Here is a 57671-nt window from a genome sequence, read left to right on the forward strand (position 1 = left end):
GGTCGCACCGATAAGGCCGACGGTCGACGTCGTAAGCGCCAGGATGATGGAGGACTTGGCCTCCGGTAAGAGGAAATGGCGGATGGTTTGCCACGTCGTCGCCCCCATGGACTCGGCGGCCTCGGAGATGCCCTCGTCGACGTCGAGGAGTGACGTCTCGATAAGACGCGCGATAAACGGCGCGATGTAGAGCGTCAACGGCACGAGTGCTGCCGTCGTGCCGATGGAGGTGCCGACGAGAGCCTTGGTGAGCGGCAAGATGGCGACCATCAAGATGATGAACGGCACGGAGCGAATGATGTTCACGACAACGTTCGTCACGCCGTAGATGTACTTGTTCGCGCGCAGTCCACCGGGACGGTAGAGCACGAGCAATAGCGCGAGGGGGATGCCGAGGAGGGCACCCAGTGCGATGGAGATGCCCACCATGTAGGCGGTCTCACCAGCGGCATTGATGTACTGCTGGATACTGACACGCGTGTCAAAGGCTTCCATCCAACCCGATTGTGAATTACCCACGAGTGGCTCCCTTCACGAGTGTTGCGTCGAGGTGCTCGGCACCGGCGAGGGCACCGAGGGCGCGCTGTGCGTCCGCTTCCGAATCCAGCTCCAGAACCATCGCACCGACCGAGGTGCGGCGCAGCTTGGCGTCAGTGGCGGCTGCAAGCTGGGCTTTGAGGCCCTGCGCGTTGAGATCTTGGAGCAGCGTGCGCGCCGCGCCGTGGCTATAGACCACGCGGATGGCGTGTGGGCCCAAGTCCTCCGGCGGTTCCTGCGGAATGACCGTGTTGACGAAACGTCGCGTGAGCAGCTGCTGCGGCTGCGCGAAGATCTCCTCCACGGGGCCAATTTCTAGGAGCTTGCCGTCTTCAAGCACTGCGACAGAATCCGCGATGCGCGATATGACGTCCATCTGGTGAGTGATGATGACGATGGTGAGGTTGAGCGACTCGTTGATACTCACCAGCAGATCGAGGATCTGCGAGGTGGTGAGCGGATCTAGGGCGCTGGTCGGCTCATCGCAGAGCAACACCTTGGGGTTGGTCACGAGCGAACGAGCGATGCCCACGCGTTGACGCTGGCCACCGGAGAGCTGCGAGGGCTTGTGATCGGCACGGTCGGCGAGGCCCACGAGCTCAAGGACTTCGGTGACGCGTTGCGTGATCTGCGCCTTGGGCACCTTGGACAAGATGAGCGGCATGGCAACGTTTTCTGCCACCGTCTTGGAGCCCACCAGGTTGAAATGCTGGAAGACCATGGACACCTCGCGGCGCAGTCCGCGGAGGCCCTTGAGCGACATCGCGCTCATGTCATTGCCCAGGGTTTCCACCACGCCGGTAGTGGGTTTCTCCAAGCCGTTGATCATGCGCAGAAGAGTCGACTTGCCGGCACCCGAGGTACCGACGACGCCGAAGATCTGCCCCTCGGGAACATCGAACGTGATGTTCTCAAGCGCCGTGACGGGCGCGCCATTCTTATCCGCGAAGGACTTGCCCAGCCCGCGGAAAGATACTGCAGAAGACGTTGTCATAAAAGAAATTGCCCAGTCTTACTTGATGGAGTCCGGAACAAACCAGTAGCCGTTCTCATTCTCCTTGTCGAGGAAGGAGTGGAACTCGTCCGACTTGTACGCCTCGGCCACGGCCTTGGCCCACTCGGAGCCCTTCTTGTCCTCAGTGGTCACGGCTTGGAGGATCAACTCGGGACGCAGGGTCTCCTGGAAGAGCTGCAGGTTCGTGTCCACGCCGGAGGAATACGAGATGGAACCCGGGATAACGCCCCAATCCAGATCATCGAGGGAGCGCGGGATAGTGGCGGAGTCCATCGGCTTAATCTGCAGGTTGTGCGGGTTTTCTGCCACATCATTGGTGGTAAGCGTGGACTTGTTCGCATCCTCTTTAAGCTTGAGCCAGCCAGCCTGCTCGAGCATGAGGAAGGCACGCGACTGGTTGGACGCATCCTGCGGAACGCCCACGGTCTGGCCATCGGCCACCTCGTCGAGGCTCTTGTGCGTGGACGAGTACAGGCCCGCCGGAACCGTGGGGATATCCGTGAGATTGACCAGGTTCGAGTTGGTCTCCTTGTTGAAGTTTTCCATGTAAGAGATGTGCTGGTCCACGTTGAGGTCGGCAGAGCCTTCGGACACGGCGACATCAGCCTGCTGCAGGTCGGTGAACTCCACGTACTCGAGCTTGTAGCCCTCGCCCTCGAGAACCGGGCCGACGCCTTCCTTGAACAGCTCGGAGTATGGTCCAGGAGACGTGGCGACCTTCACCGTCTGATCATCGCCCTCGGAGCTGCTGGAGCAAGCAACCATCGAGAAACTGGTTGTAGCAACAAGCGCAGTAGCAAGAACGCGACGGCGGGTGCGAGAGGTGAACATGAGAGGAACTCCTTAAAATTAGACTGCCTATATCATTACCCTTAGACCAAGCAGTCTGCAAATATTTTACTTTTAGGTATACAGAAGCATGCACAGGCCGCAGAGCTGCAACGGAAACAGTCGTTCGAATGCCCACGCCCCCGTGTCGCGCCTCGCAATAATATGAAAGGGCACAGTGCGCGCGACGGCCTTGCCAGCCACGCTTCCCGCACACTCCCCTATTCCCTACCTTCAAGGAGGCCCCTATGATTGGCGCAATTATTGGAGACATCGCAGGCAGCGACTACGAGTTCAACCCCGTGAGCACGTATGACTTCGAGCTCTTCCCGTCGGGTTCCAGCTTTACGGACGACTCCATCCTCACGGTTGCCGTGGGTGCAGCATTGCTCGAGGCAGGCACCGAGGAGGCGGCGCTCGCTGAGGCGCTTATCGATGCCTTCCATCGTTACGGCGCGAAGTACCCCACGCCGAAGGGCGCCTATGGCGGTCGCTTCAGCGAGTGGCTGCGCTCCGGCAACCGCGAGCCGTATAACTCGTGGGGCAACGGGGCCGCCATGCGCGTCTCCGCCGTCATCGATTATGCGCGGAGCCTCGAGGAAGCCGAGGACCTCGCACGCATCACCGCGGCCGTCACCCACAACCACGAGGAAGGCATCAAGGGCGCGCAAGCCACCGCGGCGGCCGGCTACCTTGCCCGCGCTGGCTCGCCAGCGGCAGAAATTCGCGAGTACATCTCGCGAGCCTACGGTTACGACCTCACCCGGACGTGCGCCGGTCTGCGCGCGGCCGGGTATGGCTTCGAAGATTCCTGCCAGAAGACCGTCCCTGAGTCCCTTATCGCTTTCCTCGAGGCGGACGACTTCGAGTCCGCCATTCGCAACACGATTTACCTGCGCGGCGACGCAGACACCATGGGCGCTATCACCGGCGCGGTCGCGGAGCAGTTCTTCGAGGTGCCACAGCGCTTCGTCGACCACGCACGCGAGACGGTGCCGGAGGAGTTCCTCGAGGTCATCGACGCCATCGAGGCGCGCCGCTAACTGTCCATCGGATTCCCCAGAAAAGACGTCACTAGGCCACTCCCACCGTGCCTCGAAACACTGTAGGGCCTCGTGGGTTAACTGGTGGAACGAATCACGGCTCCACCAGAGCTTGGACTACCGCACCCCGGCTGAAGTCGAAACCGAATTGTGGGAACACCACCCCGGTCAAGAAATAATGGAAATCAAGGCACAAGCCGAGGAACAAAACCCAGGACACTTCACTAACTCGTACACCACACTAAAGGACACAACCGGGTTTATTACGTCTTCGGCGAAATAAACTCACGGTTTGTATCACCTGGTCTGCGTCAACCCCGAGAATCAGACACATTTTTCGGAGGGGTCTTAGGCCAGCTACGTGGGCTGCTAAAGCAGCGAAAGCATTACCACCAGCCAAGAACCTTGAACCACAGACCTCCGACGACGAACCAAATGACGAGGGAAGGAATCGAGCACAAGAAGCTATATCCCCACCACTGACCAGTCGAGTTATAACCGGAGCCGAACAACGCAGGGCCGGGGCCACCCGAGTACTGAGTCAGGCCCATGTTGAGCAAGGCCGTGTAGGCCAATGCCATGGCCGCCAAGGTGGGAGGAGCACCCAAGGCAATCGCGGTGGCGAGGAAGGCCGAGTACATCGCGGCGATATGCGCGGTGGCAGAGGCAAAGAGATAACGGGTATAGAAGAACACCAGAATCAGGATGAACAGTCCGAGCTGCCAAGACAGGCCGCCGATGGAGCCAGCGATGGAGCTTGCGATCCAATCGACCACACCATAAGTGTTCAGAGCTCCAGCCATCATGACCAGCACGGCGAACCAGAAGATGGTATTCCACGCGCCCTTTTCCTTGATGATGTCATCCCAGGTCATGATGGAGGCCAGCATGAGGATAACCAGGCCAATGAAAGCGGAGACGGTGGCGTTGATGCCGAAGACCATATCCCCTACGACCCACAGGAAGAGCAGTAGCACGAAGTCCGCGGCCAAGATGGCCTCAGCCCGCGAAATGTGGCCCATTTCCTTGAGTTCTTTCTTGGCAAACTGGGCGATCTCAGGAGAATCCTTGATCTCTGGCGGATAGACCTTGTAGAGGAAGAAAGGAATGGCGATGAGCGCCACGATGCCGGGGACGACAGCCCCCACAAACCACGAGGTCCAAGTGATGTGCACGTCATAGTCAGCGGCCATCGACTGCATGATCGGGTTGCCGGCCATGGCGGTCAAGAACATCGCACAGACAATGGCATCGATTTGTGAGATGGCGATGGCTAAGAACGCACCAGCTTTGCGGGCAGTAGGCCCAGCCTCAGATCCATAGGCTGAGGCCACCGACTGCATGATCGGGTACATGATGCCGCCGCCACGCGCGGAGGCGGAGGGGACGCCGGGGCCGATAACGACGTCGGCAAGCGCGAATCCATAGGCCACACCGATCATCTTCTTGCCGAATACGGAAATGAAGAAGAGCGCGATGCGCCGGCCTAGCCCAGTTTTGATGACGGCGCGGGAGAGGAACATCGCGATGCCGATGAGCCAGATGGTGGAGTTGGCGAATCCGGAAAGCATTCCGACATCGCCCTGCTCTGCTTTGATGGGCGTCAGTCCCAGCAAACCGGAAAGTGTCAGCGCTACCAAACACACCGCACCCATGGGCATAACCTTGGCGATGATCGCCACAATAGTGGCTACGAAGAGTGCCAACATGTACCAGGCGCGGGGCTCCAGGTCGCCGGGAATCGGAATGAGCGCGATGACTCCTCCGACCACGAGGGGGATGAGGAGCTTCTTCCAATTGAAATACAGCTTCGCTGTTGTTTCGGGCACTTGTGTGGCTTTTGGTGCCTTAGTGGGGGCGGTCATGAGAGTGTCCATTTCCTCGGAGTTTTCTGCACGGCTTCTACGGTACTCCGCAGGTCATTGCTAAGAAACCGTACGGAAATCCGATTAGTCTTCACAGTCCCCCACCGCACAAGTTTTGTTGCATTTTCCCACATAAACGGGCATCCTGCGGCCCTTCTATGTAGTTGCCCACAGCTTCCGGAGGTGCATCAACGCCCTCGCATATGGGACGCGAGGGCGTTGAAGCTTGCCTTTTAGAACACAGTCAAAAGTGGTGCCGCACTAAAGGCGGAAGAAAGCCTTAAGGGCTGGGAATGCCTTCAGAAGCTGCGGGAGTATCGCACCGAATGCGCCGACCAAGCCCACACCTGCCAACGCGGCGACGAGGGCTCCCACGATACCACCGGCAGAAAAGTCAGTGGAAGAAGAACCGTGAGACGACCCTGTCTGATCGGACTCGCAATCTCCGTGGCGCACCTGAGCGGAGCGCAGGGATACACCGTCAGTCGCGGCATCATCCGCCCAGAGGTAACTCGTCACTGGCACAGTACCGCCGGCTTCGCACTCGAGCTGGCTGGTATGGCTGGCAAAACCCTCATTTGCGAAGTTGCCCATGTTCTCCGGCCGCTCGTAGATCTTTCCATCGGACGCGCTCAGCCGCTCTCCATCCCAGTTCAATACCTGGGAAGCTCCCCCGCATACCTCATCACAGAGGACGCTGAGCTGCTTGGAATCAGCGTTGTAATCCAGCGCCATTACGCCCTCGAAGGGCGAGGTATAACGGTCTAAGAGCTTCGGTTGATCCTCGCTGAGATCGACGACGAGGATGTCACCGGTCTCCTCGACACCGGCGGCGAAGACGTTGTCCTCCAGCTGCGCGAGAGCCTCAAGGCCGCCATTGGGCTGAATTTCTCCGGTGAACTGCGATAGGTCCCACTCCTGCTGCGCGTTCTGCGTGCCCTCTTTGTCAGTGGGGTTAGCAAATCGAAGAATCGAGGGCCGGGAGGCCTTCTTATTTTCGTTGTTACGCTCGGTGGCCAGGTAGATGTCGCCATTGCGCGCGGCGACTATGCCTTCCGCGTCCGGTGCGCCGCCGCCTTCTGGATAGCCCGTAGCCCACTGTCCCGCCAGCGTGTAGGGGTCCGTAGCCGCGTCATGGTTGAGCCGGTAGATATGGCCCTTATCATTGTTGGCAATCCACGCGTTGCCCTGCGCATCAAAATCGACGCCGGACATATCCTCACCCGCAAAATCCCCACCCAAGTCCACCGACTTGATATCCACATCGTGGAAGGGAAGCTGCGCATTGGGCACTGGGCCCGGCTCCTCATCGCCCGCACCCGCAGTATTGCGCGCTCCTGGCGTCGAAGCCCCAGTCTCCGCAAACTGGCCAACCATGTCCGGAATGCGCCCATAGGTGTACTCGGCGTGCTTGCCCAGTTCTTTCCACGAATAGGAATCAACTACGGTGCCAGTAGCATCACTAAGTGTCACCGAGTCATCCTTGCCAAGGCCGAAGTGATCGACCCCACCATAGGTGTTGCTCGTCGAGGCATGATCCACCGCGTCCGTGTAGATGACGTAGTAGCCGCCGGATTCGATCTCAGTGCCCTTCGGTAGGACAATGGGATTCTTGCCCTTATCATCCACCAGGCTCCAACCGGAGATGTCCACCGCATTATTGGTGTCCTTGTTGGCTAACTCAACGAAATCACCGATGGGGTCGCCATTGGACTCGACTTCGTTGACCACGACTGGGGAGCCCTCAACCTCTGTGGCCCCTACCGCCACAACGCTGCTGCACAACACTGCCGACGCCACCACTGGTACTGCGAGGAGCCTGAACTTCTTCACTATTGACCGCTTTCCAGGAAGATTAACTTTTCACGAACCTCAACAAAGTATCGGAGGTCCATGATCAGGAAATGTTCCCTAGGAAAACACTGGGTGAATCAACTCTCACTGTCTGTCACAGCGAAGGGATGACTTCCGCCGCAGCGCCGCTGACGTGCAGCGCTTGACCGTCACGCAGCAGCAACAGCGGATAATTGTCCCCGTAAGTCTCAACGATGCGCGCAATCAACTCGGCCGGATACGGTGGAAGCTTTCCGTCTGCATGGGGAATGATCGCTTTATCGATGAGGCCAAGCCCGTCATCGCTGCTTAGCCCGGGCGCAACGTCACGGCTGTCCATCAACTCGGCCGGAGTTACCGACTGCCCCGTAATGATCGAACCTGCGCTACATCCTATGTAAGGCAATCCCGCCCGCACACGCTCTGCAAGAACATCCCCCGTGCCGTTGGAACGCAAAGCCTCAAGCAACAGAAAGGTCTCCCCTCCTGCTACATACACGGCATCGAGGCTGCCAAGCACCTCGGCGAAGGAAGCGGCAGTTGCCTTCCGAGCAGAAATCTCCACGATCTCGAAGCCCAATTCTGCTACACCGGCGCGCTCCGCAGCCGCGAAAGGAATCCCCTCCGCTGCATCGGTGATGTATCCGAGGCGCAGTGGCCGGGCGAGCCCACCCACGCACTGCTCCAAGAAGGCTGGGACCGCGCCCACGTTAAGGGACAACAAGAGCATATTCATGCCTGAACGCTATCATTACCGGACTCACCTACCAGCAGCGCGGGCCAATACTGTGCCCGAATACGAGAAAATCCTCTCCCCACCCGAAGGTGACGAGAGGATAATCGGAAGTTGGTAGCGGGGGCAGGATTCGAACCTACGACCTCTGGGTTATGAGCCCAGCGAGCTACCGAGCTGCTCCACCCCGCGACGCATGAAACAAAGAGTTTCACTATCGACTGGAAGGCTTGCGCCCTCCGTGGCGACTCCTATAACTATACATACCGTCTCCGACTAGACAAAATCGCCAGGGCATCCCGTATAAAAGGGAGCCCTGGCGATGGTGTCACGCGGGGTAGCGCTTACTTGTTGAGGCTCTGGTACTCCTTGACCGCCTTGTCGAGGTTGTCGAGGGCCTTGCCGTACTCCTCGTGGGAGCCGTCGCGGGCATCCTCGATGCCCTTGAGCGCGTCGTTGATGGCGTTGATGGCCTCACCCTCGTTGGAGCTCGCCGGCGCGGACGCCGGAGCCGAAGGGGTGGTTGCCTTGTCGGCATCGTCGGAGGTGGGGGCATCGGAAGGCGAAGCATCGGTGGAGCCGGTATCACCGTCGATCTCTTCAATGTCCTGAGCGGCCTTCGGGTCGATGCCCACCTGGCTGAGCGCCTCAGAGATGGTGGGCGCGTAACCAATGGAGCCCTTGTAGGACACAAGCACGCGCAGGAGCTTGGGGAACGCGGATTCCTGGTTCTTACGCTTGGAGTAGATGGGCTCCAAGTAGAGCAGCTCGCCGTCGCCGACTGGGAGGGCCAGGAGGTTGCCGTTCTGCAGCTGGTTCGTGGACTCCCACAGCGAGCGGTCGCGGGCGACCTGGTCCGAGGACATCATGGCGTCCTGGGCCTGCTTGGGGCCGAGCGTCTGCGTGTCCGTGGGCAGGACGCGGACGGTGATCTTGCCGTAGTTTTCTGGATCCGAGGACGCGGTCATGTGGGCGGAGAGGAACTCACGCTTGAGACCACGGAAGGTCGTGATGAGCTGGAAGCTCGGCTTCTTCGTCTCCGGATCAGCGGCCATGACGTAGTACGGCGGCTGAGACAGAGCGTTGGTGCCCTCGGCGGCATTGGGATCCTGCGGGACGGACCAGAACGCGTCGTTGTTGAAGAAGACGCCCGGGTCAGAGACGTGGTAGCGCGCCAGCAGGTTTCGCTGGACCTTGAACATGTCCTCCGGGTAGCGGAAGTGGGCGCGCAGCTCCTCAGAGATCTCCTCGCTGGGCTTCACCACGCCCGGGAAGACGCCCTCCCAGGCCTTGAGGACAGGGTCTTCGGTGTCGAACTCGTAGAGGGAGACCGAGCCGTCATACGCGTCGACGGTGGCCTTCACGGAGTTGCGAATGTAGCCCACCCGGTCGTTGATGAGGCGCTGCGTCGTGCCGTCGGGGCTGAGCGCGTCCTGCGTCTCATCCGCGAGCGAGGTGCGCTGGGAGTACGGCAAGTTGGACAGCGTGGTGTAGCCGTCGACGATCCACTTGATACGGCCGTCGATGACGGCCGGGTAGGTCTTCGAGTCGGTGGTAAGCCACGGGGCGACTTCCTCGACGCGCTGACGCGGGTCGCGCTCGTAGAGGATCTTAGACTCCGCACCGACGCGATCGGAGAGCAGGAAATTCATCTCGCCGTACTTAAGGGCGTACGCCGTGCGGTCGATAATATTGCCGATGCCGACGCCGCCGGAGCCCTCGTAGGTGTAGGTGGACTGGTCCGTGTCGTATTCGACGGACTCGTTACCGGTCTTGCCCACGATGGCGTAATCGCGGCCGTCGCGCGCCGAGGCGATGACGGGGCCGAAGTAGATGCGCGGCTCCTCGACGTTAATACCCAGGGAGGACTCGGCGTCCTTGGTCTCGCCCTCACCCTCGGCCTCCTTGCCGGCCTTGGTCTGGAGGTCAGAGACGGTGAAGACCGGGTAGCCACCACGGGTGGAGCCGGCGTCGCGGGCGACCTCGTCTACCTTGTTGGCCTCGGCCGCGATGAAGCCGTTGCCGTGGGTGTAGACGGTGTGGCGGTTGATCCAGTTGAGCTGGTTTTCACTCAGCGCGTTGGGGTCGAGCTCGCGGGCGGCGACCACGAAGTCACGCATCTCGCCGTCGATCTCGTAGCGGTCCATCTCGAGCGTGTCCGGGAAGCCGTAGAAGTTGCGCAGCTGCTGCATCTGGGTAAAGGTCTCACCCAGGATGTCCGGGTCGAGCAGGCGCAGGTTATTGATCGTCGCCTCGTCCGAAGCCACGGCCTCGTCCGACGCGTCTTTCGCGCCCCAGTTGTTCTCGTAGGTCACGTTGTCATCGCCAATGCCGTAGGCATACTTCGTGGACTCGATATTGCGCGTAATCGATTCCGCTTCCTTCGCCTGACGGTTCGGGTCGACGGAGAAGCGCTGCATGAGCACCGGCCACACGTTGCCGATGACGACGGAGGAGACGAGCATAAGCACGACGGCTAGGCCCGGAATGCGCAGGTCCTTGATCACGATGGCCATGAAGAACGCGATGGCCACGAAGACGCCGATGACCATGAGGATGATCTTCGCCGGCAGGTACGCATTGATATCGGTGTAGGAGGCACCAGTGAAGATGGAGTTGTCCCTGTACAGCAGCTCGTAGCGCTCAAACCAGTAGCCAGCGACCTCGAGGAGCATCCAGATGCCGCCGGTAATCGCCAGCTGCTTGCGCGCCGCCGGTGAGACGGAGCCGCGCACGCCCGCCGGGCGGGAGCCAATGCGGATGCCGCCCAGCACGTAGTGGCCCACGAGCGCGATGAGGAACGCGAGCATGGTGAGCAGCGAGAGCGTGGAGATCACAAACTGGTAGACCGGCAGCTGGAAGGCGTAGAAGCCCAGATCCATGTGGAACTGCGGATCGTCCACGCCGAAGGACTGGCGGTTGATAAACAGCATGACCGCACGCCAGTTGGACTGGGCCAGGAAACCGGCGACGATGCCGATGAGGAGAGGCAGCACGCGCAGGAACGCGCCCATGGACTTCTCAATGGACTGGCGGTAGGCGTAGACCGGCGAGTTGAGATCACCCAGGTCCAGGTCATCCGGACGTCCGCGCCACACGAACCACGCCGCGGCCCACGTGATGAGTCCCGCGATGATCGCGGTGACGAAGAAGATCGCGAGGCGTGCGAGCACCGTCGTGGTGAAGACGCCGCGATAATCAATCGCACCGAACCACTTCCAGTCCGTGTAGAAGCCCACGAGCAGCGGGCCTACAAAGAAGAGGAGACCAAGAATGGTGACGGTCCAGGCCAACAGCCGGGATGGCCGTCGCATGGGGGCATTGGGTCGTGTGAGTCCGGTGGACAACGCCAACTCCAATCAGTTATCGAAGAGATGAGCAAACGGTATAGTCTTCCAGCTTAAGGAAGTAACACAGCATTAACGAATGAGGTCATCAATGAGTTCCCTCTCCCCCAATCAGCAGGCGCTCAATAAGGCCATGCGCGAGGCCGTCGAATTCGTCCACGCGGAGGGCTGGGACGCCGCCCCTACCCTCTTCGCCCTCGTGCCCTCCGAGCTGCTCGTCGACGCGCTCGACTCCCTCGATGACTCGCCGCTGACCCTCGTCGTGCAAAACGATCTGCCGGACAACATCGAGGCCGGCTCGGAGCAGCTCGCGGATTACGTCTCGCGCCTGGCCTGGCCCGCCGAGGTCGCCGGCGTCATCCTGGCCCAGGAGATTAAGTTCCGCGACACCGCGTCAAACGACGCGTCGGCTAGTGTCGCGTCGGCGCCAGCCGACGCCCCACGCCCGGCGCGCCTCTTCTCCGGCGTCTTGCGCGAGGAAGGCATTGAACAGACCCTGCTGCAGCTGCGTCCCACCGAGGAAGAGCTCGAGGCCGCAGGCCCCTTCGCCCAGGACGAAATCCAGCTGCGCGGCGGCCCGCAGGTCGCACCCGGCGTCATCGCGGCGCTGCGCTACGGATTGGAGCAGGATCCCGAGGAGCTCTACTAGGCCCTGTTACGAAAGTCGTTTCAGCCAGCGGTCAATGTTCGCGACCTGGACGACTGCCTGGAATCGGACGGCGAGCTTGTCGTAGCGGGTGGCCACCCCGCGATTGTGCTTGAGCGCGTTGAAGCAGCGTTCTACGACGTTGCGGGCCTTGTAGGCCTCTGCGTCGAAGGCCGGTGGCCGGCCACCGGCAGACCCTTTGGCCTGACGGTTCGCGACCTGGTCCTTTTTGACCGGGATTGTGGTCGTGATGCCCCGGCACCGCAGGTAGGACCGGTTTGCCTGTGAGGAGTAGGCCTTGTCCGCCAGCACCCGATCCGGCAGACTGCGGGGTCGACCGGGCCCGGGGCGGGCCACTCGGATTCGTTCCAGGACTTCGATCAGCTGCGGACTATCGCCGGACTGCCCGGCGGTAAGCGTGAACGACACCGTCTGTAGATGCTGGTCACAGGCCAGGTAGATCTTGGTGGAGAACCCGCCCCGGGACCGGCCGAGGGCATGGTTGTCCGGTTCACCGTCGAGGCGCTCGGAGGAATCTCGACGGGCCCCGGCGGCGTGGATGTGCGCCCGGCTTGTGGTCGAGTCGACGGAGATGTCCCATCCGAGTTTCCCCTGGCCATCGGCCCGGGTCTGGAGGGCGGCTTCGATCTGTGACCAGGTGCCTGATAGTTGCCAGTCACGAAACAGGGCATAGATTCGCCACCAGGGCCCGTAGCAGTCAGGCACATCCCGCCAAGGGATGCCAGACCGGATGCGGTGTCGGATGCCGTTGATCAGATCCCGCAGGCCGTAGCGTCGAGGCCGACCATACCGGGAAGAGGCTGGTAGCAGCGTTTCCAGGAAGTCCCATTGGGTGTCGGTGAGGTCGTGACGGTTGGCAGCGTTTAGGGTGGGGATAAGGCCTCCGGTGTCTAGCAGTGATTGTTCGCACCTTCCTCGCTACACCGGAGGCCGCCCTATTTTGGCTCTTGTGACGTATCCGTGGGTGGTTCCGGGCGTCTGAAGGAGCTGCACGCCGCCCCCCCGTTAGGTTCTGGGCCTGAGAAGATTCACCCCCGTCAGTGACGTCGCCTGACGAGACTGCTCCGATGTTGAACGGGAGTCAACGAGTGGCCGCGGAACTTATCGTCCCCGACGTTGTTGCAGGTGGGGGTTAGGCATGACCTCGGCATTTGCCGCTGGCCTGTCCGCCAGAGTATTCTGTGACTGATTGATCAGACAATGATTGGAGTGGTGTGGCGAGGCGAGCGGATCAGGAGCGGATCGCGCAGAAGCGGGAGCAGATCGCAGCCCAGGCGGGCCGACTGTTCGCAGCACAGGGCTATGAGCGCACGAGCGTGGCGGAGATCGCAACAGCCGTAGGCATCAGTCCGGCCAGCGTCTTCTACTACTTCAACGACAAGGCGGCACTGTTCCGGGCGGTCTTCGAGCGCGACCTGCCCGCCGCGGAGGCCTTGATAGCCCGGCATGCCGACGCTAAGGAACCGGTATCGGCGATTCTCGATGTTCTTGGCGAGCTGGCGAAGGATGCCATCGATCCCGGCGCTTCTGGGATGCTCGTCGAGCTGCTGCGCCGTGCCGAGCATGACCCCGACTTGATTGCGGTAGTCGGGCGCACCTCAGAGGTGGTGCGCGACGGCCTGGCAGTGCTGATCGTGCGAGGAATCGACGACGGTGACATCGATCCCGCCCTGGATCCGATCCAGACGGCGACATGGTTGCAGGCCATCGTGGATGCCACCTATCTCAACGCCCGCCCTGGCTACTCGCCGCTGCCCGAACTGCGGCGCACCGCCATGGGTTATCTGACGACGTTTCCGTCGCAAGGAGTGGACCACCGTGACTGAGAATCATGTCGCCATCGCGATTCCGACCAGATGGATCGTGGGTGTTCGCATCGCAGGGGCGGTGCTGGGATTCGGGGCAGCGTTCGTCATCGGCCCGATCGTGAACTGGCTGCTCGGCCTGGCCGGCGATGCTCCCGGCCCGCTGCGCCTGGCCGCCGGACTGCCCCTGATGTGGGCAATTCCTGCGCTGACCATCGCCGGACTGGGGCTCGGCTTCTGGATCACGCGAGAGTGGCAGAAGGAGAACGGCATCATTACCGTCTCGCCCGACGGCGTGACCGTGCAGCGAGGCGGGGCCGGCAGCCATGTCGCCCGTGATCGGATCGACGAGGTCTTCAGCGATGGCCGAGACCTGATCCTGGTCGACGAGCACACGAACGAGCTGCTGCGTGCCAAGGCCGACAAGATGCTCCTCCCCCGGCTGCGTCAGGCATTCGTAGGATTCGGCTACCACTGGCAAGGGACCGCCGACCCTCACGAACACGCCTTCGAGACGTGGGTCGACGGCAACGGCCAGCTGAGCGACCGAGTACAGGACCTGTTGCGTGCCAGACAGCGTGCTCTTGCCGACAAGCGATTCGGAGCGGCCGAGGACGCCCGCGACGACCTTCGCGACCTCGGCATCGTCGTGCGCGACCGCAACGACGCCCAGCAGTACCGGGTCGTGCCCGACCAAAGGTGATGTTCACGAGAATGCCACCAGCTTGGTCGCTGACGCAGCCGCCCTCCTGAACCTCGAATCTTACGGCCGCACCCGCAGTCACGGACCTGCCAGCGAGGGCGGCGAACGGCCCTACTGGTACCGGGAGCCGATCCAAGAACTGTAGGCAGGAGAATGGCATGCAGAATGTCACTCTATGGCGTTGCCTGCTCGGACTCGAACGCAGTGTGGTCGAGGACGTCGAGTTCGACGAGGACGAGCAGGCGTTGATCGCCGAAGTGCGGCCTCACAAGGGCGCAAGGCGACGGTGCGGGCGCTGCCGGAGGCCGACGCACCACGTGTGCAGTGCCCCGACCATGGGGTGGTGGTCGCGCACGTGCCCTGGGCGCGGCACGGTGCGGGGCACACCCACGCGTTCGATGAGCAGGTGGCGTGGCTGGCGACCAAGTGCTCGAAGTCCGCGGCGTGTGAACTGATGCGGATCGCCTGGCGCACCGTGGGCTCGATCATCACCCGCGTGTGGGCCGATGTCGAGGACGTCCATGACCGGTTCGCAAACCTCTCGCGGATCGGGATCGATGAGATCTCGTACAAGAAGGGCCATCGCTACTTGACCGTGGTGGTCGACCACGACACTGGCCGGTTGGTGTGGGCCGCGCCCGGGCGGGACAAGGCCACCCTGCGCAGGTTCTTCGACGCCCTTGAAGAGTCCGGGCAGGTAGCAGGTGAGGACCGGTGCGGGGCCATCACTCACGTCTCGGCCGATGGAGCGGACTGGATCAGCGATGTGGTCGCCGAGCGGTGCGGCAACGCCGTGCGGTGTGCCGATCCCTTCCACATCGTCAAGTGGGCTACCGAGGCCCTCGATGAGGTCCGCCGCGATGCGTGGAACACCGCACGGGGCGCGGTCGGACGGCGTAAGGCCAGTCGCTCGCGGGGCACGGCGAAGCTGCTCAAAAACTCTCGGTACGCGCTATGGAAGAACCCCTCGAACCTCACCGAAAAGCAGCAGGCGAAGCTGGACTGGATCGTCAAGACCGACCAGGGGCTGCACCGCGCGTACCTACTCAAGGAGGGTCTGCGGCTGATCTTCCAGCTACCCTACGAGGAAGCCGTCGCGGCCCTGAGCCGGTGGATCGGTTGGGCCCGCCGCTGCCGGATCCCGGCGTTCGTGACACTGCAGCGCAGGATCGTGCGGCACCGCGACTCGATCCTCGCCGCGATCGAACATGGCCTGTCCAACGGACGCATCGAATCGGTCAACACCAAGGTCCGACTGATCACCCGGATGGCCTTTGGCTTCGCCACCCCCGACGCCCTGATCGCCCTCGCGATGCTCAACCTTGGCGGCCATCGACCTGAACTTCCCGGCCGGTCATGACCCACGGATCAGTCAGGAGAGCCCCTATTTTCCACCCGACATCCCGACTCCCACCACTTTCGTAACAGGACCTAGCCCCGTCCTCTAGACTGATAGAAGACTTCACTTACAGGACAACTCGTCTCAGGAGGCTCTCGTGCGCCACGTTTCCGCCGCCCACCCGCTCGCCCGTCTCGCCGCGGTCGCGCTCGCCCCTGCCCTCCTCGTTGGCTGCGGCTCCGGTGACACCGCCGATACCCCGCCGGGGACCCCCGCCCCCGCTGCTCCGGCGTCCCCCACTGTGACCTCCACTTCGGCGTCGAGCACCTCCTCGCCCGCGGAGACGACCTCCGCGTCGACGTCCTCGTCGACGTCGTCGGCATCTGAGTCCTCGGAGCCGTCTTCTTCTAGCGCCACCACGTCGTCCTCGGCGTCGCGCTCCTCGCGCGCGGACTCCGTCGAGGACGTCGCGAAAATCTTTGGCACGCTGGCCCCCCGCTCGCTCTTCGACGAGCTAGAAGAATGCGACAGCGCGGGACTTACGGATTCCTACAACTGCTCGGGCCCTGAGGTCGGCCAGTTCCAGTTCTCGAAGTCCGAGACCAAGGCCGCGCAGACGACGCAGCTGCTCGAGGAGCTCAAGTCCTCGCGCCTGCTCTACAACGATGACGTGCGCCTTGTGGGCTGGACGATGTTCGGCTCCACCGCCATCATCACGGTCGTCGACAATGACGAAGGCCTCGTCATGCAGCAGATGACGAGCACCGACGAACAGGATCCCAAGGACAAGATCCGCGAGCTCGGCCTCCTCGACGGCGTCGACGCCGAGGAAGAATAACCGACCGCGCCATTAAAGTCGGCGGGTTAGGGCTGGCAGGTCTTCACCTCGCCGCCGTGGGCGAAGGCGTCCATAGCTGCGACGGCATCCGCGATGGTGTCCACTGACGCGATGACCATGTCGCCGGTATCGCGGCTCATGGCTTCCGCACAATTGCTGCTGGGGGCAAGGAAGAGTTCTGCGCCCGCGTCGCGCGCCGCGCGCACCTTGTGCACGATGCCGCCGATGGGGCCCACCGTGCCATCCTCGGCGATGGTGCCGGTGCCTGCCACAAAGTGATCGCCGGTGAGGTCGCCGGGCGAAAGCTTGTCGATGACGGCGAGCGAGAACATCATGCCGGCCGAAGGACCGCCAATGTCTTGCAGGTTGTAGGTGACCTCGACGTCGGTGACCGGCTGGGAGGACATGAGGATGCCAAGCAGGGCCTGCTTCTTGTCATTCGGGTTCTCGCCGAGCGTCACGGTCGCAGTCTGCTCCTTGGCGTCCTTGGCGGCGTCGGCCTTGTCATCCGGCTGCGCGGACTCATCCGCCGCGCGCTTGAAGCCGAGTTTTACCTCGTCGCCCGGCGCCTTGGCCTGGATGAGCTTCTGCGCTTCCTCCGGCTTGGAGACGGCCTGCCCGTCGACGGAGGTGAGGATATCGCCGGCCTCGAGGGCTCCTGCGGCCGCGGCGTCATCCATAACCTTGGCGACGACAATTTCCACGGGTTTGCCCAGGTAGTCCATCGCGGCGACGGTCGCGGCAGACTCGGACTGGGTGAACTGGGCCTCGTTGGCCTCAGTGACTTCTTCCTGCGTCATATCCTGCGGGATGATCTGCTCGACGGGGACGATGGTGTCATCCGTCGAGGCCCAGCGCGCGATGACCTGCGCGAGCGACATGTTGGTGCGCACCGAGACCGTCGTCATATTGAGCTGGCCCTTGGGCTGCTCGACCTCGGTCTTGCCTTCCGTCGACTCGACGTCGACGACCTGGACGCCCTCAACCTCGCCGAGCGTATCCACGGTGGGACCGGGGCCCTCGGCGGCATAAGGCACGGTGAGCGAGATATCCGTGCCGGGAACGTGGTCGAGGCTCACGGCCGCAGCGAGCACGAGAACAGGGATGGCTCCCCAGGTCACGGTCCGCAGGCGGCGCTTCGATGCTGAATTCACGAATGAACAGCCTACCCGTGATCGCTCAAAGCGTTGTATTTCGAGCTTGCATGCGGCCCATCTGCCGCGCCTGGGCCGGTACATTGGGAAGGCATGAGCAATGGATTCGGTTTTTCCTTCCCCAACAACAATGGCGACGACGACGATGACAACAACCGCCGCGGCGACAACCCGTTTGGTGCGTTTGGATTCGGCGGCCCTGGCGCCGGTGGCTTGGGCGACATGCTCAACCAGTTCGGCCAGATGCTCTCCGGCATGGGCTCGTCCATGAATAACCCGGAGAATTCCGGCCCCGTGAACTTCGAGATGGCGCAGCGCATCGCGCGCCAGCAGCTCGGCACCACGGCCAAGCCCTCGGACGCGGATGTCCGCGCCGTCGAGGAGGCCGTGCGCTTGGCGGAGCTCTGGCTTGACGATGCCACCGCGCTGCCCACCGCAGGAGGGCGCGTCGCCGCATGGAGCTCGGAGGACTGGCTCGAGAACACCATGCCCATCTGGCAGCGTCTCGTGACGCCGGTTGCGGAGCATATGAATGAGGCACAGCTCGAATCCATGCCGGAGGAAGCCCGCGAGATGATGGGCCCGATGGCGAATATGATGCGCCAGATGTCCGGCATGAACACCGGCATGCAGCTGGGTGGCTCGCTGGCCGAGCTCGCCAAGTCCGCCATCACGGGCGCAGACTTCGGCCTGCCGGTCTCCCCGGCTGGTGTGACGGCGCTACTGCCGAAGAATATCGAGGCCATCTCGCGCGATCTCACGGTCCCGGCGCAGGAAATCCTCGTCTACATCGCGGCCCGCGAGGCCGCCCGCCAGCGCTTGTTCACCCACGTGCCGTGGCTTGTCGAGCGTGTCGTCTCCGCCGTGGAGGAATACGCCGTGGGCCTGGTCATCGACACCTCGCACATCGAGGAAGCCACGCGTGAGCTCAACCTCGAGTCCGGCGACCCGCAGGCCATCCAGGACGCGATGGCCAAGCTGCAGGGAATGGACCTCACGCCACGCATCACCTCGCGCAACGCGTCCGCCACCACGCGCCTGGAAACCCTCCTCGCGCTCGTCGAGGGCTGGGTCGACGTCGTCGTCACCGAGGCGCTCACGGAGCGCATTCCGTCCGTGGCGACCATGAATTCCGCGTGGGCGCGCCGCATCGCCTCCGGCGGCTCGGCCGAGCACGCGCTGAGCAAGGTCGTGGGCATCGAGATCGGTGCCCCGCAGATTGCCAAGGCCGCCGAGCTGTGGCGCCGCTCCACCATCGCGGTGGGCTCCACCAAGCGCGATACGGCCTGGGACCACCCGGACTTCCTGCCGACTGCAGAAAACATCGAGAACCCGGCCGAGTTCATCGATACGCTGCTCGATGACGCCCCGGCAGATGACTTCGAGGCCGAGTTCGCGAAGCTCGAGGAGATGCTCCGCGGTGAGGGCGGCGCCGAAGACACGGACGGGAACAACGACGACGCCGAGAAGAAGGACAAGGATCCCGAGGACGACGAGTAGTCGTACCTCTCCCCTGCCTCGGGCCGGGTGGCTGAGCTAGCGCTCGCCGCCCGGCCCGAAGCGTTGGTAGGCCTCGAGAAAGCCTTTCGCACGCTCGGCACGCGGCGCGCGGTCCGCCCACTCCCAGAACTCGCGGCTGTGGTTGGGCACAAAGGTATGTGTGAGTTCGTGGACGAGCACCGCATCCAGCACATAATCGGGCACGTGCTGAAGCCTGTCGCTCACACGAATCGCGCCCGTGGACGTTGTGCAGCTCGCCCAGCGCGTGGTCATATTCCCCACCCATCGGATAGACGTCCACCGCGCGTGGCCCTCGAGGATTTCGGCGTTGAGAAGTGCGGCGCGGTCGCTCAGGGCGGCATCGGAAAGCGGGGCGGCCTTGCGCTTCTTCATGGCGCGCGCCAGCATGTCCTCCACGGCGCGCTCCTCCTCGGCCTTGGACAGGCGCGCGGGGATGCGGACCTCCAACACGCTGTCTTTAAACCGCGCCTCGATGGTGCGGCGGCGCCGGGCGGAGCGAATGACTTTGACCGGCGGACGTGCGCTTTCTTCCATAGCGGGCAGTCTACCTCCGGCTCAGCTAGACTCGCAGTCGCACTGTTTAAACGCTAGGGGGAAGTGTCATGGGGGATCTGTATCGCCGCACGCCCGGGGTCCGCATCATTGTGCGCGATCCCGGCGCCATCCAGTTCGGTTTCGACGCGACGCGCGCGGGGCTTATCGAAGTTGCCGATGCCGCCGCCGTAGCCCGCGCGCTGCGCCAGCTCGATGGTTCGGTCTCGCGCGAGCGCTTCGTTTATCAGCTGCGCGCGGCAGGCGTGGGCGACGGCGCCCCAAGCCTCGTGGACGAGCTCGTGTCCTTTGGTCTGTGGCAGCCGCTGCGTCCACCAGACGCCATCTACGTGCTGGGCATGTCTCCGCTTGCTCTACAGGTCTGCGATGCGCTGCGCGCGGATGGCTTTCGCGTGCGTCGGCCACGTTTGGGCGAGCTCACCGCCCACTACGTGCAGCGCATCGACCCGGACGTGCCCGTCCTGTGCATCGACGAGGACCGCCACATGGCCATGCTCGCGCGGATTATCCGCTCGATGCCCAGCACGTGGCTGCCGGTCACGACCTTCGATACCCGCGTGTTGCTGGGCCCCTTCCACACGCACGGCAAGGGGCCTTGCCCGCTGTGCTTTAGCTTGCACCGCACGGACGCGGACCCGCACTGGGTCACGGTGACGGACCAGCGGCATCCCACGGACTCGCTCGACTCCCTCGTGGCGCTGGCCGGTGTCGCGCACATCGTGGCCGCCGCGCGCCACCTCGTGGGAAGGCCAGGCCTGCCCGGCGCGACGCCGGTGCGCTGGATGCCCGGCGAGGTACGCGAGATTGACGTCTTTGGCCGCACGCACCAGCAGTTCCTTGAGCCGCATGCGCGCTGCCCGGCGTGCTTCCAGGCGGAGGCCTAAAACGCACGAAACCCCGGCCTGCTGGCCGGGGCGGTGCGCGATGTATTAGGAACGGACGTAAGCCTCGTCCTCTGCATCCTGTGCGGACTCTGGGTCGAGGATGCCTGCAACGCCGTCTTCGGCAGCGTCCCAGGTGTCCTTGTCCCAGATGCCGGCGCGCTTGGCCACGATGGTGGCGGCAAGCGACTGGCCGGTGACGTTGACCGCGGTGCGGCCCATGTCGATGATGGGCTCAATGGCGAGCAGCAGGCCGACGCCGGCGAGCGGCAGGCCCAGGGTGGACAGCGTCAGGGTGAGCATGACGGTCGCGCCCGTCGTGCCAGCCGTAGCAGCCGAGCCGATGACGGAGACGAAGATGATGAGCAGGTACTGCGTGAGCGTTAGGTCAATGCCGTAGAACTGTGCCACGAAGATGGAGGCGATGGCCGGGTAGACGGAGGCGCAGCCGTCCATCTTGGTCGTGGCACCCAGCGGGATGGCGAAGGAAGCGTACTCGCTGGGCACGCCCATGGCGCGCTCGGTAACGCGCTCCGTCACGGGCATAACACCCATGGAGGAACGGGTCACGAAGCCCAGCGAGAAGACCGGCCACACGCGCTTGTAGAAACCAGAAACGGACAGGCCGTTGAGTTTGAGCACCGCCGGGTAGACGACTCCGAGGACGAGTGCCAGGCCGATGTACATGGCGAGCACGAACTTGCCCAGGGAGCCGAGGGCGTCCCAGCCGTAGGTCGCGACGGCCTTACCGATAAGAGCCGCGGTGCCAATCGGCGCCAGGCGGATGATCCACCACAGGATGACCTGGATGACCTTGAGGAAAGACTCGGTAAAGCGCAGGAACGGGTCCGCGGCCTTGCCAGCCTTCACGGCAGCGATGCCGATGGCCAAGGAGATAACGAGCAGCTGCAGGGCGCCGAAGCTCAGGGAGACCTCACCATCGCTGAAGGAAGCACCCAGGCCGATGAAGTTGCTAGGCAGCATGGACTGCAGGAATGCGGTCCACGAGCCGACGTGCGACGGGTCGGCGGCGGTGGCGGCATCGACGGACGTGCCCACGCCCGGCTTGAGCACAAGCGCGACGAGGATGCCGGCGATAACGGAGAAGAACGCCGTGATGGCGAACCACACGAGCGTGGACATGGCGAGCGAGGCCGCGTTGGTGACCTTGCGCAGGTTTGCCACGGAGGTAACGACCGCGGCGAAGATGAGCGGCGGGACCATGACCTTGAGCAGCTGGACGTACGCCGAGCCGATGCCCGTGAGCGTCGTCGTCAGCCAGCTGGCGTCGTCCTCGGCGCGGCCGGCGTCCATGCCGGACGCGATGAAGCCCACAATCAGGCCGATGATAAGGCCCGCGATGACCTGCGCGCCGAAGCCGGTGGCCCAGCCCGGCAGTCCGCGCTTGGCCTCCTGGGACTGCGCGTTCGCAGTGGTGGTGTTACTCATGGGGAGTTCCTTTAGACAGCTTTGTAGATTATTGAACCGCCTCGGCTATAAAATTTAGACCGATCGGTTTGTTTACGTTCGGTACAACAGCCTAACCCCTCGTGCGCATTCCACCAATGCAGAGCGTTGTTCGTCACAGTCGCTCGCACGGCGGCTTTCCCCAAAAATCCCTCCAGCACATATAAGCCCCGCGCCGCCCCGGCGAAAGCACCTCTATATGTGCTGGACGTAGATCCGGCGGCGCCGTAGAGCCCCACCAAGAAATCCCTCCAGCACATATAAGCCCCGCGCCACCCCGGCGAAAGCGCCTCTCTATGTGCTGGACGTAGATCTCATACTCCGCTAGCCGGTCGGACCGATACGAGCGCCCCAAGGGTCATCGTACTGACGGGTGAAATAGTGGTGCCATCGCGTCACCATGCGGTGAAGTCTGCCGGCTAGATTGGGAGACTTCGCCGTGGCGATTTGTTCTACGACATCGCCAAGATGGTGCGCGACGCACGTGCCTGTGTAGCGCAACGTGGTCCAACCACGAAGGACAGCATCATTGTTCTTCCAATGGTCGCGCACGACGGCGTCGGGCTTGGAGTGAAACTCGAAGCCGTTAATTTCGACCGCTACCTGCATGTCGGGGAGAACGATATCCCATAGATAATCACCGATAAAGAAATTGGTGTCCACTCGCATTCCCCGAGCCTTCAGTGCACGCGCGACCTTAACTTCAGCCCCAGAGTCCGTGAACAAGGCAGCCTGCGTGAGCAACCCGTGGGTATGGCGCGGAAGTCGCTCGAAGCCACTGCGGTGGCGTTCGAGCAGGCGCCGGCCGCGCGCGTGGGCATAGTGGTGCTCCAGCGCTGCGAGTGCGAGGTCTCGAGGAGTATCAGTGTCAAAAGCCAGCAGCGGATGATGCACGCGTAGATCACTCACGATCACATGGGTGCGCTGTGAGCGTCGTTTGACTGTGTAGAAAGCAGACGGACCCAATTTCTGCCCGTATGCAACGGCCAAAGGGAATTCGAGCTCCTGTCCGAGATAGAGATACGCTGCGCTCGTCCCAGTAGCGACAAGGCCCGGATGGCGGCGCTGCAGCTCGTGCAAGAGTTCTCCAGGCGTCGGCGTACCCCACACGTGAAAACCACGCGTGATGGCGGTGATTGTGCCTGCAGCAAGGTGTGTGCGCAGCTGATGGCGCGTGAGACCAGAAACGATCTTCATATCTCCCCCGAGTTGTGCATTGAGCGTTGTGCCGCTCATCCTAACCCGGAAAGCGCGCCACCGCGCGCTAACGGAAGTTCGACAGGATCTGCAGCACCTCGGCGCCGTAATTATCCAGCTTCGTCGCGCCCACACCGGACACGCTGAGCAGCCCCGGGAAATCAGAGGGCATGGCCTCGGCGATATTCATAAGCGTCGCGTCGCTGAAGATGATGTACGGCGGAACCTTGTCCTGGCGGGCACGGTCTGAACGCCACGCACGCAACGAAGAGAAGACGTCCTCACTCATTCCACCGTCGCAGTGCTCGTGGCGGCCCAAGGCCTTCTCGTGCGGGGTGTCCAAGGCAAGGCGGCATACGCGGCAGCGCTTGGCGCGGGAAGTCCGACGGCTGCCGCGGGACTCGTCCAGCTCCGGCACGATGCCGTCGAGGAAGCGCGTGCGCTTGCGCGTGGGCGCGGAATCCGGGTTCTTCGCCAGGGACCAGGAACACTGCAAGTGAATGCGGGCACGGGTCACGCCAACGTAGAAGAGGCGGCGCTCTTCCTCCACTTGCTCGTCGCCCGCGCGGATGGCGTGGCGGATGGGCATGGAGCCTTCCTGCAGACCGACGAGGAACACGGCGTCCCACTCCAAGCCCTTGGCGGCGTGGATGGAAGACAGCGTAACCCCCTCGACCGTGGGCGGCTGCTTATTGGCCTGGCGCTGCTGCAGCTCCACGCATACGCCCGGCAAGTCGATGCCCGGGGCGTCGTGGACGATCTGTTCCACAAGTCCCACGAGCGCGCGCAGGGACTGCCAGCGCTCACGTGCCTGGGCGCCGTCCGGTTCCTCAGCGGATAGGCCCAGCGGAGCAAAGGCCGCGCGCGCGATCGCCACGGGGTCATTGGGCAGGTCCGTGCGGCGGGTAGCGCGGATGAGCTCGCCCACGGCCTCGCGGACCTCGGAGCGCTCGAAGAAGCCCTCGCCACCGCGAACCTGGTAGACCACGCCCGCATCCGCAAGCGCTTCTTCAAAGGCGACGGACTGTGCATTGGTGCGGTAGAGAATCGCGATTTCCGAGGCCTTCACCCCCTCGTTGAGCAGGGTAAGAATCTGGCCGGTAACCTCACGGGCCTCGGCCGGCTCAGACTCGTAGGCGTGGTACTGCGGCTCCGGACCCGCCGGACGCATACCGGTGAGTTGGAGACGCGTGCCTGCAATGCGGCCATGTGCCTTACCGATGACCTCATTCGCGAGGTCGGTGATCTGCGGCGTCGAGCGGTAGTCGCGCTGGAGCTTGACCACCGTGGCGTTGTCATACGTGCGCGAGAAGTCGAGCAGGAAGCCCGGAGTCGCGCCGGTGAACGAGTAAATCGTCTGGTTGGCGTCACCGACCACAGTGAGGTCGTCGCGCTCCCCCAGCCAAGCATTCAACACGCGCTGTTGGAGCGGCGTGACGTCCTGATACTCGTCCACGACGAAGGTGCGGTACTGCTCGCGGAACTGCTCGGCAACACCCTGCGAGTTCTCAATTGCGCCCGCGGTATGGATGAGCACGTCCGAGAAATCCAGGAGCATGCCTTCCGGCTGTGTCTTCATCTCCTCGTAGCGGCGATAGGCCTGCGCGACCTTCGCCGGGTCCGAGGGAGTTTTGCGCTGGTACTTCGCGGCGGCAGCCGGGTACGCGTCGGCCGAGACGAGGAAGGACTTCGCCCAGTCAATCTCGCCAATGATGTCGCGGATCATTTCCGTGGACGGCTCCAGCCCCGCCGAGCGCACGGCACGCGCGACCATCGGGAACTTGTTACTCAACAGCTTCCACGGCAGGTCGCCCACGATCTGCGGCCAGAAGTACTTGAGCTGGCGCATGGCCGCCGCGTGGAAGGTACGCGCCTGCACGCCGCCCACCCCCAGCTGGCGCAGACGGTCGCGCATCTCGCCCGCCGCGCGATTGGTAAAGGTCACAGCGAGCACGCGCTGAGGGCTCACCATGCCTTCGTCGCAAAGGTGCGCGATGCGATAGGTAATCGTGCGGGTCTTACCAGTGCCCGCGCCGGCCAGGATGCACACCGGCCCGCGCGGCGCGAGGGCCGCTTTCAGCTGGTCCTCGTCGAGGACAGACAAATCAAGCGCCACTGTTGTACCACTCCATAATCATTCTGTGTGCGATCGAACCGGGCGCCGCAAGCGGGACGCGCGGCAGCTCTGCGCGGGTCACCCAGCGGATCTCCGCGAGTTCCCCGTCGGTCTCAGCGACGGGCTCAAGGTCATTCGTCTGGCCCCAGAAGCCGAGCATGATGCTTCCCGATGCCGCCCACGGCTGCGAGCCCCAATACCGGACGTCGTGCACGCGCCGCCCCGTTTCTTCGAGCACCTCGCGCGTAAAGGCCTCCTCGAGGGTCTCCCCCACATCGACGTAGCCGGCAGGCAGAGAGTAAAAGCCGCTGCGTTGCGCGTTGCGACCGAGGAGCAAATACTCGCGGTGGGTGACGATGCCGATGACGGCGGGATCGAGACGCGGGAAGACCTCAAGGCCCGCGGGCGTGCGGCCCACGATATTGCCGGAGGTATAGGTAAGCTCCTCGCCCGTGGACGGGTGGAAGTTATTGAGCTTGCGGTTGCGCCACAGCGCTACGCCGCGAGTGACGACGCGGTCATGGGCGAAGTCCACCGGACGCAGCGTTTCATAACCGGGGTAGGCCTCGAGGAATTCCCCGGTGACCTCGACGACGTGGTAGCCGGGCACAATCTTCACGGCCGGGCCGACGGCGGCTGCGCCACCACCAGGCAGGGCCGGCAGCTCGGGTAGCCAGACGGCTTCACCGTCCGGTTGGGCGACCACGAGGCCGCGCGCGGTGACGAGCAGAAACATGCCTTCCCCCTGGCTAGTCATGGGTTTTAATCATCATCCTCGTCGTCTTCGTCATCGTCCGTGAGCGGATCGTTGACGCTCGGCAGGTCATGCTTAATGTAGAGCAAGCGGTCGCCGGGCTTGAGCGCGGCGGCATCGGTAGTGTCGACGCGGTGGACTTCGCTATTACGCAGGACGGCGAGCACGATATCGGCGAGGTGGCGCGGGTTGGAGCCCACCTCGAAGTCGCGGACGGGACGCTCGGCAACGGAGAAGCCCTCGTTCGGGGAGAGCAGGTCCTCCATCATCTCCACCACGTTCGGCGTGACGGTGGCCAGGCCAAGGAGGCGGCCAGCGGTCTCCGCAGAGGTCACCACGTTGTTCGCACCCGACTGCAGCAGCAGGTGGCGGTTCTCCGACTCACGGACAGACGCCACGACATTGGCGCGCGGCGCAAGCTCGCGCACGGAGAGCGTGCACAGCACCGCGGTATCGTCCGTGGACGGTGTCACGACGATGGAGCCCGCGTGCTCGACGCCGGCGATCTTCAGCACATCTTGCTTGGTACCCGAGCCGTAGATGGTGACCAGGCCGTGGTGCTCCGCGTTGGCGAGTGCCGCACGGTTATTGTCGATGACCACGATTTGGTTGGATGGCACGCCGTCCGCCAGCAGCGCGGCGACCGCGCCGGCGCCCTTGGTGCCATAGCCGATGACGACGGTGTGGTTCTTCAAGTTTTTCCTCCAGCGCTGGATTTCAACGGTCTTGCGGGTCTTTTCCGTCAGTACCGACAACGCGGTACCGACCAATAAAACAAGGAAGATAAGGCGGGCAGGGGTGATGATAATGAGGTTAACCAGGCGCGCTCCGGCTGAGACCGGGACGATATCGCCGTAACCCACTGTGGTGAGCGAGACGGACGAGTAATACGCCGCGTCGAGCACGGACAGGTTTTCAGAGTAGCCGTCGCGATCGAAGTAGACCACCAGCGTGACAAAGATGAGCAGTAATAACGCCCACCACAAACGTCGCGCCAGCAACTTCCACGGGCTGTCTGTATTCGCGTGCGGAACGGTGATGACGTCGAGCAGGCCATGATCCGGAAGGTAGTTGAGCTCAACCTGCGCCTTGATGCGTCGCGAGAGACGCCGACCCATGCGCCGGGTTCTACCGTTAGCCACGCCGAGACACCTTCCTTGCACGAAGAGAGAAAACCTATAAGAGACAGTAAACCAGCTACCCTACCCTAGTCGCGCCGCAACGATTCACCAACCTTCTCACTCCCTATTGACGACGGCTTATTACGCGCGACGGCCACGCTGCGGACGGCGAACCTCAAGCAGCGCGGCGAGCTCCGCCCCCTGCGGCAGGTCCTCCGGCTGGAACGTGTCGTTGTCCGCGACGTAGTGGAACGCCGCGGCGACGGGCTTGCCATCGCGAGCGAGGCGACGCCATGCCTCGGCGTAGACCGCGAGCTGGATCTCCGCGTCGTGCAGGTCCCGGCCGGTGGGACGCCGGCCTGTCTTCCAGTCCACGATGAGCCAGCTGCCGTCCGGCTGCGCAAAGACGGCGTCCATGCGCCCGCGCACCACGGCGTGGCCCACGGTGATTTCAAAGGCCTGCTCCACGTAGCTCGGCGTCCGGTCCGCCCACGCGGACTCGAGGAACGCGTCCTTGAGCTCCTCTAGTGTTTCCTCCGGCACCGGCTCGCCGATGCCCGGCAGCTCCTCGTCGCCGATGAGCTCACCGCCGCCAAAGCGGTCCTCGAGCCACGCGTGGAACGCCGTGCCGCGCTTGGCATACGCATTCGGCTTAAACGGCACGGGGCGACGCTGGCGGCGCGCGAACATCAGCGGGTCCTTCGACATCGCCACGAGGTCCGAGGCCGTCAGCTCCGTGGGAACCTCAACCTCCACGACGGGTGCCTGCAGCGCGGCATATTCCTCGATGAGCGCAGAAGCCTCCGACTCCCATTGCTCATAGACCTCACCGGCACGCGCCGGCGGAAGCTCCCCGCCCGCAGCGGCGTCCATGGCGGCGGCAACGCGCTCAGCGCCAGCGAGAACCTCCGCCCGCGGGGCGAGCGCGGGGAAACGTCCTTCAGCCACGCTGTCGTCGACGGCAGGCTCGATCGGATCCACCGGCACCTCCCAGTGCACGACGAGATCCGGGTGCGCTGCGTGGAGTCTCTCAAGGTACTCGTACGGGCCTTTCTTCGCCTTGCCCCTCGCGCGGTTGGTACCGGAACCGGTGATGGTGAGCGTCTCCTCCGTGCGCGTCATCGCAACGTAGAACAAACGCGCGGCCTCCTCGGCCTGGCCCTGGCGGTCGGCCTCAATGAAGGCCTTGCATGCCTTTTCAAATTCGCCGCGGTGCGTCGCATCCCCGGCGTCGATGACATCATCATCACCCGGGACCTTCTCCATGACGGTAAGGAACGTCGAGGCCTGCGCCTTATACGTCGTCGAATCCGCATGGAGAACGCACACGTGCTGGAACTCGAGGCCCTTCGCCTTGTGCGCGGTCATGATCTGCACTCGGTCGTGGCGCACGGGGACCTCACCAGGCTTCAAGCCCTTTTCGTGCTCGCGCGCAAGCGCCAGGTAGTCGAGCAGGCCGGTCAGGCTCGCGCCCGTGTAGCCAGCGACGACGTCTGCGAAGCTGTCCAGGTGCGTCGTACCGCCTGCCTTGCCGCGCGCAAGGACCTCAGTACGGATAGTGAAGAGCGCCTCAATGTCGGCAAAGATATCGCCCAAGGTCTTGCCCAGCGAGTACGTGCGCAGGTGACGCAGCTTCGCGGCGAGCTCCTCAATGCGAGCCAGGCCCGCCGGGGTGTAGCGCTCGCGCTCGGCGAGGTCGGCCACCGCGTCGCCCAGGCCCGGCACTTGGTCGGGGCCCTCCTCGATGAGTTCAGCAAGCTCCGCGCGCAGGTGCTCCACGGGGTCCGAATCCGCGGACCAGCGCACGCGCTCGGACTGCAGGCCCGCGAGATTACGCGCGCGGCCTTCGAGCGCCAATAGATCCTCCAACCCCAGCCCCACGAGAGGGCCGGCGAGGATGCGCAGCGCCGCCGCCGTATCCTGCGGGCGCACGAGCATGGTTGCCAGCGCCACGAGGTCCTGAATCTCCGGCTCCCAGAGAAGTCCGCCCAAGCCCACAATCTCGTTGGGCACGCCGCGCGCGTCGAGCGCCTGCGCGACGGCGGCCGAATGCGCGTTGGCACGCACGAGCACGGCCGCGCGGAACTCGCCGCCGTCGGCTTCCTTGTACTTCGCGCACAGGTGGTCCGCGACGAATGCGATCTCTTCTTCCTCCGTCGCGAAGTAGCCCAGCTGAATCTCGCCGGGCTCGGCGCCCGGACGCGCGGAAAGCGGATCCACCGGGCGTGGGCCGGAGCCGAAGACGCCGGTCGCCACGTCATTGGCCAGATCAAGCACCCGCGAGGGATTGCGCCACGACGTGGTGAGCTGGTCCTTGGGCGCGGGCGAGCCATCCGCCTGCGGGAAGTCCTCCACGAAGGCGGCGAGGTTCTCGCTCGTGGCACCACGCCAGCCGTAGATGGCCTGCATGGGGTCGCCCACTGCCGTCACCGACAGGCCCTCGTGATAGCCGCCGCCGTAGAGGCCACGCAGCAACACGCGCTGGGCATGCGAGGTGTCCTGGTACTCGTCGAGGAGGACCACGCGGTAGCGGGCACGCTGCTGCGCGCCCACCGCGGGGTGCTCCGTGGCGAGCTTGGCTGCGGCAGCCATCTGCTCGCTAAAGGTGGTCACGCGCAGCTCGGCCTGACGCTCCTTGAGCTGGCGCAGCAGCGGCAGGTATTGCACGCGCAGACGCTGCTTGTGAAGATACTTCTCCAGGTTCTGGCTGTACTCATTCTTCGAGCGCGGGGACTTATCCAGGCTCGCGAGTTCCAGGCGGAAGGCGCGCTCGTGTTCCTCGATGTCTGCAGGGTTAGACAGCGCCGAGTCCATGGAGTTGGACAGCGCGAGCAGCGTCGCGACCACCGTGGAGACCGTCTCATGCGCGATGAGTTCCCCATCCCAGTTGGTGACCACCTCGTGGGCAATCGCGTAGTGCTCCGCATCCGTGATGATCCGCGCGGTGGGCTCGACCGGCACGAGCAGGCCGTACTCGCGCACAAGGTCGCCCGCGTACGAGTCGTACGTGGAGACATTCACGGCCACATTCTCCACGGCCTCATAGGCCGGGCTGCCCGGCACGAGGAGCCCTGAACCGCGCAGCGTGAGCAGCTGGCGGCGGATGCGCTGCTCGAGCTGCTGCGCCGCCTTGCGCGTAAACGTGAGGCCCAGAACCTGTTCGGGGCGCACCAGGCCGTTGGCCACGAGGTAGATAACGCGCGAGGCCATCGTTTCCGTCTTGCCCGCACCCGCGCCGGCGACGACGAGCTTGGGGCCGAGCGGCCCCTCGATAACCTTGGCCTGCTCCGCGGTGGGCGGGAACTTCTTGCCCAGGCCACGCGCAAGTTCGATGGGATCAAACTGGATCTCGGGTTTAGTCGACATCGGTGACCATCCTTCCTTCCGGGCGCACCGGGCATAAGGTGCGCACCTGGCAGGTATCGCACTTGGGGTTTATCCGCGCGGTAACCTGCGGCCCGCGCATTTCCTGGACGAGGCCCGGCAAGTAGTCCGCGAAGGCCTGCAGCTCCTCTGGCGCCCATGCGGCTTGCTCCCGCACGGTGACGTCCTTGGCCTCGCTCGCCGGGTAGAAGAGCACGCCGCCGCCACGCTCGAGTCCCTTGCCGTCAGCCACGCGGACCTCGCCGTTGCGTTCTGTGAGCGTGCCGTGGGCCAGGGCCAGCTGATACGTCGCCAGCTGCGCGTGGCCCTGGGCTTCGGGGCCCGTCACGGCCTGCTTGCCGGTTTTGAGATCCGCCACGTAATACGCCGGGTTGTCCGCGTGATCGCGTTCCAACCGGTCGATATAGCCGTGAATGGTCACCCCTTCGGCGACGGTGACGTGGACGGGCACCTCGACGCCCACGAGTTCGAAGGCGCCACGCGTCTGCGCCACCCAGGTGCGGGTGCGTTCGAGGAGCCGGTCGAACTGGGCGAGCTCAAAGTCACGTTTCCACGCGGGCACGTCGAGGATTTCCGCGAACGCACCGCGCGTAAGCTGAGCGGCCTCCTCTGCGTTGACGCCACGGCCGAGGGCCTCGAGGAAGGCGTGTGCCATGGAACCACGCAGCAGCGCCATGGGCGTGCCTTCCTCCTCGCCGACATTGCCCAGCACCGCGTTGAGTGGGCACGCCAGCAGGGATTCCACGCGCGAGGGCGAGACGGTGGGCGGAATGCGCAGCTCGCCTTCCGATGCCACCGCGCGGGCGCCCCACCACTGCGCCGGGTCAGCACCTGGCACGCCAGCGTGGGCTAAGCGCGCGAGCTGGCGGGTGGCCTGCTCGCGCTGGGTCTCTTCGGTCTCGGGGTCACAGACGATCCGGCGCAGGTGCGAGACAAAGGACGGCACGGACAGCACGGAGGTGACGAGCGGATTGAGCTCGCCCGGTTCCTCGCCCGCGCCACCTTTGAGGACGAGGCGCGGCAGATCCACGCCGACCGCCATTCCAGCGTCCGGCGCGTCTGGCACGTTGAGCCCCAGTTCGCGCGCCACGGCCGTGCGGCGCAGGCGCTCGTTGGCCTCCCGACGCGCAAGGCGACCGGGCAGGTCGAGTCCCTGACCGGCGAACTCCTCAATAAAGCGGGAGGGCTCGAAGACCTCGTCACCCTCGGGAGCGTCGATGGCGGCGATGAGCAGGCGCGCGCGGTGTCGCGACGTCGCGACGTGGAAGAGGCGACGCTCCTCCTGCAAGCGCGCGGCGAGGTGGCTCACCGGGACGTCCGGCTCAATGCCCTCGTCGAGGTAGTCGATGAGGTCTTCCTGACCAAAGAGGGAGCCGGTCTCCCCCAGCGAGGGCCACGTTCCTTCCTGGGCGCCGACTACCACGACGGTATCCCACTCGCGCCCCACTGCGCCGTGGGCGGAGATGACCTCCACGGCCTGTGGCTTGGCGGAACGGCGGTCGCGCACGCCGGTGGGCAGCTCTTGTTCCTCGATGCTGATGAGGAAGGACTCGAGTGGCGCGTGCGGGTAGCGCTCCGCGTAGTCGCCTGCCGCGTCGAAGAGCGCCATCATGGCATCCAGGTCGCGGTCCGCCTGGGAACCCGTCGCACCACCGCGCAGCGCTGCGGCCTGGAGGCGGTCCGAGAGACCTGTCGCGGACCATACGGCCCACAGCACGTCCTCGATGCTGCCGTCCAGTGCCGCGCGTCCGGCGTCGAGCACGCCGCGCACGCGCTCGAGGATGGCCTGCTCGCGGCCGGTGAGCAGCCCACCGAAGTCCGGCAGCTCGCCGTCCAAGACCGCGCGGAGCGAATCAATACCGCGGACCGTGGGGCGCCAGCGGCGCAGGCCACGAATGAGGCGGCGCAGCGTCACGGGATCCGCGCCCCCCACAGGACCGGTGATAAGCTCCTCGAGGCCCACGTTGTCGAGCGGATCCGTGAGCGCCCGGACGGCCTGCAGGACCGCGGAGACGAGGCGCTGCTCCGAGAGCACGACGTCCGTGGGGCTGATGTGAACGGGCACGCCCGCGGCAAGCAGCGTGCGGCGTACCTGGCCGATCTCTCCGCCGCCACGCACGATGACGGCGATATCCCCCCACGCCACGCCGTCTTCAAGGTGGCGGCGGCGCACGGCGTCCGCGACGACGTCGCGCTGCGTCGCCCGCGAGTCCGCGATCGCGATGCACGCGGACGCGGGACGCCGGCGCGGTACATCGAGGACGAGCTCATGGACAGTGGGAAGCGCCGTGGCAAAGTCATCGAGGAATTCCTCATTCGCGCCACGGAAGGCAAAGACCGCCTGGTCCGGGTCGCCGCCCACGACGGCGAGCTCGGCCGAGCGCGCGAGCTCCGTGACCATGGCGCCGGAGAGCGGATCGAGCAGCTGCGCGTCGTCAACGATGACGGTGTGCCAGCGGTGCTCCGCCGTGAGTTGCGGCTGCTCCGCGACGATCGCGACAAGCTCCGCGGCGGAAAGCGACTTGCGGCCTGAGAGCGCCATGACCTCTTCATATTCGCGCATAAACCGGCCAGCGGCCGCCCACATGGGGCGCCGCCACTGCGTGCCTAGTTCTTCCAGGCGCGCCGGCGAGAGCCCACGCTCGTGCGCGCGGAGCATGAAGTCACGCAGCTGGCGGGCAAACCCCACCATGCCGAGCGCCGGGCGCACGCTCTCCGGCCAGTCCACGCCCCCCGCGTCGACGTGGCCAGCGAGCAGCTCGCGGATGACGGCGTCCTGCTCCGCACCGGTGATAAGCCGCAGCTCATCGTCCATGCCGCCGCGCAGCAGTGCGAAGGCGAGCGAGTGGACGGAGCGGACCATGGTCGACGCCGCCGCATAATCCTCGAGCCGGCGCGCGATCTCGCGGCGCAGCAGCGCGCCCGATTCCTTGGAGGGTGCGACGACGAGGATGCCCGACGGATCCGCACCGGCCTCGATGCGCGCGATGACGGTATCGATGAGCAGGCTCGACACCCCCGTGCCCGCGGCTCCCGTCACACGCCACGCGCCGCGCTCCGGCAGGTCAAAGCCCCATTCGCGGTCCGCCGTGGATCCCACGGCAGCGGGGATGAGCCGCACCTCCGGCGAGGGCGGCAGCAGCACGCCAGTGCGCACCGCGCCGGTTGGGTCATACGCGTTCATACGGGTCCCACCTTTCCCGCCCTGCGGACACTCCGCGTGGCGGCTGACAATCTGAACTTAAGCCAGTGTGCCACTCACCCGCGACACGAGAAGATCCTCCACCTCTGAGATCTTCGCACGCGTGTTCGCGCTCGCGGCGGGGTGCAGGTTATTCACGTGCCGACGGTAGGCCGCCGCACGCAGGAGGAGATGGTCGAAGCCCGCGATATACGCGAAGCGATCGCAAATGCCCGGATCCACCGCGTCGTTGATGAGCCCGTCCACGCACACGAGCGCCGTCGTATAGCCCCGCGGGCGCGGCGCCGCGGTGGGCACGATGTCGACGATGGTGGGCGGATTGGCGCCAGCGAAGATGGTCGTGGCGAGCAGGTCGGCGTGGCCGACACCGAGCACGGGGGCATCGGCAAGCTCGGCCTCGGTGGCGGAGTAGGCCTCACCGGTCTCCTCCCACGCGGCGAGCTCGGCGCGCGCGAAAACATCGTCGCGCTGGGCCGGCAGAATGAGCCCGCTGAACTGCACCATCGCCGTGGAGAGAGCCTCCTCGACGCGCAGTCCCAGCTGCGCGGTCTCGTCCACGCGGCGCGCGAGCTGGCCCTCGACGAATTTCGTGGCCTTCCAGCCACCCACCGTGTGGCGGCCATTCGTGGCGAGCACAGGCCGGGCCACGCGGGCGCCAGCCACGGCAAGACGCTCACGGACCTTCGCGGACCAGCTGGCATAGGGCCCGGCCTGTGAGTAGACAACATCGCCGTAGCGCCAGCCGTTATCCCAGGCATAGCCCATGTGCTCTGGGCGCGCGGCGTCCTTCACAGGCGCGCGGAAAGCATAGAGAACGAGGTCATCGGGCTGAGCCATGCGGGAATCCTTAGAAGTTGAGACTGAAGTTTTACGCGGGGGCGTGGACGTCGAGGTTGGACGGATTGGGGTACGGCCACGGGTTGGGATGGCAGGTATCCGGGTTGTCCGGGTAGACCTCACCCGGTTCCTTAGCGAAGAGATCCGAGTTCTTCAGGCTGATGGTCTGCTGCATCATGATCGGCGCGAGTGCCCCATCCGCACCGCAGGGCTGGTGGGCGGCGTATCCGATGGCGTGGCCGAACTCATGGTTGATGAGGTACTGGCGGTAATTGCCCAGGTCGCCCTCGTAAGGCAGGGCACCGCGGACCCAGCGGGCCTCGTTGATAATGACGGTCGACGGCCCCGTGATCGTCGTGTGGCACGAGGTCTCGGTCTCCAGCTGCGCGCCGCACAGCTCCGCGGTCGTGGTGAGCGAGGTGAGACGGATGATCGTGTCCGGATTATCATCCGCGGCGACGTGGATGAACTTGAACGCCTTGTCATTCGACCACGAGCGCGGGTCAGACAGGGTGGCGTCGACCATCGCAGCAAACGCGTCATCCCCGCCGTAAGGCGCAGAGTCGATACCGTCTTCGACCTCGATGGCGTAGCGCACCGTGCGCTCCGTGCCCTCGCCGAATTCCAAGCCCGGCGTTCCTACCTGGTGGTAGGTCTTCTTCCCTGTTTCCGTAAACGCGCCGCCGGCAGGCAGCTCGTCCTTGGCCTGCTGGACCGCCGCGGCGTGCGCGGGGTCTGGGCCCTCGGCCTGGCTTTCCGATGCCCCCTCAGTCGCCGGCGCGTAGGTCCCCTCGGCGATGGACGCCGTGGGTTCCGCGTCGGGACGGAACACGTCCACGAGGACCCAGACAGTAATAATGGCCATCACGGGGATGGCCACTACGCGCCACCAGCCGTAGTCCTGGGCGAAGCGCACGATGGGATGGGTACCGCGCGCCTCACGTGCCTGCGGCCGGTGTGTGTTCGTCATAAACACATACTTTAGACGGGCTTATGCGCCCGCAAAACCGACGGTGGTCGGCTTCGTCACGCCGATCTCCGCGTAGACGACGCGATCGGTGCGGATGATGTACTTGCGGCCCTTGTCGTCCGCGAGCTCCAGCACGGAGTTATCCGCGAGCGCACCGTTAATCTGCTGGCTCAGCTCTTCCTGCGTACCCTCGGAGCGAATCACGAGCTCGCGTGCGGTGTCAGCGAATCCAATGCGGATATCCATACCAATTCTCCTTATATGTTCATCATGAGGTTTGATGGCCCCACTATAGCCCCACCCGCTACTATCGAGGTGTGTCTGAAAAGCAGCCTCAAGCCTCCACCACTCCCACGTTCGCGGAGCTCGGTGTCGCCGCAGAGATCGTCGATGCCCTGGCCAGCCGCGGAATCACGCACACGTTTGCCATCCAGGAGCTCACGTTGCCGATCGCGCTCAGCGGACACGATCTCATCGGTCAAGCCCGCACCGGCATGGGCAAGACGTTGGGTTTCGGCGTCCCACTCCTCGACCGCGTCTTCGACGACGCGGACATCGAGGAACTTGACGGCACTCCGCGGGCGCTCGTCGTCGTGCCCACGCGCGAGCTCGCCGTCCAGGTGGGCGAGGACCTCACGCAGGCCGCTCGGCACCTGCCTATCACCGTCGCCACCATCTACGGCGGCCGCCCGTACGAGGCGCAGAAGGAACTGCTCAAATCCGGAGTCGACGTCGTCGTGGGCACCCCGGGCCGCCTGCTCGACCTGCACTCTCAGAAGGCGCTACACCTCGACCACGTGGCCATCTTGGTGCTCGACGAGGCAGATGAGATGCTCGATCTCGGCTTCCTGCCGGATATCGAAAAGCTGCTCGAGGCGCTCCACGGCAATCCGCACCAGACCATGCTCTTCTCCGCGACCATGCCCGGGCCCATTGTGACGCTTGCGCGCACGTTCCTCACTAAGCCGGTGCACATCCGCGCCGAGGGGGCCGAGGAATCCTTCACGCACGAGCAGATTAAAAAGGTCACCTTCCAGGCCCACAAGATGGACAAAGGTGCCGTCCTCGCCAAGGCCCTCCAGGCCGAGAGCCGCGGCAAAACCATCATCTTCACCCGCACCAAGCGCACCGCCGCGGAGGTCTCCCACGATCTCGCCCAGCGCGGCTTTACCGTCGGCGCCGTCCACGGCGACCTCGACCAGAAGGCCCGCGAGCGCTCCCTCCAGGCCTTCCGCGACGGCGAGGTCGACATCCTCGTCGCCACGGACGTCGCCGCCCGCGGCATCGACATCGACGACGTCACACACGTCTTCAACTACCAGGTCCCGGATGACCCGATGACCTTTATCCACCGCATCGGCCGCACCGGCCGCGCGGGTCACTCCGGCACGGCCGTGACCCTCGTGGGCTACGACGAGCTACCCAAGTGGCAGATCATCAACGACGAATTCGAGCTGGGCCTGCCTACCCCGCCGCAGTGGTTTAGCACCTCCCCCGAGCTCGCCGAGGCCCTCGCTATCCCCGAGGACGTTTCTGAGACCGTCGGCCCTGCCACTAAGGTTATCGGGGCACCACGTAGCCGCTCTCAGCGTGACGGCGGCCGCGGTTCCGCCCGCGACTGCGCTCGCCGTTCCGGCTCACGCACGCGCACCCGCACCACCCGTTCTCGAAGCTCGAGGAGCCGCCGCCGATGAGCCGCACCCCCATCCTGTCCGCCAGCCGCAAGGACTGGATCGCCACCGGCGTCATCACGGCTGTGTGCGCTTTCGCGGTGGGCGGCGCGTATGTCACGTCCGATATTCGCAGCGCCGCGCTCACCACGGAAAACACCCCTGGCGACACGGAGGTCCAGGTCCTCGCCGAGGCCCCCAATAAGCTCGCGGAAGCCTACACGCTCGATAACGCCGGTGTCCCCGGCGAGCACAAGCCGCTCGTCGCCGCAGGACTCGTCATCACCAACGACGCGCGCACGGTCCATGCCACCAATCAGGATGGCTCTGAGGCATGGTCCTACTCGCGCAAGAACGACGACATCTGCTCGCTCGGCACCGCCTGGGGCAAGGTCGTCGTCACCTACCGCACCGGTGTGGGCTGCGGCGATGTTGTATCCATCGATGCCGCTACCGGCCAGTACGCCAACACACGCAGCGCCATCAACTCCGAAGACGTCGTCTCCGTGACGTCCAATGACCGCATCGGCACCGTGTCCACCGATCGCATTGACCTCTGGCGCTCGGATCTTGTGCGCACCGTCGAATACGGCGACGTGGAGGCACCCCAAGAGCCCGACATGCAGCCCAATGCGGACTGCACGATCAGCTCCGCGCTCACCCGCACCGAAAACGTGGCACTCACCGAGTCCTGCCCCAACGAGTCAGGCACCTGGATGCGCCTCATGAAGGGCACCCCGGAAGACTCCCGCAAGCCGGAGGTCACCACCAACGTGCAGCTACCCGAGGACGGCGCGCGTCTCGTCGCCATCGGCCAGGAAGCCGCCACCGCCTACGTGCCTGGCCCCACGCCCGCTCTGCGCTCCTTCGATAAGACCGGCACGGAAACCGCCACCCGCACCGTAGCCGAATCCCCCGACGTCACCGAGGGCACCACCCCATTCGCGCCTGCCACCGCGGACCTGCCACACCACATGTCCTGGTTCGACGGCACGCGCCTGTATCTGTTTACTCCAACGGAGCTCAAGGTCGACCGCGTCTTCGAGGACGCCATCGGCACGCCCGTCGCCGTGGGCGAACGCATGCTCATGCCCACCGACAAGGGCATCGCCGTCGTCGATTGGGCCACCGGCGAGACTGAACGCACCATCCCCGTCGACCGCGGCAGCTACTCCGGCCCCGTCTACCTCGCCATGGCCGGCACCACCATCGTCGAGTCCCGCGGCGCGCAGACCGTCGTCCTCGCTGCCTCTTAACTGTCCTACACACAGAAAATTCCCCACCAGGTTCAGGGTCCTGGTGAGGAATTTGTGATCCTGCTCAGCGCGTAGCTCTCAGTAGAAACCTCGGGGCGCTCTAGTAATGCGAGGCGCGCTTTAGTAGTGCGAAGCCGCCCACTGCGTCGAGGCCGGCACGAGCATGAGCAGCCACAGCGCCACCGCGGCCGAAAGAAGCACGAGCACGCCCAGCGCAATCGCACCGCCGCTCATCATCTGGAATGAGCTCGCCGCGAGGATGAATTGCACGAGCACAATCGCGCCGCGCCCCCAGCGCTTCCCCTTGATCATGGCCACGGCGCCGAAGATAACGAAGCCGAAGACGATGAACAAGAATATCGCCGTTCCGGTGCCGACCCAGCCGCTGGCCGCGGCATCGGAGACCATCGACTCATTCTTCGCACCCGTGACGTCACGGATGATGAGCACAATGCCAAAAATGATCACGGCGATGGCCTGCACCACGGCGATGCCGGCGCCGATGAGCACAGGTTGCGGCGCACGTTCTTTTTCCGGCGCGGCAGGGCTTGGGACGGGACGCTTCTTCTCATTCACGCGGACTATCTTAGCCACCGCAACGGCGTACGCCGCCCACCGACCGACAGTCCTTGCCTCACACCGGTCGCACGCCTGCGCACCTGCGCCCGCACGCACCGACACACGCCCACGCATGTATGAACACGTCTCCACTTTCCTCGTTTCGTGTACGCGTCCACGAGTTTGCCCAGCTGGGACGAATGTAATTCATACGCAAGCCACCGTTTACCTATCCCAAACGCACATCACATCCTCAACCTAGGACGCAACGGGGGCAACGGTTAAATGACAGATTTGACCTCAGCGCACTCATCCCACTCACCCCACCGCAACAAAAACTCGAGGTCACACGACTTTAGGTCAGCCTAACTTGGCTCAAATATGTTTTTGCCAACAAATATACAGGGGATAATTCCAGTGACGTTTACCACAATTCACCCCCTAACCCTAGCCAAGCTTGAGTTTTCGTGCGATTATCTTCAAGTACCGCAAAACAGGGAACGGTTAACCGCCCCTTAACTGCAGATTAACCTCCGCGAGGAAGTTAGTCTTCACCGCGAATGTTGCCATGGCGGCGTCGACGCGGCCTGAGCCTCGGATTTCTCCGCGGCTTGCAGGCCCCACTGCTCGCAGACCGGCCATTCGCACCTTATCCACTACAACCCGAGGTTCGTTGGCGCGTCCGCGTCTCGCACCTTCAACACACCGCTGTCAAAATTTGTTAGGAGATTTCAATCATGGATTGGCGCCACGAAGCTGTTTGCCGCGACGAAGACCCCGAGCTGTTCTTCCCGGTCGGTAACTCCGGCCCTGCCCTTACCCAAATCGCAAAGGCCAAGCTGGTCTGCAACCGTTGCCCGGTTGCTTCCCAGTGCCTCAAGTGGGCTCTCGAGTCCGGCCAGGATGCCGGCGTCTGGGGCGGCATGTCTGAGGAGGAGCGCCGCGCTCTCAAGCGCCGCCGGAACCGCGGCCGTGGCCGCGCTCGCGTCACCGTCTAAATCCTTTTCACCCGCCGCGATTTCCCCACCGGCAGGTCCAAACACTAAAGTCAGTGGGTAAGTAATTATCCGCTCACCGAATTAAACAAGGAGGCCGCACATGTCTAAGCGTGGTCGTAAGCGTAAGGACCGCCGTAAGAAGAGTGCAAACCACGGCAAGCGTCCTAGCGCATAAGCACAGCATGTAAAACAAGGGCCCGACCTTTTGGTCGGGCCCTTGCTGTATGTCAGGCCATGTGTCTGAGGCGGTTGCCTCCTCACGCCTAGAGATACTGTGACGCCTCGCGCACGGACAGCGGCGCCATCTCGGCGCGGTGCGCGTCGACGAAAGCACCCACCCAGTCGGGATTCGTCTTCGAGTAATCGCGCAAGGCCCAGCCAATCGCCTTATTGATGAAGAACTCGCTCGAGCCAAAGTTGGCTTCGATGCTCTCAGCGAGCAGCTCGGTATCCGTATGCGTCTTTCGGCCACGCTGATGGTCGATGGCAATGCGCCGCAGCCAGAAGTCCTCGTCGCGCGCCCAGGTCCGCAGCACGTCATTGACGGAAGGATCGCGCAGCGCGATATCCCCCACTACTTTGTCGAGCACGTCGATAGAATCCCACCAGGCCTTGGACTGTGCCAACGCGCGCAGACGCGGCACGTCAGCAGCGGACAAGCGCCCGCGGACCGCCACGAGGTAATCCAAGGCGACGTACTGATACTCGCGCTCGTCCGCGTCCCAGCAGGCGTCCACGAAGTCCCAGTCCACGCCAGATTGAGCGCGCAGTTTTTTGAGTACCGGCTTCGCGGCTGCGCGCAGCGCCGGGCGCGGAATGCCCAAGAAGGCGAAGCGCCCCCGCATGTAGGAGGACATGGCAGGGGCACGGGTGGCATCGGCAAGCAATGCCAACGCCGCAGAGAGTGCGGCGAACGTTACTGAGTCCACCGGACCTCCGTGCGGGAGATCTCAATGGTGATCTTCTGGCGTAATTGCTCAGGGGCTTGGGCGCCGCCGCAACACTTGCGGACCATGGCACGCACGATCTCTTCGGCCTCGAGGCGCTCAGAGCATTCCTGGCACTGCGCGATGTGCTCACGGATTTCCAGGGCGCGGGCCTGGCTCGTGTTCTCATCGAGGAGCTCACAAAAGAGAGCCTGAACCTCCGGGGAGGTACACGCGCCGCAGTTATGTCCTTGTGCGTGTTCCATTATTTATCCTCCATATCCGGGTGGTGCAATCCAATGCCTTGTTCGCGTGCTACGTCCTTCAACGCGCCGCGCAGTAATTTTCTTCCACGATGGAGGCGCGACATGACAGTTCCCAGCGGAGTGCCCATCACTTCCGCGATTTCCTTGTACGCCAACCCCACGACATCCGCGTAGTAGACCACCATGCGGTAGTCCTCCGGAAGGTCATTCATCGCATCCGAAATCGCGCCATCCGGCATGCCGCGCAGGGCCTCGACCTCTGCGGATTCCAGCCCAGACGAGTCGTGTCCAGACGTGGTGTAGAGCTGCGAGTCCGTGAGCTCATCCGCGGAGGACTCGTGCGGACGTCGCTTCGCCTTGCGGTAGGAGTTGATGTACGTATTCGTCATAATGCGGTACATCCACGCCTTGAGGTTCGTGCCCTGCGTGTACGAGTCAAAGGAGTTATACGCCTTGAGGTAGGTCTCCTGGACCAAATCCTCCGCGTCCTGCGGGTTGCGCGTCATGCGCAGCGCGCCGCCATAGAGCTGGTCGAGCAGCGGCATGGCCTGTTCCTCGAAGCTCGGACTCTTTTCTTGTCTAGCCACGAAGTAGTCGTCCTCCTTTTTCTACTTACGCTGTTAAACCTCTACCCTACTGCTATGGCTAAGAAGAAGCCGCATGCGGCTACCCCGGCACTGAAAATCCTCGAAGACGCAGGCGTCGCGCACACCGTTTCGACGTTTGAGGGCGGCACCGATCACTTCGGCGACACCGCGGCCGAAGCGCTGGGTATCGACCCCGATCGCATCTTCAAAACCCTCGTCATCGACCTCACCGCGGGCAAGGGCCCCAAGCGCGAGCTTGCCGTGTGCGTCCTGCCGGTGAGCCACCAGCTCTCCCTCAAAAAGGCCGCAGCAGCCTTCGGCGTCTCCAAGGCCACCATGGCCCAGCCTGCCGATGCCTCCAAATCCTCCGGGTACATCCCCGGCGGCATCTCCCCACTCGGCCAAAAGCATGTGTTGCCCACGGCCATGGACGAGACGGCGCTGCTCTTCGACACGGTCTTCTTCTCCGGCGGCAAGCGTGGCCTCGACATTGAGATGAACGCCGAAGATCTGCCGAAGGTCCTCGACGTCCAGTTTGTCGATCTCGAGGCCGAATAGCTCGCGTTCTCCGGCGGCGCGCCAGCGCCGCCACTAGAACAATGTCTTCTCCGCGGGCCCCTCGATAAGCTCCGCGTAGTCATTGCGCACGTTGCCCACCGCAGGGTCCGCCGGGCGGGTGTGAAACCCGCGCAGGCCGCTGGGCTGGAGCAAGTCCCCGCTCATATCGCCCTCGAGCCACGGCCGGATCTCCTCCGACAGGAGGAACTTGGGCAAGCGGCCGTGGAGCCACTCCATCTCGTCTGTCGCCGCCGTGGTCACCATCGTCGCCGAGAGCTTATCCAGACCGGTGCCCCACAGCCCGGCCGCCCACAGCTGGCCTTCGGGTGCGGTGACGTAATACGGCTGCTTCTTACCGTCTTCGCCCGTGTGCCACTCGTAGTAGCCGTCGAGCGGGATGACGCAGCGGTTCTTCTTGTACGCGTCGCGAAAAGAAGGCTTGGACGCTACGGTCTCCGCCCGCGCGTTGAACAGCGGCGGGCCCTGCTCATCCTTCTTCCAGTGCGGCAGCAAGCCCCAGCGTGCAGGCTCGATGGCGGCGAACGTCTCCTTCACGCGAATGATGGGGATGGTCTGCGTGGGCGCAATGTTGTAGCGCGCCGGCGGCAAACCCTGCGGCGCGTGGACTTCGCTTACGCCGGGCCACTGCCCCACGGCATCGAGAAAGGACTCGGGTTGGAATAAGACAAAGCGTCCGCACATGCCCTCTATTATGGACTGCATGCCAGATTTATGGACAGCCCCTGTCGCCCCCGGCCCACTCGACGCCACCGTGCGCGTGCCGGGCTCAAAATCCATCACGAACCGCGCATTCATCCTCGCGGCACTCGCAGAAGGCCCGTCGGTCCTGCGCGCACCGCTCGTCTCGCGCGACACGGACCTCATGTCCGCGGCGCTGCGCGCCATGGGCGTGGGCGTCGAGCAGACCACCGGCCCGGACGGCGTCCCCGAGGTGCACCTCACCCCAGGCCCGCTCCACGGTGCCACCATCGACTGCGGCTTGGCTGGCACGGTCATGCGCTTCCTGCCGCCGCTGGCCGCGCTTGCCAGTGCGCCCGTCACCGTCGACGGTGATCCCCAAGCGCGTCTGCGACCCATGGGCACCATCCTCCAGGCGCTGCGCGACCTCGGCGTCGAGGTCGACGGCGACGCGCTGCCGTTTACGGTAACCTCGCACGACATTCCGGAAGGCGGCACCGTTACGGTCGACGCCTCGGGCTCCTCGCAGTTCGTCTCCGGCCTGCTGCTCTCCGCGCCGCGCTATGCGCAAGGCATCACGGTCGTCCACGAGGGCGGCACGCTACCGTCGCTCCCCCACATCGAGATGACGTGCGCCATGCTCCGCGAGGCAGGCATCACCGTCGAGGAACACGCTGACGGACCGCGTCCGTCCTGGACTGTTCACCCCGGCCCCATCGCCGCGCGCACGTGGGAGATCGAGCCGGATCTGTCCAACGCCACCCCGTTCCTCGCCGCGGCGGCTGTGGTCGGCGGCACGGTGCGCATCCCGGGCTGGCCTTCCTCGACGACGCAGCCAGGCGACGCCATCCGCGGCATCCTCGCCGAGATGGGCGCCGACGTCACGCTCGCCGACGGCGTACTCGCCGTCACGGGCCCTGCGGGCAGTGCGCTGCGCGGCATTGAGCGCGACATGGGCGACATCGGCGAGCTCACGCCCACTGTCGCGGCGCTGTGTGCCCTCGCGGAGACGCCCTCGCGGCTTACGGGCATCGCGCACCTGCGCGGCCACGAGACGAACCGTCTCAAGGCCCTCGCGACAGAAATCAACAACCTGGGCGGTCGCGTGACCGAGCTGTCCGATGGTCTCGCCATCGAGCCGGCGCCGCTGCACGGCGGTGAATGGCATTCCTATGCGGACCATCGCATGGCGACGGCGGGCGCGATCCTCGGGCTGCGCGTGCCGGGCGTCGAGGTAGAAAACATCGCGACGACCTCAAAGACGCTGCCGGGATTCGAGCACATGTGGGAGAACATGCTCCATGGGTAAAAACGCCCGCGGACGCTCCGCCCGCGACTACGACGAGTCCGACGTCCACATCCGCCCGGGCAAGGGATCGCGCCCGCGCACGAAAGATCGCCCCAAGCACAAGGACGCGAAGTTCGGCATGGTCATCACCAAGGATCGCGGTCGCTGGGGCGTGGCCCTCGATGATGGCCCCGTCGTGGTCTCCATGCGCGCTCGCGAGCTCGGTCGCACGCCCGTCGAAGTCGGCGACCGCGTCGGCGTCGTGGGCGATACCACGGGCCGCAAAGACACGCTGGCGCGCATCGTCAAGCTCGAGGAGCGCACCTCGGTCCTGCGCCGCACGGCGGATGACACAGACCCGTATGAGCGCATCGTCGTCGCGAACGCGGACCAGATGCTCATCGTCACCGCCGTGGCCGACCCGCCGCCGCGCTCCGGTTTCGTCGAGCGCGCCCTCATCGCGGCCTTCGTGGGCAACGTCTCGCCCATTCTCTGCCTCACGAAGACCGATCTCACGGACCCTACCCCGTTCGCAGAGGAATTCGCGGACCTTAACGTGCCCGTCGTCTACGCCGGCGTCGAGGACGGCCTCGAGGCGGTCGAATCCGCCATCGATAACCACATCACCGCACTCATCGGACATTCTGGCGTGGGCAAGTCCACTCTCGTCAATCGCATCGTTCCCGACGCCAACCGCGAGACCGGCGAGGTTTCCGCAGTGGGCAAAGGCCGCCACACCTCCACGCAGTCTGTCGCGCTGCGTCTGCCCGGCGCACCTGGGCCTTCCGGCTGGATCATCGATACCCCGGGCATTCGCTCCTTCGGCCTTGCCCACGTCGACGCGGATACCGTTATCAACGTCTTCGAGGATCTCGCCGCCGCGACCGAGCAGTGTCCGCGTGGTTGCACGCATGCCGGTCCCCCAGCAGACCCCGAATGCGGACTCGACGATCCGGAGCTCGTCCCGCCCGATTCCGCCACGGCCCGCCGCCGCGACGCCGTGCGCACACTGCTTGCCGCACTGCGCACCAACGTCGAGTGGGAAATGTAATCACGCAGCATTCTCCCACACCGTGAAAACAGAAACGGACCGGGTGACTCTTTCCACGTCGCCCGGTCCGTTCGTGTAGGACATGAATGAGCTGTTAGAACGGCAGCTTCACGTTGCCCAGGTTGATTCCGCCGTGCGAGACAACGTACGCAACGCCAGTAAATGCCGCCGTGCCCAAGAGCCCCAACAAGGTGTAGAGCAGCTCATCCGGCATCTGGGACGAGGTGTTTCCTGCATCCTTGGAGTCGCCCGTGCCCGGCTTGGTCTCGATACTGTCGTCTTTATCCGAGTCATAAGACTCGCGGTTGGCACAAGCATCAAGCGCATTCTTGTACGCCTTGGCGTTCTTCTGGATCTGCTTGATGACAGCGACGTTGCCTTCTAGCAGTTCGCGCTGATCGTCGTCCTCGACGCCCACGCTCAGCTGGGCTTCATAGTCCTCAAGCATGTACTCCAGGCCGCCGTCTACACCAGTAAGCTTTTCTTCGAATTTCGACTTCGTGGATTTCGCGTCCTTCACCTGAACGCTCAACGGCATGATGGAGGCCTCATTGATGTCGTTCTTCTTCGCCGTAGCTGCGTCCCACTCCTCCTGCTCAGAAAGACTCAGCGTGATGGTGCACGTGTTCTTTTCTACCGTGCTTTCCAGCGCCTGTGCCGGAGCGACGATCACGGAAGAAACGACGGTTGCCGAGACAAGCGAAGCGACCATTCGAGAGCGATACATAAAAGGGTCCTTTCGAGCAGTGGTCACTTTCACCTTATCAATGAACAATGACCACCGGAACGCCCTCCCAGAATCCGTGGCAACTAGCCCTTAATGAGCTTCTGCAGCGCAGGAATCTGCGAGCCAAACGTGTTATACGCCGCGAGCAGCAGGCTGACGACGGCCAGGATAACGCCGATGATCGGCGCGGCCTTCGACTTCGAGGACGCGTCGAGGATACGCAACCACGGCGTCGTATTTCCATCATCCGTGGCATCCGAGGAGCCGCCGTCCCCTTTCGCACCGCCAGAGCCGTCCTTACCCTCGTCATCTTTGCCCGCGTCATCCTTGCCGGTGCCGTCGGAGTCGTCCTTGCTCTCGTCTTCGTTGTCCGAGTCCTCGGTACCAACGGCGTTGTTCTCGTCCTTGTTCACAGCGGTGCTGGTCGACTCCACCGTAGTTGCATCAGTATCGGTGTCTTCTGCCAGTGCAGGGGCAGCGGCCAACAAGGTGCAGCTTGCCGCGGCAACGAGAGCAGTGGACAAACGCAAGGAGGAACGCATGGTGTCTAAACCTTTCGAAGATGAGGATGGTCCAAGGAGGATCACAATGTGGAGCCAGACTATCCCCCGCATCACACCAGATCAAGAACGCGGACCTGCAGGTGCAGGTCCGCGCGGTGAATAAACCTTCGCGTCAGCGCGACTCGATTAGAGCAGCTCCACGAGGAAAGGCAGCTCCGACGGGTCGTAGAACGCCATGAAGTTGTCCAGGGCGTCGCCTACGGCGAGCTCGGCATCCTCGTCGCCGAGATCGGCGGCATCGATAAGCTCCACGGCTTTCTTCGTTGCTTCCTCGGACTCCTCGATATCCACATGGATAGCGGCGAGCTGCTCCGGGGTAAAGATGGCGGGCTCGAGCTTGACCACGGCCTCGCCCATATCGGGCTGCGGGTGCACGCACTCGATGGGAACGTCGAGGGAGATGACTACGCGGCGGTGCGGGAATTCTGTCTCATCACCGATGGCGAGCAGGCGCAGCGAGCTCATCGCCGCCTCCTGGTACGCGGAGTAGGCGATCTCTTCCTCGTCTCCCTCCGTGTAGAACTCCTGGAGCGCCGGCGTCACGGCAAAGCCCCAACCGCTGCGCGCGGCGAGCTTCCCGTTCTCCTTAAGCTCCGTGAGCATTCCAAACGTCGCAGGAACGTAGACGCGCTCGGTCTTCGCTGCCACTAGAATTCGCCCTCAATGTCGAAGACGGCCTGGATTTCCACCGAGGTGCGGTCAAAGACCGTGTAGAGCATGCCCACCATGCCAAAGTCCACGGCGGCACGGACGTTGAGGATGGAGTCATCCACCATGACGCAGTCGTTGAGCGGAAGAGCGATGGCGTCTGCCGCAGCCTGAAACGCGCCGCGCTCCGGCTTATCTGCGCCGACCTCACCAGAGAGAACAACGGCATCCACGAAGCCGCGGTATTCCCACTCGCGGATGTGCTCGGCACCGGCTCCACCCGGGTCGTTGGACAAGATGGCGGTGGCAACACCGTTCGACTTAGCAGCGGCGAGCAGGGTGCGCCAGCGCTTTACTTCTTCTTCAGCGCCGTCCAGGACGCCCACGAAATCAACGATGAGTCCGCGCATAGTTGTGAGTATTCCTCCCAAGAGATGTAAACGGTGCTACACGCCGCCGCGACCAGCCCATACCGTGGTACGGACCTAGCTCGCCGCATTCGGAGCACTTGACTACACGCAGTATAACGGACGGATCCCCTGCGCGCCGCCACCCCTTTCAGGAAACAACCAGCAAATATACAGCTACTGCGCGGACGGCAATTCCATGGCATGATGTCGGTTAACCATCACGCATGTACTCGTCTCCGCTTTTCCCACCGCTTCCTCCCCGGAAATCCCTGGAGAAAGACATGTACGCCCCTATCCCCGGGTTCACACACCTGCGCGTCTACGTGCCGCCCGACCCCGTGCGCTATAACCGCGCGGCTCCTCCCGACGAGGACCGGACGCGTCGGCGCACCCTCGAGTTGGTCCACATAGTCCTCGAGGCTGCCGCTGGCCTTCGCCCGCTCACGCATCTCAACAATGACCGCTTCAGCGCCGCCGTGATGCTCCACATCCGCGCCTGGTCCCGCGGGCGCTCGCAGCGAGCCATCGGCTGCCAGCTACTTTCGCTCCACTGCCAGCCCAGCGGCGAGTACTTCGGCTCGGCCTCGATGGGTGGCAATCGGCATGCGTTTACGGGTCGCTACGACGGTGAGGCCCTCACATCGTTCCGGCTCATTTAGGCTGCCGATGCCCCCCGTGCGTGCCCGCAGTCTGCCCCAGCGACGGACCAGACCAGAGGAAGCCCGCCAACAGCTGCACGAAGATGCACCGGATGCTGTCTCTCGTGCGCTGGCTGACACAATGTTCGAGGAACATATCACCTCGAAGCGAGAAAAGGCCTCAGCAACGGTCCTCTCGGACTGGTGTGGGAGCATGCGGAACTCCAGCAGCTCAAGAACTGCGCCGCAGGCAAGACCGGCGAGTTTGATTTCTTCCCTGAACGCCTCCCCTGGCTTGTCTGTGCAGAAGAAGTTCTCAACGGCGAGAGCGCGCAGAACGAAGCCGAACAACAGGATACCGGCAGGCCTCAGACTGACGATCCCAAGACCGAGTCTCCGGAAGGCAAGGATGACGCCCCGAAGCAGGACACTCCGGACGCAGGTGACAAGGGTGACCAGGCCCTGGACGCGGGCGCCATCGCCGTCGCAGTGCCGGGTCTCATCCCGGGCCTGCCGACCCTGCAGTCGCTGCTCAAGTTCTAGGGCCTCCGCCCCCTTTTGTTATTAAGACTCGCACCAAACCCAGGCCACACGGCCTGGGTTTGTGCGTTGGATCGGCGTGCGTGCTGCGCGTCAAGAAGCACCCCGCACGGATGCTCCTGGAACTCCGTGCGAGGTGTTGTGGGTGACTGGCGGCACCCGCCAGCTATGTGTCTTAGGCCTGAACGGTACCGTCGCCCTCAGCGGCGGCCTGGGCCTGCTGCTGTGCGAACTGCTTGCGCAGCATAAACAGCTGGCGGACGGTCTCTTCCTTGACGGCGTCGTTCATGGCATTGAACATGTCGCCCCCTTCCTTCTGGTACTCAACGAGCGGATCGCGCTGGGCCATGGCACGCAGTCCGATGCCCTCCTTGAGGTAATCCATCTCGTAGAGGTGCTCGCGCCACTTCTGGTCGATGATCGGCAGGATGATCATGCGCTCGGTGTTGCGCATCTGCGACTCGCCGCCGATGGCGGTGATAGCCTCTTCGAGCTGGTCATACTGGGCGTTCGCGTCGTCCACGAGAGCCTGACGCAGCTGCTCAGCAGTGAGCTCGCCGGCAGAGCCGTATTCGGTGTCATCGATGAGCGACTGGTAATCCATAGAGGGGCCGTAGAGGGACTCAAGGGCGTTCCACAGCTCTTCGAGGTTCCAGTCCTCGACGTAGCCGGTGGCGGTGGCGCCAGCAACGTACGCGGAGATGGTCTCGTCGATCATCTTGCGGATATTGTCCTTGATGTCGCCCGCGTCGAGAATGCGGTAACGCTCACCGTAGACAACCTTGCGCTGCTCGTTGAGCACCTCGTCGTACTTGAGGACGTTCTTACGCATTTCGAAGTTCTGGTTCTCCACCTGTGCCTGTGCGCCCTTGATGGAGTTGGAGACCATCTTTGCCTCAATCGGAACGTCGTCCGGGACGTTGAGACGGTTCATCATGTTCTCCATGGACTGACCCACGAAGCGGACCATGAGCTCGTCGCGCATGGACAGGTAGAAACGGGTCTCGCCCGGGTCGCCCTGGCGGCCACAACGACCACGCAGCTGGTTGTCGATACGGCGGGACTCGTGACGCTCCGTGCCCAGGACGTAGAGACCGCCGGCCTCACGCACTTCGTCGCCGAGGCGCTTGGAACGAGCCTTCTCTTCCTCGATCTCGGCGTCCCACGCTTCCTGGTAGCGCTCTTCGTCCTCGAACGGGTCAAGGCCACGCTCGCGCAGCTTGTCGTCGAGGATAACTTCCGGGTTACCACCCAGCACGATATCGGTACCACGGCCGGCCATGTTGGTCGCGACAGTAACGGTGCCCGGGCGGCCAGCGCGGGCAACGATCTTGCCTTCTTCTTCGTGGTGCTTGGCGTTAAGGACGGAGTGCTCGATGCCGCGGCGCTTGAGCAACTGCGACAGGTACTCGGAACGCTCGACGGAGGTAGTACCGACGAGGACCGGCTGGCCGGCCTCGACGTGCTCGACGATGTCGTCGACGACGGCTGCGAACTTCGCTTCCTGCGTCTTGTAGATGCGGTCCGAGTGGTCAATACGCTGGTTCGGACGGTTGGTCGGCACCGGCACAACGTCGAGACCATAGGTAGAGTGCAGCTCGGCGGCCTCGGTCTCAGCGGTACCAGTCATGCCAGAGATCTTGTCGTAAAGACGGAAGTAGTTCTGCAGCGTGACGGTTGCGAGAGTCTGGTTCTCGTTCTTAATCTCGACGCCTTCCTTGGCCTCGATTGCCTGGTGCATGCCCTCGTTATAGCGACGGCCAGCCAGGACACGGCCGGTGAAGGAGTCAACAATGAGGACCTCGCCGTTGCGGACGATGTAGTCCTTGTCGCGCTCGAAGAGCTCCTTGGCTTTGAGCGCGTTGTTGAGGTAGGACACGAGCTGCGAGTGCTCCGGAGCATAGAGGTTGTCGATACCGAGCTGATCCTCGACGAACTCGACGCCTTCCTCGAGCACACCCACGGTGCGCTTCTTATGGTCGACCTCGTAGTGAATGCCTTCACGCATACGCGGAGTGAGCTGTGCGAAGACGTTGAAGAACTGGGAGTTCGTATCCGTCGGGCCAGAAATAATGAGCGGGGTACGCGCCTCATCGATCAGGATAGAGTCCACCTCATCGACGATGCAGTAGTTGTGGCCGCGCTGAACGATGTCGTTCTTCGTGCGGACCATGTTGTCGCGCAAATAGTCGAAGCCCAGCTCGTTGTTCGTACCGTACGTGATGTCGCAGGCGTAGGCTTCCTTGCGCTCATTCGGGCGCATCTCAGAGAGGATGACGCCCACGGACAGGCCGAGCCAGCGGTGGACACGACCCATCATTTCCGCGTCACGCTTAGCCAGGTAGTCGTTGACCGTGACGATGTGAACACCCTTGCCCTCAAGTGCATTGAGGTAGGCCGGCAGCAGCGAGGTCAGGGTCTTACCCTCACCGGTGCGCATCTCGGCGACGTTGCCGAAGTGCAGGGCGGCACCGCCCATGATCTGCACCTTGTAATGCTTCTGGTCGAGCACGCGCCAGGCGGCCTCACGCACGGTGGCGAAGGCGTCGAGGAGGATATCGTTGAGCTCCGCGCCGTCCGCCAGCTTCTGCTTGAACTCATCGGTCTTTGCCTTGAGCTCTTCATCGGTCAGTGCGGAGTACTGCTCGTCAAGGTCCATGACCTGCTGGGCCATCTTGTCGAGACGCTTGACGGTGCGTCCTTCACCGGCGCGCAGCAGCTTGGAGAGTCCAAACACGTAAAAAGTCCTTCTTGTCGCGGCAAAAAATTAGTTAACTTCCATGCGATTATACGCGCATGGAGTGCCGGCCCTGCGCGAACGGTACGGTACGCCGCGGGGCCGTGGATCGCAGCGACCGGAGCGGGCCGCAGCAAACAATGAAAACCACACTACCGCCCGCCCCGGCGTGGTGCCGGAAACGGGCGGTAGGAATTGAAGGGTGACTTACTTGTCAGCCTCAACCTCGTCGCTCAGCGAGATGATGCCGTAGTCGTACGCGTGGCGGCGGTAGACGACGGACGGACGCTGGCTCTCTTCGTCGATGAAGAGGTAGAAGTCGTGGCCAACCAGCTCCATCTCGGACAGGGCATCGTCGACGCTCATCGGAACAGCGGCGTGCACCTTGGTACGAACGATCTGGCCCGGACGCTGCTCCTCAATGGTCTCAGCGTACGGATCGACGTAGCGATCCTGCTGCGCAGCCTTAGCGGCAGCTTCCTGCTCGGCAACGATCTCAGCTGCGAGCTCGCCGGTGCCCTTCTGAGCGCGGTGGCCGGACTTGACCTTCTCGCGGCGGACCTTGACCTTACGCAGGGAGCGCTCCATCTTTGCCAGAGCGGTCTCCAGCGCAGCGTAGAACGAGTCCTCCTTAGCCTCGGCGCGAGCCAGGTGGCCCTTGCCAGTCGCGGTGATCTGCAGGCGCTCTGCCTCAGCGTCGCGGCGCGGGTTCGGCTCGTGCTGAAGCTCCACATGGAAGAAGGTCAGCGTGGGATCGAGGCGCTCAATCTTGGCCAGCTTGCTCTTCACGCGTTCTGCGAAGTGCTCAGGAACCTCGACGTTACGACCAGTGATGGTGACCTGTGCATTGGACTCGACCTGTGGGTTGGTCATTGACTTCCTCCCTAGTAGATGGGGACAAACGATGGACCACGAGACCTCCACCTGCGGCAAACGTCCCGGATGAGTACCCGGAATTCCTGCGCCAAGTTCTGTGACTCGACCATTGAGGTGGAACTCTTTGTGACACCCCTCATTGTAGCAGTGGTCATAACATGGCTTTCACGGATACCCCTATTGGGTGCCGCCATTCGGAGTTTTCAGGCGTCTGCCAGCGTCAGCCCTGCCCGAACGAGGGCCCCCGCGCCGCGCACAGCGGTTGCCGATGCCGCCAACGTTGCACCCGTTGTCACGACATCGTCGACCAGCACGACGTGCGCCCCGCGCAGCTGCGCGCGGCTACCCGGACGCAGCTCGATGGCATGGGCCATATTCTCCCAGCGCGCATCCGCGTCCAGACGGGACTGATCCGCGGCCGAGGAGCGAATGCGCAGGCATGCCAGCACCTGCACGCGTAGCCCGGCACCCGGCGTCTCGGCGAGCGTACGCGCGGCATGCTCGCACATATGGAGCACCGGGTCGCCGCCGCGCTGGCGTGCAGAGCGCACGCGTGTGGGCGCGGGAACGAGCACGAGATCGTGGGGAATCTCACCTCGTGCGTGAAGGTACCGAAGAGCGGCCGCCAGCACGGCACCCACGTAGGCGCGCACCGTCTGATTGTTGTATTCCTTCATCGCCACGATGAGTGACCGGCGCATGCGGTCGTACGGCCCCAGCGCGAAGACCGGCATGCCGAGGGGACGAGGACGGTGACTGATAAGCCGCGGAGTGGCGCGCAGCTTCTCCCGACACGGTCCGCACAACACATCGCCCGCCGCACCGCAGCCCGCGCACGAGCGCGGGATGACCAACTCCCCCAGCCCCGAAAGAAAGTTCCCCAGCAACAATCATCACCCCATGATTCTTCACCCCATGAATTCTTCTGCTACCCGCAAGACTAGGCCAGAAGCCCGCCATGCGCGCGCTGAACGCAGGGCAGCCACAGCCAGGGTTTCGGGGTGCCCGAGCGCAACGAAGCGCTACTTCGCGACAATGGGCGCTGAGCGCATGCCTTGCAGGCCGGGGACCTCGCGCCAGAAGGCAGAGGTGGAATCTTCCGCCGAGACCTGCAGCGTGGCGTGTGCATCCGTGGCGAAGATGGTCGTCTGCGTCGCGGCGACGGAGACGACCGGCGCCGTGATGTTGCCGCTGGGCAGCGTGGACACAGCGGAGCCGTCCTGCTCGACGCGCCACACCGGAGTGTCGGGGCTCGAGGTGCCGACGACGAGGGAGCCATCCGGCTGCCAGTCGAGGGACAGGGCCATGCCGCCCAACTCGCTGGCGATTTCCGTGATGTTCGCAATGCGGTAGGCGCCGCCGTCCTCGCGCACGGTCACGCCGGTGTAGATCTTGCCGCCGACGATAAGCGCGACGCGCGCACCTGAGGTAGACAGACGCAACACGGAGATCTCGCCGTCGATATCGTCGAGCGCCGAGGTATCGACTTCGGTTTCGACGATGCGGCCCGTAGCAGACGACTGCACGAAGCGCGAGACACGCTTGCCGTCGACGACGGCCCAGGCGGCCTCGCCGCTGTTTTCGAAGGACGGCCGCGAGATGGTGTCCGCTTCCACGGAACGCTGCGGCGTGCCATCGAGATCACCCATCAGCAACTGCGACTTGCCGTCGTCGAGCTGCGTGACGGCCGCGACGGTACCCTCCGTCGAGATTTCCGCAGATTCGAGTCGGCCGCTGCGGCCCATTAAGCCGCCCACCGGAGTGGCGATGGTGCCTGTAACGCTCAAAATATTGCCGCCGTTGAGGGCGTAGAGGTTGCTAGCCTGGGTCGCCGCTGCGCGCGGGTTGTACTCGGCAAAGTCATCCGTGGTCATCTCGTCCATACCCGGGACGAGGGCGGCGCCATCGGCGATGACCTTGTACGGGCCCGCGACGCCCGCGTTAGACAGCGTCCACACGAGCTCCGCGGCAAAGTGCATGCGGTCTTCTTCATCGAGCCCGCTCAGGCCGGTAAAGCGGTAAGCACCGTCCTCGATGCCGGCGAAGGCCGCGTCGTTGCCCGTGAGCATGGTCACGGCAGGCGCGAGCGTAGCGGACGGGCCTTGCATCAGCAGCGTGATGAGCTGCGAGTCCAAGGTGTCGCTGCCGGAGAATACCCAACGGCGGTCCGAGATGAGCGAGCGCTGGTCGCGGTCGAAGAAGTAAAGGCTTTCGGGCTGGTACTGATTGCGCAGCTCATTGCGTTCGATGACGACGCCGGCTGGGAGATCGGAGATGCGCCATTGCCCATCCACCATCTTCATCTTCACCGTCGCCTCATAGGCGCCATTTTCGGCGCGGTAGGCGCCGCCGTCCTCAAGCGACCCGATGACGTTGCCACGCACGGAGAAGGCGCGCTCCTCGGTGTCGGCTTCGGCTGCCGCAGACGCGGAGTTCAAGTCGATGGCGTCAACGAGAAGCACTGACCCCTGGGGCTCCCAGGACTGCGTGGCATCGTCCGTGAGGAAGGCGCGTGCCGCGGCATAGTCGCCGCTGGGGATGGCCGAGGCACGATAGAAGTCACGCAGCAGCAGGTCCGGCTCCTGGCCCGGCTGCGGACCAACCACGGGCACGGCTTCTTGCTGCGGCGCAAAAGAACGCAGCACTTGCGGCGCGGTATTCGACGGCAGCGTCGAGCAGCCGGCAAGGGCTACGACGCTAGCCACTGCCAACACGGTGCGTGCCGGACGGTGAAGCGACGCGCGGTGGCGCGGGTTGGGGAACACCATCATTCGCTCTCCTCCTCGGATCGGGTCGCCTTCTCCTCCAACGATTCCGGCTTACGCATCTGGCCGGGAGCCTCGGGCTCCTCGTCGTCGAGGTCGGCACTGGCCGGGGAGGCCGGCGCCGTAGCCTGCAGTGTGGAGCCCTCGGCCGAGCCATCGGAGGGGGCATCGGCAAGCTCGGCCTGCGCATGCGGCAGCTCGAGGGCGATGGGATCATGGTCAATCTCGGCGCCTGGGGTGCGCGGCAGGATGAGGCGGAAGCGAGAACCGACGCCGAAGACACCCGTGGCATCGAGCGAGCCACCATGGAGGACGGCGTCCTCGTGCGCGATGGCCAGGCCCAAGCCCGTGCCACCGGAGTGGCGCACGCGCGAGGCATCGGCACGCCAGAAACGGTTGAAGACGAGCTCTTCTTGGCCTTCCTTGAGACCCACGCCGTGGTCCGTGACGGCGATGCCCACGGCGTCCTCGGTCTCCGCGATATCGACGTCGACGGGGTTGCCCTCCGAGTGGTCGATGGCGTTGGCGAGCAGATTGCGCAGGATGCGCTCGATGCGGCGCGAGTCGCCCTCGACCGTGACCGGGTCGTCTGGGACGTGGAAGCGCACCTCGACGCCGAGTTCCTCGGCCAGATGCGAGGTCTGCTGCCAGGCGGAGTCGACGCAACTGCGGGCGTCGAGCTGGGCCTTGGACAGATCTGCGACGCCAGCGTCGTGGCGGGAAATTTCCAGGAGGTCCGCGAGCAGCGCCTCAAAGCGGTCAAGCTCGCGGGTCATAAGCTCCGTCGCGCGGCGCGTGTGCGGCTCGAGCGAGTCAGCGTCCGCCGCGATGAGGTCCGCGGCCATGCGCACCGTGGTGAGCGGCGTACGCAGCTCGTGCGAGACGTCCGAGGTGAACTGGCGTTGCAGGTTGCCGTACTCCTCGAGCTGCGTAATCTGTTTGGACAGCTTCTCGGCCATGTCGTTGAAGGACGACGCAAGGCGGCCCATCTCGTCCTCGCCCTCAACGACCATGCGCTCGCGCAGATGGCCGGCGGCAAGGCGCTGGGCAATGCGCGAGGCCGAACGCACCGGCGCGATGACTTGCTGGGTGGCCAGCCAGGCAATGCCGACGAGGAGGACGACGACCACGACGGCGGCGGCAGACAAGAGACCGCGCATGAGCGCCATCGTGGATTCCTCGGACTCCATGGACAGCACGATGTAGACCTGCGTGTCTGGGATATCCGCGTTTGCCGGGGTGCCCATGACGAGCGCGTTGTAGTTGCCACCGTTGGTCTGATCGATATTCGTGAATTGATACGCGATCTGGTCCTGGGCGACGAGGCTACGCAAGTTATCTGGAATGCGGTACCCCTCGGGCGAGGTGGTCTGCGTGCCGTCCGAGTTCTGGACGACGATGACGGGCTCGAAGGCCGCGTGGGACTCGCCGTCCGAGCGGAGCTGGGTGAGCGACGCGCGCGCCGAATTGATGCGCACCTGCACGGAATTGCCGGTGCCGGTGGCGCTGATCTGCTGCTCGACCGTGATGCGGGCGCGATCGATTTCCTGCTCTGCCGCGGACAGCTTCTGGTCGATGAGCCGCTGTGTGAGGACAGAAATGAGCGCGTAGGCAAGAATGAGCATGACCACCGAGGCGGCGGCCACAATCATGCCAATGAAGCGCACCTGCAGGGAGGAGCGCCACGAGTCGAGGAACCGGTCCTTGAGCCGGCTTAAGCGAGTGAGAATGATTTACTCCCCGGCTGCACCGGCACCGACCTTGCCGGTCTTATAGCCCACGCCGCGCACGGTGAGGACGATCTGCGGGTCTTCCGGATCGTGCTCGATCTTGGCGCGCAGGCGCTGGACGTGGACGTTGACAAGGCGTGTGTCCGAAGCGTGGCGGTAGCCCCACACGGACTCGAGCAGTTCCTCACGGGTGTGAACCTGGCCGGGCTTGCGGGCCATCTCAAGGAGCAGATCGAACTCAAGCGGCGTGAGCGAGATTTCCTCGCCATCGACGCGGCGGACGGTGTGCTCCGGGACGTCGATGATGAGGTCGCCGACCTCGATGAGCTCCTGGGAGGTCGACTCCGTGCGGCGCAGGCGGGCGCGGATACGGGCAACGAGCTCCTTCGGCTTGAAGGGCTTGGTGATGTAGTCATCCGCGCCGGACTCAAGGCCCAGCACGACGTCGACAGTGTCCGTCTTCGCGGTAAG

The 57671-nt window shown here is 64.0% G+C and carries 50 protein-coding genes, 1 tRNA gene and 1 pseudogene (2 of these 52 cut by a window edge); 16 read left to right on the top strand and 36 right to left on the bottom strand.

Annotated features, from left to right (window positions below):
- The 3 genes in view from ABJ196_RS01525 to ABJ196_RS01535 are tightly spaced (at most 18 nt apart) and all read right to left on the bottom strand, a layout consistent with a single transcriptional unit that may run on beyond the window.
- Positions 1-495 carry the 5' portion of a methionine ABC transporter permease gene (locus ABJ196_RS01525; protein WP_347305019.1) on the bottom strand. Its footprint begins 168 nt before the window's first position, so 495 of the gene's 663 nt are visible here — the first part of the coding sequence; the start codon lies at positions 493-495; its stop codon lies beyond the left edge, outside the window.
- Positions 496-511: 16 nt separating this feature from the next.
- Positions 512-1531 carry a methionine ABC transporter ATP-binding protein gene (locus ABJ196_RS01530; protein WP_347304921.1) on the bottom strand — a complete coding sequence of 340 codons (1020 nt, stop codon included), beginning with the start codon at positions 1529-1531 and terminating at the stop codon, positions 512-514.
- Positions 1532-1549: 18 nt separating this feature from the next.
- Complete coding sequence (locus ABJ196_RS01535) at positions 1550-2383, bottom strand: MetQ/NlpA family ABC transporter substrate-binding protein (RefSeq protein ID WP_347304922.1); 834 nt, start codon at positions 2381-2383, stop codon at positions 1550-1552.
- A gap of 245 nt (positions 2384-2628) precedes the next feature.
- On the opposite strand from ABJ196_RS01535, the gene ABJ196_RS01540 reads away from it, so the two are divergent.
- Entirely contained in the window at positions 2629-3423 is a 795-nt protein-coding gene (locus tag ABJ196_RS01540; RefSeq protein WP_347304923.1) for an ADP-ribosylglycohydrolase family protein, read from the top strand.
- A gap of 386 nt (positions 3424-3809) precedes the next feature.
- Here ABJ196_RS01540 and ABJ196_RS01545 read toward each other — a convergent pair whose 3' ends face one another.
- From ABJ196_RS01545 to ABJ196_RS01565, 5 genes are all read right to left on the bottom strand, one after another.
- Complete coding sequence (locus ABJ196_RS01545) at positions 3810-5288, bottom strand: DASS family sodium-coupled anion symporter (RefSeq protein WP_347304924.1); 1479 nt, start codon at positions 5286-5288, stop codon at positions 3810-3812.
- Positions 5289-5549: 261 nt separating this feature from the next.
- On the bottom strand, positions 5550-7019 hold the full coding sequence (locus tag ABJ196_RS01550) for a lamin tail domain-containing protein (RefSeq protein WP_347304925.1): 1470 nt from the start codon (positions 7017-7019) through the stop codon (positions 5550-5552).
- Positions 7020-7236: 217 nt separating this feature from the next.
- Entirely contained in the window at positions 7237-7857 is a 621-nt protein-coding gene (locus tag ABJ196_RS01555; protein WP_347304926.1) for a Type 1 glutamine amidotransferase-like domain-containing protein, read from the bottom strand.
- Positions 7858-7969: 112 nt separating this feature from the next.
- Positions 7970-8046, bottom strand: a tRNA-Met gene (locus tag ABJ196_RS01560).
- A gap of 152 nt (positions 8047-8198) precedes the next feature.
- Complete coding sequence (locus ABJ196_RS01565; protein ID WP_347304927.1) at positions 8199-11168, bottom strand: UPF0182 family protein; 2970 nt, start codon at positions 11166-11168, stop codon at positions 8199-8201.
- 124 nt (positions 11169-11292) lie between these two features.
- Between ABJ196_RS01565 and ABJ196_RS01570 the strand changes: the two genes are divergently transcribed.
- Complete coding sequence (locus ABJ196_RS01570) at positions 11293-11850, top strand: PPA1309 family protein (protein WP_347304928.1); 558 nt, start codon at positions 11293-11295, stop codon at positions 11848-11850.
- Positions 11851-11856: 6 nt separating this feature from the next.
- On the opposite strand, the gene ABJ196_RS01575 is transcribed toward ABJ196_RS01570, so the two are convergent.
- Positions 11857-12744, bottom strand: coding sequence for an IS5 family transposase (locus ABJ196_RS01575; protein ID WP_347305020.1), 888 nt, complete (start codon positions 12742-12744; stop codon positions 11857-11859).
- Between the two features lie 338 nt (positions 12745-13082).
- Between ABJ196_RS01575 and ABJ196_RS01580 the strand changes: the two genes are divergently transcribed.
- The 4 genes and pseudogenes from ABJ196_RS01580 to ABJ196_RS01595 all read left to right on the top strand — a co-directional run bounded on the left by ABJ196_RS01580 (position 13083) and on the right by ABJ196_RS01595 (position 16553).
- A complete protein-coding gene (locus ABJ196_RS01580; protein ID WP_026819315.1) occupies positions 13083-13694 on the top strand; it encodes a TetR/AcrR family transcriptional regulator in 612 nt (203 codons plus the stop codon).
- Positions 13687-14376 (top strand): hypothetical protein, encoded by a 690-nt coding sequence (locus ABJ196_RS01585; RefSeq protein WP_347304929.1) that lies wholly within the window; start codon positions 13687-13689, stop codon positions 14374-14376. The genes ABJ196_RS01580 and ABJ196_RS01585 overlap by 8 nt, the downstream gene beginning before the upstream one ends.
- A gap of 158 nt (positions 14377-14534) precedes the next feature.
- Positions 14535-15736 (top strand): annotated as a pseudogene (locus ABJ196_RS01590) (ISL3 family transposase).
- A 136-nt stretch (positions 15737-15872) separates the two neighbouring features.
- Entirely contained in the window at positions 15873-16553 is a 681-nt protein-coding gene (locus tag ABJ196_RS01595; RefSeq protein ID WP_347304930.1) for a beta-N-acetylglucosaminidase, read from the top strand.
- Positions 16554-16579: 26 nt separating this feature from the next.
- On the opposite strand, the gene ABJ196_RS01600 is transcribed toward ABJ196_RS01595, so the two are convergent.
- Positions 16580-17707, bottom strand: a complete 1128-nt coding sequence (locus ABJ196_RS01600) for a PDZ domain-containing protein (protein WP_347304931.1) — start codon at positions 17705-17707, stop codon at positions 16580-16582.
- 93 nt (positions 17708-17800) lie between these two features.
- Between ABJ196_RS01600 and ABJ196_RS01605 the strand changes: the two genes are divergently transcribed.
- Complete coding sequence (locus ABJ196_RS01605; RefSeq protein WP_257069723.1) at positions 17801-19207, top strand: zinc-dependent metalloprotease; 1407 nt, start codon at positions 17801-17803, stop codon at positions 19205-19207.
- 36 nt (positions 19208-19243) lie between these two features.
- Here the strand turns inward: ABJ196_RS01605 and ABJ196_RS01610 are convergent, their stop codons facing one another.
- Positions 19244-19762: a YgjP-like metallopeptidase domain-containing protein gene (locus tag ABJ196_RS01610; protein WP_347304932.1), complete on the bottom strand. Its 519-nt coding sequence runs from the start codon at positions 19760-19762 to the stop codon at positions 19244-19246.
- Between the two features lie 68 nt (positions 19763-19830).
- Here ABJ196_RS01610 and ABJ196_RS01615 point away from each other — a divergent pair, with 68 nt between their 5' ends.
- Positions 19831-20664, top strand: coding sequence for a hypothetical protein (locus ABJ196_RS01615; RefSeq protein WP_257045830.1), 834 nt, complete (start codon positions 19831-19833; stop codon positions 20662-20664).
- A gap of 45 nt (positions 20665-20709) precedes the next feature.
- Here ABJ196_RS01615 and ABJ196_RS01620 read toward each other — a convergent pair whose 3' ends face one another.
- The 10 genes from ABJ196_RS01620 to ABJ196_RS01665 all read right to left on the bottom strand — a co-directional run bounded on the left by ABJ196_RS01620 (position 20710) and on the right by ABJ196_RS01665 (position 35955).
- On the bottom strand, positions 20710-22110 hold the full coding sequence (locus ABJ196_RS01620; RefSeq protein ID WP_347304933.1) for a dicarboxylate/amino acid:cation symporter: 1401 nt from the start codon (positions 22108-22110) through the stop codon (positions 20710-20712).
- A 342-nt stretch (positions 22111-22452) separates the two neighbouring features.
- The gene (locus ABJ196_RS01625; RefSeq protein ID WP_347304934.1) at positions 22453-23325 is read right to left on the bottom strand and encodes a DUF559 domain-containing protein; all 873 of its coding nucleotides are present in this window, start codon (positions 23323-23325) and stop codon (positions 22453-22455) included.
- A 67-nt stretch (positions 23326-23392) separates the two neighbouring features.
- Entirely contained in the window at positions 23393-25441 is a 2049-nt protein-coding gene (locus ABJ196_RS01630) for an ATP-dependent DNA helicase UvrD2 (RefSeq protein WP_347304935.1), read from the bottom strand.
- Positions 25431-26198, bottom strand: a complete 768-nt coding sequence (locus tag ABJ196_RS01635; RefSeq protein ID WP_347304936.1) for an NUDIX domain-containing protein — start codon at positions 26196-26198, stop codon at positions 25431-25433. The genes ABJ196_RS01630 and ABJ196_RS01635 overlap by 11 nt, the downstream gene beginning before the upstream one ends.
- A gap of 5 nt (positions 26199-26203) precedes the next feature.
- The gene (locus tag ABJ196_RS01640; RefSeq protein ID WP_347304937.1) at positions 26204-27313 is read right to left on the bottom strand and encodes an NAD-binding protein; all 1110 of its coding nucleotides are present in this window, start codon (positions 27311-27313) and stop codon (positions 26204-26206) included.
- A gap of 144 nt (positions 27314-27457) precedes the next feature.
- The gene (locus ABJ196_RS01645; protein WP_347304938.1) at positions 27458-30682 is read right to left on the bottom strand and encodes a UvrD-helicase domain-containing protein; all 3225 of its coding nucleotides are present in this window, start codon (positions 30680-30682) and stop codon (positions 27458-27460) included.
- Complete coding sequence (locus tag ABJ196_RS01650) at positions 30672-33884, bottom strand: ATP-dependent DNA helicase (RefSeq protein ID WP_347304939.1); 3213 nt, start codon at positions 33882-33884, stop codon at positions 30672-30674. Before ABJ196_RS01650 ends, ABJ196_RS01645 begins: the two co-directional genes overlap by 11 nt.
- A gap of 57 nt (positions 33885-33941) precedes the next feature.
- The gene (locus tag ABJ196_RS01655) at positions 33942-34739 is read right to left on the bottom strand and encodes a hypothetical protein (RefSeq protein ID WP_257069716.1); all 798 of its coding nucleotides are present in this window, start codon (positions 34737-34739) and stop codon (positions 33942-33944) included.
- 31 nt (positions 34740-34770) lie between these two features.
- A complete protein-coding gene (locus ABJ196_RS01660; RefSeq protein ID WP_257069715.1) occupies positions 34771-35709 on the bottom strand; it encodes a DUF3152 domain-containing protein in 939 nt (312 codons plus the stop codon).
- Positions 35710-35730: 21 nt separating this feature from the next.
- Complete coding sequence (locus tag ABJ196_RS01665; protein WP_066485487.1) at positions 35731-35955, bottom strand: DUF3107 domain-containing protein; 225 nt, start codon at positions 35953-35955, stop codon at positions 35731-35733.
- Between the two features lie 71 nt (positions 35956-36026).
- Here ABJ196_RS01665 and ABJ196_RS01670 point away from each other — a divergent pair, with 71 nt between their 5' ends.
- Entirely contained in the window at positions 36027-37403 is a 1377-nt protein-coding gene (locus ABJ196_RS01670) for a DEAD/DEAH box helicase (protein WP_257072278.1), read from the top strand.
- Entirely contained in the window at positions 37400-38635 is a 1236-nt protein-coding gene (locus tag ABJ196_RS01675) for a hypothetical protein (RefSeq protein ID WP_347304940.1), read from the top strand. Before ABJ196_RS01670 ends, ABJ196_RS01675 begins: the two co-directional genes overlap by 4 nt.
- Before the next feature lie 120 nt (positions 38636-38755).
- Here the strand turns inward: ABJ196_RS01675 and ABJ196_RS01680 are convergent, their stop codons facing one another.
- Entirely contained in the window at positions 38756-39211 is a 456-nt protein-coding gene (locus ABJ196_RS01680; protein WP_347304941.1) for a hypothetical protein, read from the bottom strand.
- 719 nt (positions 39212-39930) lie between these two features.
- Here ABJ196_RS01680 and ABJ196_RS01685 point away from each other — a divergent pair.
- The gene (locus tag ABJ196_RS01685) at positions 39931-40191 is read left to right on the top strand and encodes a WhiB family transcriptional regulator (protein ID WP_066485471.1); all 261 of its coding nucleotides are present in this window, start codon (positions 39931-39933) and stop codon (positions 40189-40191) included.
- Positions 40192-40454: 263 nt separating this feature from the next.
- Here the strand turns inward: ABJ196_RS01685 and ABJ196_RS01690 are convergent, their stop codons facing one another.
- The 3 genes from ABJ196_RS01690 to ABJ196_RS01700 are packed head-to-tail and all read right to left on the bottom strand — an operon-like array spanning position 40455 to position 41928.
- On the bottom strand, positions 40455-41120 hold the full coding sequence (locus ABJ196_RS01690; protein WP_347304942.1) for a DNA alkylation repair protein: 666 nt from the start codon (positions 41118-41120) through the stop codon (positions 40455-40457).
- Positions 41108-41383: a mycothiol system anti-sigma-R factor gene (gene rsrA / locus ABJ196_RS01695; RefSeq protein WP_257053467.1), complete on the bottom strand. Its 276-nt coding sequence runs from the start codon at positions 41381-41383 to the stop codon at positions 41108-41110. Before rsrA ends, ABJ196_RS01690 begins: the two co-directional genes overlap by 13 nt.
- Complete coding sequence (locus ABJ196_RS01700) at positions 41383-41928, bottom strand: sigma-70 family RNA polymerase sigma factor (protein WP_257053669.1); 546 nt, start codon at positions 41926-41928, stop codon at positions 41383-41385. Before ABJ196_RS01700 ends, rsrA begins: the two co-directional genes overlap by 1 nt.
- A gap of 96 nt (positions 41929-42024) precedes the next feature.
- Between ABJ196_RS01700 and ybaK the strand changes: the two genes are divergently transcribed.
- Positions 42025-42528 (top strand): Cys-tRNA(Pro) deacylase, encoded by a 504-nt coding sequence (gene ybaK / locus ABJ196_RS01705; protein WP_257036588.1) that lies wholly within the window; start codon positions 42025-42027, stop codon positions 42526-42528.
- Between the two features lie 33 nt (positions 42529-42561).
- On the opposite strand, the gene ABJ196_RS01710 is transcribed toward ybaK, so the two are convergent.
- Complete coding sequence (locus tag ABJ196_RS01710; RefSeq protein ID WP_347304943.1) at positions 42562-43230, bottom strand: SOS response-associated peptidase; 669 nt, start codon at positions 43228-43230, stop codon at positions 42562-42564.
- Between ABJ196_RS01710 and aroA the strand changes: the two genes are divergently transcribed.
- Both aroA and rsgA read left to right on the top strand, forming a co-directional pair.
- Positions 43229-44536: a 3-phosphoshikimate 1-carboxyvinyltransferase gene (gene aroA / locus ABJ196_RS01715; RefSeq protein WP_347304944.1), complete on the top strand. Its 1308-nt coding sequence runs from the start codon at positions 43229-43231 to the stop codon at positions 44534-44536. The two genes, ABJ196_RS01710 and aroA, sit on opposite strands and share 2 nt — an antisense overlap.
- Positions 44529-45566, top strand: a complete 1038-nt coding sequence (gene rsgA, locus ABJ196_RS01720) for a ribosome small subunit-dependent GTPase A (RefSeq protein ID WP_347304945.1) — start codon at positions 44529-44531, stop codon at positions 45564-45566. Before aroA ends, rsgA begins: the two co-directional genes overlap by 8 nt.
- 94 nt (positions 45567-45660) lie before the next feature.
- Here rsgA and ABJ196_RS01725 read toward each other — a convergent pair whose 3' ends face one another.
- The 4 genes from ABJ196_RS01725 to ABJ196_RS01740 form a co-directional block, all read right to left on the bottom strand.
- On the bottom strand, positions 45661-46293 hold the full coding sequence (locus ABJ196_RS01725; protein ID WP_347304946.1) for a hypothetical protein: 633 nt from the start codon (positions 46291-46293) through the stop codon (positions 45661-45663).
- Positions 46294-46376: 83 nt separating this feature from the next.
- Positions 46377-46835, bottom strand: a complete 459-nt coding sequence (locus ABJ196_RS01730; RefSeq protein ID WP_347304947.1) for a hypothetical protein — start codon at positions 46833-46835, stop codon at positions 46377-46379.
- A gap of 147 nt (positions 46836-46982) precedes the next feature.
- A complete protein-coding gene (locus ABJ196_RS01735; protein ID WP_347305021.1) occupies positions 46983-47459 on the bottom strand; it encodes a hypothetical protein in 477 nt (158 codons plus the stop codon).
- Between the two features lie 44 nt (positions 47460-47503).
- Positions 47504-47914 carry an HAD-IA family hydrolase gene (locus ABJ196_RS01740; RefSeq protein ID WP_066485435.1) on the bottom strand — a complete coding sequence of 137 codons (411 nt, stop codon included), beginning with the start codon at positions 47912-47914 and terminating at the stop codon, positions 47504-47506.
- 281 nt (positions 47915-48195) lie between these two features.
- Between ABJ196_RS01740 and ABJ196_RS01745 the strand changes: the two genes are divergently transcribed.
- Positions 48196-48573 (top strand): hypothetical protein, encoded by a 378-nt coding sequence (locus ABJ196_RS01745; protein ID WP_347304948.1) that lies wholly within the window; start codon positions 48196-48198, stop codon positions 48571-48573.
- Positions 48574-48756: 183 nt separating this feature from the next.
- A complete protein-coding gene (locus ABJ196_RS01750; protein WP_347304949.1) occupies positions 48757-49095 on the top strand; it encodes a hypothetical protein in 339 nt (112 codons plus the stop codon).
- Positions 49096-49267: 172 nt separating this feature from the next.
- Here ABJ196_RS01750 and secA read toward each other — a convergent pair whose 3' ends face one another.
- The 6 genes from secA to mtrA form a co-directional block, all read right to left on the bottom strand.
- Entirely contained in the window at positions 49268-51829 is a 2562-nt protein-coding gene (gene secA / locus ABJ196_RS01755; RefSeq protein ID WP_347304950.1) for a preprotein translocase subunit SecA, read from the bottom strand.
- Between the two features lie 207 nt (positions 51830-52036).
- A complete protein-coding gene (gene raiA / locus ABJ196_RS01760) occupies positions 52037-52702 on the bottom strand; it encodes a ribosome-associated translation inhibitor RaiA (RefSeq protein ID WP_347304951.1) in 666 nt (221 codons plus the stop codon).
- Positions 52703-52908: 206 nt separating this feature from the next.
- Entirely contained in the window at positions 52909-53439 is a 531-nt protein-coding gene (locus ABJ196_RS01765; protein WP_347304952.1) for a ComF family protein, read from the bottom strand.
- Between the two features lie 288 nt (positions 53440-53727).
- The gene (lpqB, locus tag ABJ196_RS01770; RefSeq protein ID WP_347304953.1) at positions 53728-55476 is read right to left on the bottom strand and encodes an MtrAB system accessory lipoprotein LpqB; all 1749 of its coding nucleotides are present in this window, start codon (positions 55474-55476) and stop codon (positions 53728-53730) included.
- Positions 55473-57143 (bottom strand): MtrAB system histidine kinase MtrB, encoded by a 1671-nt coding sequence (gene mtrB, locus ABJ196_RS01775; protein ID WP_347305022.1) that lies wholly within the window; start codon positions 57141-57143, stop codon positions 55473-55475. Before mtrB ends, lpqB begins: the two co-directional genes overlap by 4 nt.
- A gap of 60 nt (positions 57144-57203) precedes the next feature.
- Positions 57204-57671 carry the 3' portion of an MtrAB system response regulator MtrA gene (gene mtrA, locus ABJ196_RS01780; protein WP_347304954.1) on the bottom strand. The gene runs 234 nt beyond the window's last position, so 468 of the gene's 702 nt are visible here — the last part of the coding sequence; the start codon falls outside the window, past its right edge; its stop codon occupies positions 57204-57206.

This window comes from Corynebacterium sp. SA-MJD20WY100 (genome assembly GCF_039822565.1).
GTDB classification, from domain to species: domain Bacteria; phylum Actinomycetota; class Actinomycetes; order Mycobacteriales; family Mycobacteriaceae; genus Corynebacterium; species Corynebacterium phoceense_A.

Coding starts and splice junctions, on each gene's coding strand:
- ABJ196_RS01740 (WP_066485435.1), bottom strand. CDS start 47,914: ATGCGCGGACTCATCGTTGATTTCGTGGGCGTCCTGGACGGCGCTGAA.
- raiA (WP_347304951.1), bottom strand. CDS start 52,702: ATGACCAACCCACAGGTCGAGTCCAATGCACAGGTCACCATCACTGGT.
- ABJ196_RS01620 (WP_347304933.1), bottom strand. CDS start 22,110: ATGAGTAACACCACCACTGCGAACGCGCAGTCCCAGGAGGCCAAGCGC.
- ABJ196_RS01565 (WP_347304927.1), bottom strand. CDS start 11,168: ATGCGACGGCCATCCCGGCTGTTGGCCTGGACCGTCACCATTCTTGGT.
- ABJ196_RS01535 (WP_347304922.1), bottom strand. CDS start 2,383: ATGTTCACCTCTCGCACCCGCCGTCGCGTTCTTGCTACTGCGCTTGTT.
- ABJ196_RS01635 (WP_347304936.1), bottom strand. CDS start 26,198: ATGACTAGCCAGGGGGAAGGCATGTTTCTGCTCGTCACCGCGCGCGGC.
- ABJ196_RS01645 (WP_347304938.1), bottom strand. CDS start 30,682: ATGTCGACTAAACCCGAGATCCAGTTTGATCCCATCGAACTTGCGCGT.
- ABJ196_RS01665 (WP_066485487.1), bottom strand. CDS start 35,955: ATGGATATCCGCATTGGATTCGCTGACACCGCACGCGAGCTCGTGATT.
- ABJ196_RS01545 (WP_347304924.1), bottom strand. CDS start 5,288: ATGACCGCCCCCACTAAGGCACCAAAAGCCACACAAGTGCCCGAAACA.
- ABJ196_RS01530 (WP_347304921.1), bottom strand. CDS start 1,531: ATGACAACGTCTTCTGCAGTATCTTTCCGCGGGCTGGGCAAGTCCTTC.
- ABJ196_RS01625 (WP_347304934.1), bottom strand. CDS start 23,325: ATGAAGATCGTTTCTGGTCTCACGCGCCATCAGCTGCGCACACACCTT.
- ABJ196_RS01700 (WP_257053669.1), bottom strand. CDS start 41,928: ATGCCGCTGCTCGACCAGCTCTATGGCGGCGCGCTGCGCATGACGCGC.
- ABJ196_RS01685 (WP_066485471.1), top strand. CDS start 39,931: ATGGATTGGCGCCACGAAGCTGTTTGCCGCGACGAAGACCCCGAGCTG.
- ABJ196_RS01725 (WP_347304946.1), bottom strand. CDS start 46,293: ATGTATCGCTCTCGAATGGTCGCTTCGCTTGTCTCGGCAACCGTCGTT.
- ABJ196_RS01765 (WP_347304952.1), bottom strand. CDS start 53,439: ATGCCGGTCTTCGCGCTGGGGCCGTACGACCGCATGCGCCGGTCACTC.
- ABJ196_RS01710 (WP_347304943.1), bottom strand. CDS start 43,230: ATGTGCGGACGCTTTGTCTTATTCCAACCCGAGTCCTTTCTCGATGCC.
- aroA (WP_347304944.1), top strand. CDS start 43,229: ATGCCCTCTATTATGGACTGCATGCCAGATTTATGGACAGCCCCTGTC.
- lpqB (WP_347304953.1), bottom strand. CDS start 55,476: ATGATGGTGTTCCCCAACCCGCGCCACCGCGCGTCGCTTCACCGTCCG.
- ABJ196_RS01675 (WP_347304940.1), top strand. CDS start 37,400: ATGAGCCGCACCCCCATCCTGTCCGCCAGCCGCAAGGACTGGATCGCC.
- rsrA (WP_257053467.1), bottom strand. CDS start 41,383: ATGGAACACGCACAAGGACATAACTGCGGCGCGTGTACCTCCCCGGAG.
- ABJ196_RS01730 (WP_347304947.1), bottom strand. CDS start 46,835: ATGCGTTCCTCCTTGCGTTTGTCCACTGCTCTCGTTGCCGCGGCAAGC.
- ABJ196_RS01610 (WP_347304932.1), bottom strand. CDS start 19,762: ATGGAAGAAAGCGCACGTCCGCCGGTCAAAGTCATTCGCTCCGCCCGG.
- ABJ196_RS01655 (WP_257069716.1), bottom strand. CDS start 34,739: ATGGCTCAGCCCGATGACCTCGTTCTCTATGCTTTCCGCGCGCCTGTG.
- ybaK (WP_257036588.1), top strand. CDS start 42,025: ATGGCTAAGAAGAAGCCGCATGCGGCTACCCCGGCACTGAAAATCCTC.
- ABJ196_RS01640 (WP_347304937.1), bottom strand. CDS start 27,313: ATGGGTCGGCGTCTCTCGCGACGCATCAAGGCGCAGGTTGAGCTCAAC.
- ABJ196_RS01615 (WP_257045830.1), top strand. CDS start 19,831: ATGGGGGATCTGTATCGCCGCACGCCCGGGGTCCGCATCATTGTGCGC.
- rsgA (WP_347304945.1), top strand. CDS start 44,529: ATGGGTAAAAACGCCCGCGGACGCTCCGCCCGCGACTACGACGAGTCC.
- ABJ196_RS01650 (WP_347304939.1), bottom strand. CDS start 33,884: ATGAACGCGTATGACCCAACCGGCGCGGTGCGCACTGGCGTGCTGCTG.
- ABJ196_RS01660 (WP_257069715.1), bottom strand. CDS start 35,709: ATGACGAACACACACCGGCCGCAGGCACGTGAGGCGCGCGGTACCCAT.
- ABJ196_RS01735 (WP_347305021.1), bottom strand. CDS start 47,459: ATGCTCACGGAGCTTAAGGAGAACGGGAAGCTCGCCGCGCGCAGCGGT.
- ABJ196_RS01540 (WP_347304923.1), top strand. CDS start 2,629: ATGATTGGCGCAATTATTGGAGACATCGCAGGCAGCGACTACGAGTTC.
- ABJ196_RS01745 (WP_347304948.1), top strand. CDS start 48,196: ATGTACGCCCCTATCCCCGGGTTCACACACCTGCGCGTCTACGTGCCG.
- ABJ196_RS01570 (WP_347304928.1), top strand. CDS start 11,293: ATGAGTTCCCTCTCCCCCAATCAGCAGGCGCTCAATAAGGCCATGCGC.
- ABJ196_RS01555 (WP_347304926.1), bottom strand. CDS start 7,857: ATGAATATGCTCTTGTTGTCCCTTAACGTGGGCGCGGTCCCAGCCTTC.
- ABJ196_RS01605 (WP_257069723.1), top strand. CDS start 17,801: ATGAGCAATGGATTCGGTTTTTCCTTCCCCAACAACAATGGCGACGAC.